The 57,671-nt window shown below is 61.5% G+C and carries 49 protein-coding genes (1 of these 49 running past the window's edge); 20 read left to right on the top strand and 29 right to left on the bottom strand.

The genetic code is table 11. The features are described from left to right. Both AC1RDQ_RS07585 and AC1RDQ_RS07580 read right to left on the bottom strand, forming a co-directional pair. Positions 1–762, bottom strand: the 5' portion of a protein-coding gene (locus AC1RDQ_RS07585) for a Zn-dependent hydrolase (protein WP_218498239.1). The gene continues 522 nt to the left of window position 1, outside the view; the window shows 762 of its 1,284 coding nt (coding positions 1–762); it begins with the start codon at positions 760–762; its stop codon lies beyond the left edge, outside the window. Between the two features lie 148 nt (positions 763–910). Further along, positions 911–2,395, bottom strand: a complete 1,485-nt coding sequence (locus AC1RDQ_RS07580) for an NCS1 family nucleobase:cation symporter-1 (protein ID WP_057715182.1) — start codon at positions 2,393–2,395, stop codon at positions 911–913. A 553-nt stretch (positions 2,396–2,948) separates the two neighbouring features. Between AC1RDQ_RS07580 and hydA the strand changes: the two genes are divergently transcribed. From hydA to preA, 3 genes are all read left to right on the top strand, one after another. Further along, the gene (gene hydA / locus AC1RDQ_RS07575) at positions 2,949–4,388 is read left to right on the top strand and encodes a dihydropyrimidinase (RefSeq protein ID WP_492586876.1); all 1,440 of its coding nucleotides are present in this window, start codon (positions 2,949–2,951) and stop codon (positions 4,386–4,388) included. A 162-nt stretch (positions 4,389–4,550) separates the two neighbouring features. Beyond that, on the top strand, positions 4,551–5,918 hold the full coding sequence (locus AC1RDQ_RS07570) for an NAD(P)-dependent oxidoreductase (protein WP_492586874.1): 1,368 nt from the start codon (positions 4,551–4,553) through the stop codon (positions 5,916–5,918). Next, on the top strand, positions 5,919–7,193 hold the full coding sequence (preA, locus tag AC1RDQ_RS07565) for an NAD-dependent dihydropyrimidine dehydrogenase subunit PreA (protein ID WP_340316197.1): 1,275 nt from the start codon (positions 5,919–5,921) through the stop codon (positions 7,191–7,193). 142 nt (positions 7,194–7,335) lie between these two features. Here the strand turns inward: preA and AC1RDQ_RS07560 are convergent, their stop codons facing one another. Then, complete coding sequence (locus AC1RDQ_RS07560) at positions 7,336–7,956, bottom strand: TetR/AcrR family transcriptional regulator (protein ID WP_008046717.1); 621 nt, start codon at positions 7,954–7,956, stop codon at positions 7,336–7,338. Between the two features lie 393 nt (positions 7,957–8,349). Here AC1RDQ_RS07560 and AC1RDQ_RS07555 point away from each other — a divergent pair, with 393 nt between their 5' ends. Continuing rightward, a complete protein-coding gene (locus tag AC1RDQ_RS07555; RefSeq protein WP_492586872.1) occupies positions 8,350–9,240 on the top strand; it encodes an aldose 1-epimerase in 891 nt (296 codons plus the stop codon). Here AC1RDQ_RS07555 and AC1RDQ_RS07550 read toward each other — a convergent pair. From AC1RDQ_RS07550 to pedF, 13 genes are all read right to left on the bottom strand, one after another. Continuing rightward, positions 9,216–10,952: a PAS domain-containing hybrid sensor histidine kinase/response regulator gene (locus AC1RDQ_RS07550; RefSeq protein ID WP_090454974.1), complete on the bottom strand. Its 1,737-nt coding sequence runs from the start codon at positions 10,950–10,952 to the stop codon at positions 9,216–9,218. The genes AC1RDQ_RS07555 and AC1RDQ_RS07550 overlap by 25 nt on opposite strands. Then, complete coding sequence (ercA, locus tag AC1RDQ_RS07545) at positions 10,936–12,099, bottom strand: alcohol dehydrogenase-like regulatory protein ErcA (RefSeq protein WP_057715188.1); 1,164 nt, start codon at positions 12,097–12,099, stop codon at positions 10,936–10,938. The genes AC1RDQ_RS07550 and ercA overlap by 17 nt, the downstream gene beginning before the upstream one ends. A gap of 220 nt (positions 12,100–12,319) precedes the next feature. After that, positions 12,320–13,462 carry a pyrroloquinoline quinone biosynthesis protein PqqE gene (gene pqqE / locus AC1RDQ_RS07540; RefSeq protein WP_090454973.1) on the bottom strand — a complete coding sequence of 381 codons (1,143 nt, stop codon included), beginning with the start codon at positions 13,460–13,462 and terminating at the stop codon, positions 12,320–12,322. Next, a complete protein-coding gene (gene pqqD, locus AC1RDQ_RS07535; RefSeq protein WP_057715190.1) occupies positions 13,440–13,712 on the bottom strand; it encodes a pyrroloquinoline quinone biosynthesis peptide chaperone PqqD in 273 nt (90 codons plus the stop codon). The genes pqqE and pqqD overlap by 23 nt, the downstream gene beginning before the upstream one ends. Beyond that, complete coding sequence (gene pqqC, locus AC1RDQ_RS07530) at positions 13,709–14,461, bottom strand: pyrroloquinoline-quinone synthase PqqC (RefSeq protein WP_492586871.1); 753 nt, start codon at positions 14,459–14,461, stop codon at positions 13,709–13,711. Before pqqC ends, pqqD begins: the two co-directional genes overlap by 4 nt. Before the next feature lie 144 nt (positions 14,462–14,605). Beyond that, the gene (pqqB, locus tag AC1RDQ_RS07525) at positions 14,606–15,520 is read right to left on the bottom strand and encodes a pyrroloquinoline quinone biosynthesis protein PqqB (protein ID WP_492586870.1); all 915 of its coding nucleotides are present in this window, start codon (positions 15,518–15,520) and stop codon (positions 14,606–14,608) included. Positions 15,521–15,575: 55 nt separating this feature from the next. Further along, positions 15,576–15,647 (bottom strand): pyrroloquinoline quinone precursor peptide PqqA, encoded by a 72-nt coding sequence (gene pqqA, locus AC1RDQ_RS07520; RefSeq protein WP_003253598.1) that lies wholly within the window; start codon positions 15,645–15,647, stop codon positions 15,576–15,578. Between the two features lie 256 nt (positions 15,648–15,903). Continuing rightward, on the bottom strand, positions 15,904–17,424 hold the full coding sequence (gene exaC / locus AC1RDQ_RS07515; protein WP_218498250.1) for an acetaldehyde dehydrogenase ExaC: 1,521 nt from the start codon (positions 17,422–17,424) through the stop codon (positions 15,904–15,906). Between the two features lie 239 nt (positions 17,425–17,663). Then, a complete protein-coding gene (locus AC1RDQ_RS07510) occupies positions 17,664–19,439 on the bottom strand; it encodes a PQQ-dependent methanol/ethanol family dehydrogenase (RefSeq protein WP_218498251.1) in 1,776 nt (591 codons plus the stop codon). A gap of 275 nt (positions 19,440–19,714) precedes the next feature. Beyond that, positions 19,715–20,653, bottom strand: a complete 939-nt coding sequence (locus AC1RDQ_RS07505; protein WP_492586869.1) for a quinoprotein relay system zinc metallohydrolase 1 — start codon at positions 20,651–20,653, stop codon at positions 19,715–19,717. Between the two features lie 16 nt (positions 20,654–20,669). Then, a complete protein-coding gene (locus AC1RDQ_RS07500) occupies positions 20,670–21,431 on the bottom strand; it encodes a quinoprotein dehydrogenase-associated SoxYZ-like carrier (RefSeq protein ID WP_102671471.1) in 762 nt (253 codons plus the stop codon). A gap of 10 nt (positions 21,432–21,441) precedes the next feature. Beyond that, complete coding sequence (locus AC1RDQ_RS07495) at positions 21,442–22,317, bottom strand: substrate-binding periplasmic protein (RefSeq protein WP_154860158.1); 876 nt, start codon at positions 22,315–22,317, stop codon at positions 21,442–21,444. Between the two features lie 3 nt (positions 22,318–22,320). Next, complete coding sequence (gene pedF / locus AC1RDQ_RS07490) at positions 22,321–22,782, bottom strand: cytochrome c-550 PedF (RefSeq protein ID WP_057715198.1); 462 nt, start codon at positions 22,780–22,782, stop codon at positions 22,321–22,323. A 210-nt stretch (positions 22,783–22,992) separates the two neighbouring features. Here pedF and AC1RDQ_RS07485 point away from each other — a divergent pair, with 210 nt between their 5' ends. From AC1RDQ_RS07485 to AC1RDQ_RS07460, 6 genes are all read left to right on the top strand, one after another. After that, positions 22,993–24,177, top strand: coding sequence for an ABC transporter substrate-binding protein (locus tag AC1RDQ_RS07485; RefSeq protein ID WP_492586868.1), 1,185 nt, complete (start codon positions 22,993–22,995; stop codon positions 24,175–24,177). A 30-nt stretch (positions 24,178–24,207) separates the two neighbouring features. After that, on the top strand, positions 24,208–25,167 hold the full coding sequence (locus AC1RDQ_RS07480) for a YVTN family beta-propeller repeat protein (protein ID WP_090454965.1): 960 nt from the start codon (positions 24,208–24,210) through the stop codon (positions 25,165–25,167). Continuing rightward, the gene (locus tag AC1RDQ_RS07475; RefSeq protein WP_492586867.1) at positions 25,164–25,895 is read left to right on the top strand and encodes an ABC transporter ATP-binding protein; all 732 of its coding nucleotides are present in this window, start codon (positions 25,164–25,166) and stop codon (positions 25,893–25,895) included. Before AC1RDQ_RS07480 ends, AC1RDQ_RS07475 begins: the two co-directional genes overlap by 4 nt. Beyond that, positions 25,892–26,683: an ABC transporter permease gene (locus AC1RDQ_RS07470; protein WP_154860162.1), complete on the top strand. Its 792-nt coding sequence runs from the start codon at positions 25,892–25,894 to the stop codon at positions 26,681–26,683. Before AC1RDQ_RS07475 ends, AC1RDQ_RS07470 begins: the two co-directional genes overlap by 4 nt. Positions 26,684–26,908: 225 nt before the next feature. After that, positions 26,909–27,466, top strand: coding sequence for a PQQ-dependent catabolism-associated CXXCW motif protein (locus AC1RDQ_RS07465; protein WP_057715203.1), 558 nt, complete (start codon positions 26,909–26,911; stop codon positions 27,464–27,466). Between the two features lie 56 nt (positions 27,467–27,522). Then, a complete protein-coding gene (locus AC1RDQ_RS07460; RefSeq protein WP_057715204.1) occupies positions 27,523–28,188 on the top strand; it encodes a response regulator transcription factor in 666 nt (221 codons plus the stop codon). Between the two features lie 108 nt (positions 28,189–28,296). On the opposite strand, the gene nahK is transcribed toward AC1RDQ_RS07460, so the two are convergent. The 6 genes from nahK to AC1RDQ_RS07430 all read right to left on the bottom strand — a co-directional run bounded on the left by nahK (position 28,297) and on the right by AC1RDQ_RS07430 (position 36,137). Further along, the gene (gene nahK, locus AC1RDQ_RS07455; protein ID WP_340316405.1) at positions 28,297–30,891 is read right to left on the bottom strand and encodes a hybrid sensor histidine kinase/response regulator NahK/ErcS'; all 2,595 of its coding nucleotides are present in this window, start codon (positions 30,889–30,891) and stop codon (positions 28,297–28,299) included. Continuing rightward, complete coding sequence (gene nosP / locus AC1RDQ_RS07450) at positions 30,860–32,023, bottom strand: nitric oxide-sensing protein NosP (protein WP_090454961.1); 1,164 nt, start codon at positions 32,021–32,023, stop codon at positions 30,860–30,862. Before nosP ends, nahK begins: the two co-directional genes overlap by 32 nt. A 154-nt stretch (positions 32,024–32,177) precedes the next feature. Continuing rightward, entirely contained in the window at positions 32,178–33,362 is a 1,185-nt protein-coding gene (locus tag AC1RDQ_RS07445) for a porin (protein WP_057715207.1), read from the bottom strand. 209 nt (positions 33,363–33,571) lie between these two features. After that, a complete protein-coding gene (locus AC1RDQ_RS07440; protein WP_090454959.1) occupies positions 33,572–34,378 on the bottom strand; it encodes a sulfite exporter TauE/SafE family protein in 807 nt (268 codons plus the stop codon). Between the two features lie 9 nt (positions 34,379–34,387). Beyond that, positions 34,388–35,632, bottom strand: coding sequence for an NAD(P)/FAD-dependent oxidoreductase (locus AC1RDQ_RS07435; protein WP_492586864.1), 1,245 nt, complete (start codon positions 35,630–35,632; stop codon positions 34,388–34,390). Positions 35,633–35,795: 163 nt separating this feature from the next. After that, positions 35,796–36,137 (bottom strand): ArsR/SmtB family transcription factor, encoded by a 342-nt coding sequence (locus AC1RDQ_RS07430; protein ID WP_057715210.1) that lies wholly within the window; start codon positions 36,135–36,137, stop codon positions 35,796–35,798. A 119-nt stretch (positions 36,138–36,256) separates the two neighbouring features. Between AC1RDQ_RS07430 and AC1RDQ_RS07425 the strand changes: the two genes are divergently transcribed. Further along, positions 36,257–37,120 (top strand): MBL fold metallo-hydrolase, encoded by an 864-nt coding sequence (locus AC1RDQ_RS07425; RefSeq protein ID WP_492586862.1) that lies wholly within the window; start codon positions 36,257–36,259, stop codon positions 37,118–37,120. Between the two features lie 128 nt (positions 37,121–37,248). Here AC1RDQ_RS07425 and bkdR read toward each other — a convergent pair whose 3' ends face one another. After that, positions 37,249–37,737: a Bkd operon transcriptional regulator BkdR gene (bkdR, locus tag AC1RDQ_RS07420; protein ID WP_007976593.1), complete on the bottom strand. Its 489-nt coding sequence runs from the start codon at positions 37,735–37,737 to the stop codon at positions 37,249–37,251. A 185-nt stretch (positions 37,738–37,922) separates the two neighbouring features. On the opposite strand from bkdR, the gene AC1RDQ_RS07415 reads away from it, so the two are divergent. The 5 genes from AC1RDQ_RS07415 to AC1RDQ_RS07395 all read left to right on the top strand — a co-directional run bounded on the left by AC1RDQ_RS07415 (position 37,923) and on the right by AC1RDQ_RS07395 (position 44,170). Next, on the top strand, positions 37,923–39,158 hold the full coding sequence (locus tag AC1RDQ_RS07415) for a 3-methyl-2-oxobutanoate dehydrogenase (2-methylpropanoyl-transferring) subunit alpha (protein ID WP_492586860.1): 1,236 nt from the start codon (positions 37,923–37,925) through the stop codon (positions 39,156–39,158). A gap of 1 nt (position 39,159) precedes the next feature. Beyond that, positions 39,160–40,218 (top strand): alpha-ketoacid dehydrogenase subunit beta, encoded by a 1,059-nt coding sequence (locus tag AC1RDQ_RS07410; protein WP_492586859.1) that lies wholly within the window; start codon positions 39,160–39,162, stop codon positions 40,216–40,218. Then, complete coding sequence (locus tag AC1RDQ_RS07405) at positions 40,219–41,496, top strand: dihydrolipoamide acetyltransferase family protein (RefSeq protein ID WP_090454956.1); 1,278 nt, start codon at positions 40,219–40,221, stop codon at positions 41,494–41,496. 3 nt (positions 41,497–41,499) lie between these two features. Continuing rightward, the gene (gene lpdA, locus AC1RDQ_RS07400; RefSeq protein WP_492586858.1) at positions 41,500–42,882 is read left to right on the top strand and encodes a dihydrolipoyl dehydrogenase; all 1,383 of its coding nucleotides are present in this window, start codon (positions 41,500–41,502) and stop codon (positions 42,880–42,882) included. A 268-nt stretch (positions 42,883–43,150) separates the two neighbouring features. Continuing rightward, positions 43,151–44,170: a branched-chain amino acid aminotransferase gene (locus AC1RDQ_RS07395; RefSeq protein WP_090454954.1), complete on the top strand. Its 1,020-nt coding sequence runs from the start codon at positions 43,151–43,153 to the stop codon at positions 44,168–44,170. A 158-nt stretch (positions 44,171–44,328) separates the two neighbouring features. Here the strand turns inward: AC1RDQ_RS07395 and AC1RDQ_RS07390 are convergent, their stop codons facing one another. After that, positions 44,329–45,093, bottom strand: coding sequence for an ArsR/SmtB family transcription factor (locus AC1RDQ_RS07390; RefSeq protein WP_492586856.1), 765 nt, complete (start codon positions 45,091–45,093; stop codon positions 44,329–44,331). 78 nt (positions 45,094–45,171) lie between these two features. On the opposite strand from AC1RDQ_RS07390, the gene AC1RDQ_RS07385 reads away from it, so the two are divergent. Further along, positions 45,172–46,281, top strand: a complete 1,110-nt coding sequence (locus AC1RDQ_RS07385; RefSeq protein ID WP_492586855.1) for a cytochrome P450 — start codon at positions 45,172–45,174, stop codon at positions 46,279–46,281. 11 nt (positions 46,282–46,292) lie between these two features. Here the strand turns inward: AC1RDQ_RS07385 and dmeF are convergent, their stop codons facing one another. Then, a complete protein-coding gene (gene dmeF / locus AC1RDQ_RS07380; protein ID WP_223502122.1) occupies positions 46,293–47,225 on the bottom strand; it encodes a CDF family Co(II)/Ni(II) efflux transporter DmeF in 933 nt (310 codons plus the stop codon). A 13-nt stretch (positions 47,226–47,238) separates the two neighbouring features. Then, on the bottom strand, positions 47,239–47,514 hold the full coding sequence (locus tag AC1RDQ_RS07375; protein WP_057715220.1) for a metal/formaldehyde-sensitive transcriptional repressor: 276 nt from the start codon (positions 47,512–47,514) through the stop codon (positions 47,239–47,241). A gap of 260 nt (positions 47,515–47,774) precedes the next feature. Between AC1RDQ_RS07375 and AC1RDQ_RS07370 the strand changes: the two genes are divergently transcribed. Further along, positions 47,775–48,806 (top strand): D-cysteine desulfhydrase family protein, encoded by a 1,032-nt coding sequence (locus AC1RDQ_RS07370; RefSeq protein ID WP_492586853.1) that lies wholly within the window; start codon positions 47,775–47,777, stop codon positions 48,804–48,806. 3 nt (positions 48,807–48,809) lie between these two features. Here AC1RDQ_RS07370 and AC1RDQ_RS07365 read toward each other — a convergent pair whose 3' ends face one another. Beyond that, the gene (locus tag AC1RDQ_RS07365; RefSeq protein ID WP_057715221.1) at positions 48,810–49,148 is read right to left on the bottom strand and encodes an FKBP-type peptidyl-prolyl cis-trans isomerase; all 339 of its coding nucleotides are present in this window, start codon (positions 49,146–49,148) and stop codon (positions 48,810–48,812) included. A gap of 173 nt (positions 49,149–49,321) precedes the next feature. Between AC1RDQ_RS07365 and AC1RDQ_RS07360 the strand changes: the two genes are divergently transcribed. Continuing rightward, positions 49,322–50,395, top strand: coding sequence for a sensor domain-containing diguanylate cyclase (locus tag AC1RDQ_RS07360; protein WP_223502120.1), 1,074 nt, complete (start codon positions 49,322–49,324; stop codon positions 50,393–50,395). 402 nt (positions 50,396–50,797) lie between these two features. Beyond that, positions 50,798–54,190 (top strand): Ig-like domain-containing protein, encoded by a 3,393-nt coding sequence (locus AC1RDQ_RS07355; protein WP_492586851.1) that lies wholly within the window; start codon positions 50,798–50,800, stop codon positions 54,188–54,190. Positions 54,191–54,447: 257 nt separating this feature from the next. Here AC1RDQ_RS07355 and fos read toward each other — a convergent pair whose 3' ends face one another. Further along, positions 54,448–54,858: a fosfomycin resistance glutathione transferase gene (fos, locus tag AC1RDQ_RS07350; protein ID WP_492586850.1), complete on the bottom strand. Its 411-nt coding sequence runs from the start codon at positions 54,856–54,858 to the stop codon at positions 54,448–54,450. 203 nt (positions 54,859–55,061) lie between these two features. Then, the coding region (locus tag AC1RDQ_RS07345) for a beta strand repeat-containing protein (RefSeq protein WP_492586849.1) at positions 55,062–57,671 on the bottom strand (2,610 nt) is incomplete at its 5' end.

The raw sequence follows: 57,671 nt of genomic DNA, 5'->3' as shown, positions 1-57,671 counted from the left end.
GATCACCGCGGCGCCGACCAGGGCGTCCTTGCGCAGGTGCATCGGGGTCGGGCCGGCGTGGGCTTCGACACCGCGCAGCTTGAGGTCAAACCATTTCTGCCCGAGGGCGCCCATGACCACGCCTATGGTCTTGCGTTCGTCTTCCAGTATCGGGCCTTGTTCGATGTGGGCTTCAAAGTAGGCGCCGACTTTGTGGCCGCTGACTTTGCGCGGCCCGGCGTAACCAATGGCATTCAGTGCCTGCCCCACCGTCACGCCCTCGGCATCGACCTTGGCCAGGGTTTCCTCGAGGGTGAATTTTTCCGCGAACACGCCGGAACCCATCATGCACGGGGCGAAGCGCGAGCCTTCTTCGTTGGTCCAGACCACCACTTCCAGCGGCGCTTCGGTTTCGATGTTGAGGTCGTTGAGGGTACGCAGCACTTCGACGCCGGCCAGCACACCGAAGCAGCCATCGAACTTGCCGCCGGTGGGCTGGGTGTCGATGTGGCTGCCGGTCATCACTGGTGGCAGGTCGGGATTGCGCCCGGGGCGACGGGCGAAGATGTTGCCGACGGCGTCGATGCTGACGGTGCAGCCGGCATCGATACACCATTTGACGAAGATGTCCCGGGCCTGGCGATCCAGATCGGTCAGGGCCAGGCGACACACGCCGCCCTTGACCGTGGCGCCGAGCCTGGCCAGTTCCATGAGCGATTGCCACAGGCGGTCGCGGTTGATGTGCTGATGGCTGGACTGCAGAACGTCTACGGCCGCGTTCATGATGATTTCCTCAGGCTGTTCTTGTGTGTTTCTTCAGGCAATTCGTTGGTGAACTTGAGGCCGCCATCGCGGGCAAGCCCGCTCCCACAGGGTTCTCGGGTGTGCACAAAACCTGTGGGAGCGGGCTTGCCCGCGATGAGGCCCTCCCTTACACCGCAGTTTTAGCTATTGATGGGCTGGGCCGCATCACACTCAACCCGTAATAAATAATCCCACCCAGCGCCGAGCCGGTGAACCAGCCATAGCTGTAGAACCAGCTGAACGCGTCGCTGCCCAGGGACAGCAACGTCAGCACCACCGGCACACCAAACGCGATGAACCCGCTCCAGTTCCACGCCGGATACACGTCATCGCGGTACAGGCCGGCGAGGTCCAGTTGCTGCTTCTTGATCAGGAAATAGTCCACCACCATGATCCCCGCGATCGGCCCCAGCAGGCTGGAATAGCCGAGCAACCAGTTGGAATAGACCGTTTCCAGGCTGAGATCGGAAACGATCAGGCCGAGCTTTTTCAGCAGTTCATGGGCCATCAGCGCCAGTCCGACCAGCCCGGTGAGAATTACCGCTTTGGTCCGGTTGATCGCCTTGGGGGCGATGTTCTGGAAATCGTTGGTGGGCGACACGATATTGGCCGCGGTGTTGGTCGACAGCGTGGCGATGATGATCAGCGCCATGGCCAGCGCCACCCAGACCGGACTCTGGATATGGCCGATCAGGGTCACCGGGTCGGACACCGTCACCCCCACCAGCTTCACCGAGGCGGCGGTCATCACCACGCCCAGGGAGGCAAACAGGAACATGGTCAGCGGCAAGCCGATGATCTGCCCGACGATCTGGTCTTTCTGGCTTTTCGCGTAGCGGCTGAAGTCGGGGATGTTCAGCGATAGCGTGGCCCAGAACCCGACCATCGCGGTCAGCCCGGCCGCGAAGTAACTGGCCACGCCCGCGCCTTCGGGGCGCTTGGCCGGGATCGCCAGCAACTCGGTCATCGACACGTTGGGCATGGCCCACACCAACAACCCTACCCCCACCAGCACCAACAGCGGTGCCGAGAGCGTTTCCAGCCATTTGATCGACTCGGCACCGCGAATCACCACCCACAGGTTCAGCGCCCAGAACACCATGAAGCCGATGACCTCACCGGTGCCGCCCAGGGACTTCCAGCCCTCGAACACCGAGCCGAGGAACAGGTGAATCGCCAGCCCGCCGAACATGGTCTGGATGCCGAACCAGCCACACGCCACCAGGGCGCGGATCAGGCACGGAATGTTGGAGCCGAGCACGCCGAAGGACGAGCGCAGCAACACCGGAAAGGGAATACCGTACTTGGTGCCGGGAAAGGCGTTAAGCGTCAGGGGAATCAGCACGATGATGTTGGCAAACAGAATCGCCAGCAGCGCTTCACCGACGGTCAGGCCGAAGTACGCGGTCAGCACGCCACCAAGGGTGTAGGTCGGCACGCAGATCGCCATGCCTACCCACAACGCGGTGATGTGCCATTTGTTCCAGGTGCGTTCACGCACCTTGGTCGGTGCAATGTCGTGGTTGTAACGGGGACTGTCGAGGACATCGCTGCCGGCTTCAAGCTCGAACAAGCCGTCGCGCTCGGTCACTTGCGATCTGATCTGTTGCATGGCCGCTCCACTGTTCTTTGAATTATTTTTTGCTCATCGGGGGCTGGCGGCATCAATAAACGTGCCGGGTGCCCCGCTTACGCATCGGGCAGTTCCATAAACACTCTGTAAGCAACTGATGTTTATCAGTTTTATGCAGTCAACGATGCAGTCCTCAGTTGCATGTCATGCCACTCAGGCCGAATGCCATACAAGTTGTCCTGACAGTCAGGACTCAATCTGGTGCGTTGATCTTTTTTTCGATGGCTGCGCATCAACCATAGACCATACTCAAACAGCTGATTTCACATAAGAAATCTTGACTATTTTTCGATCCTGTCAAGTGCGTCAAAATGGTGAACGGCCTCACCATTTTGGTGATTCTTGTAATTAATCCTTAAATATCAACTAGTTAATACATGAATAAGCTTATAAAAAATATTCTTGCCGATTCGGATAACTGCAGCTAGCGTTTAATCCTGACAGCACTGACAGGAATAAATCTGACCGGGCTGTTTTTATATAGAACATCTAGAACCGGCATAAACCGGTCATTGCCTGCGAGGAACTCGGAATGTCTCTGTTGATCCGTGGCGCCACCCTTATTACCCATGATGAAAGTTATCGCGCCGATGTGTATTGCGCAGACGGCGTGATCAAGGCCATCGGCGAAAATCTCGATGTACCTGCAGGCGCCGAAGTGCTCGACGGCAGCGGCCAATACCTGATGCCCGGCGGCATCGACCCGCACACCCACATGCAACTGCCCTTCATGGGCACCGTGGCCAGCGAAGACTTCTACAGCGGCACGGCGGCCGGATTGGCCGGCGGCACCACGTCGATCATCGACTTCGTGATTCCCAACCCGCAGCAATCCTTGCTCGAAGCCTTCCATCAGTGGCGCGGCTGGGCCGAGAAGTCGGCGTCGGACTATGGCTTTCACGTCGCCATCACCTGGTGGAGCGAACAGGTCCGCGAGGAAATGGCCGAACTGGTCAGCCAGCACGGCATCAACAGTTTCAAGCATTTCATGGCCTACAAGAACGCGATCATGGCCGCCGATGACACCCTGGTGGCGAGTTTCGAACGCTGCCTGGAACTGGGCGCGGTGCCGACCGTTCATGCGGAAAACGGTGAACTGGTGTATCACCTGCAACGCAAGCTGATGGCCCAGGGCATCACCGGACCGGAAGCGCATCCGCTGTCGCGGCCTTCACAGGTTGAGGGCGAGGCCGCGAGCCGGGCGATCCGCATCGCCGAAACCCTGGGCACGCCACTGTACCTGGTTCACGTCTCGACCAAGGAAGCCCTGGACGAAATCACCTACGCCCGGGGCAAGGGCCAGCCGGTCTATGGCGAAGTACTGGCCGGGCACCTGCTGCTGGACGACAGCGTCTACCGCGATCCGGACTGGCAAACCGCCGCCGGTTACGTGATGAGCCCGCCGTTCCGCCCCCGCGGCCATCAAGAGGCGCTCTGGCATGGCCTGCAATCGGGCAACCTGCACACCACCGCCACCGACCACTGCTGCTTCTGCGCCGAGCAAAAAGCCGCTGGCCGCGACGACTTCAGCAAGATCCCCAACGGCACCGCCGGCATCGAAGACCGCATGGCGGTGTTGTGGGATGAAGGCGTGAACAGCGGACGCTTTTCGATGCAGCAATTCGTCGCGCTGACGTCCACCAACACGGCGAAGATCTTCAACCTCTACCCACGCAAAGGCGCGATTCGTGTGGGTGCCGATGCCGACCTGGTGCTGTGGGACCCGCAAGGCACGCGGACCATTTCCGCCAAGACCCACCACCAGCAGGTGGACTTCAACATCTTCGAAGGCAAGACCGTGCGCGGCGTGCCCAGCCACACCATCAGCCAGGGCCGCGTGGTCTGGGCCGACGGCGACCTGCGGGCCGAACGCGGGGCCGGGCGCTACATCGAACGACCGGCGTATCCGGCGGTGTTTGATTTGCTGAGCAAGCGGGCCGAGTTGCACAAGCCGGTTGCCGTGAAACGCTGAAAGCGGCCTTCGGCCTATCGCGAGCAAGCTCGCTCCCACAGGTTTTGTGAACACCCGAGATCCCTGTGGGAGCGAGCTTGCTCGCGATGAGGCCCGCACAGACAACACAAAAAACAATGCCCATTCAGAGGCAGCACCTCAAATAACCGTGAGGCCAAAACCGTGATCAAGACCCTGGACCACCTCCCGCATCCCGTTGAGAATGCGGCCGCCCTCGCCGGCCACTTCACCGATCTGGCACCGCCGCTCAACGAGCGCCAGGCGCACCTGGAAGCCTCGCGCTGCCTGTATTGCTACGACGCGCCCTGCGTGAATGCCTGTCCGAGCGAGATCGACATTCCCTCGTTCATCCGCAACATTGCGCAGGACAACGTGCAAGGCGCCGCGCAGAAAATCCTCTCGGCCAACATCCTCGGTGGCAGTTGCGCCCGGGTGTGCCCGACGGAGATTCTTTGCCAGCAGGCCTGCGTGCGCAACAACACTCACGAATGCGCGCCGGTCATGATCGGCCTGTTGCAACGTTACGCCGTGGACAACGCCCATTTCAGCACGCACCCCTTCCAGCGTGCTGCCGCCACCGGCAAACGCATCGCCGTGGTGGGTGCCGGTCCGGCCGGTTTGTCCTGCGCCCACCGCAGTGCCATGCACGGGCATGACGTGGTGATTTTCGAGGCGCGGGAAAAGGCTGGCGGCCTCAACGAGTACGGAATCGCCAAATACAAACTGGTGGATGACTACGCGCAAAAGGAACTTGAGTTCCTGTTGGAGATTGGCGGCATCGAAATCCGCCACGGGCAGAAACTCGGTGAGAACCTGACCCTCAGTGAACTGCAGCAACAGTTCGATGCGGTGTTCCTCGGCCTCGGGCTCAATGCCAGCAAACAGCTAGGGCTGGCCCACGAAGACGCGCCCGGCCTGCTCGCCGCCACCGACTACATCCGTGAACTGCGCCAGGCCGATGACCTGAGCCAACTGCCCCTGGCCGACCACTGCATTGTCCTCGGCGCAGGCAACACCGCCATCGACATGGCGGTGCAAATGGCCCGCCTCGGCGCCCACGATGTGAATCTGGTGTACCGCCGTGGCATCGAGGACATGGGGGCCACCCATCACGAACAGGAGATTGCCAAGGCCAATCAGGTGCGGCTGATGACCTGGGCTCAACCCGAAGAAGTGCTGCTCGATGACCATGGCCGCGTGCGCGGCATGCGTTTCGCCCGCACCCGTCTGGTGGAAGACCGCCTGCAAACCACCGGTGAAACCTTCGAACTGGCCGCCGACGCGATCTTCAAGGCCATCGGCCAGACCTTCGACGGCAGCGCCCTCAGCGATCCGCTGGCCCGAGAACTCAAGCGTCAGGGCGAGCGCATCGAAGTCGATGAACAACTGCGCACCAGCATCCCCGGCGTGTATGCCGGCGGCGACTGCACCAGCCTCGATCAAGACCTTACCGTGCAAGCTGTGCAGCATGGCAAGCGCGCCGCCGAGGCGATCAACGCTCAACTGATGCTCAACGTGGAGGCTGCGTAAATGGCCGATCTGTCGATTGTCTTCGCCGGCATCAAAGCACCCAATCCATTCTGGCTGGCCTCCGCGCCACCGACCGACAAGGCCTACAACGTGGTCCGCGCCTTCGAGGCCGGCTGGGGCGGCGTAGTCTGGAAAACCCTGGGTGAAGACCCGGCGGCGGTGAACGTGTCTTCGCGCTACTCGGCACACTTCGGGGCTAACCGGGAGGTACTCGGCTTTAACAACATCGAGCTGATCACCGACCGCTCGCTGGAGATCAACCTGCGGGAAATCACCCAGGTCAAAAAGGACTGGCCGGACCGTGCGCTGATCGTGTCCTTGATGGTGCCCTGCGTCGAAGAATCCTGGAAACACATCCTGCCGCTGGTGGAAGCCACTGGCGCCGACGGCATCGAGCTGAACTTCGGTTGCCCCCACGGCATGCCGGAACGCGGCATGGGCGCGGCGGTCGGCCAGGTGCCGGAATACGTGGAACAGGTCACCCGCTGGTGCAAAACGTATTGCTCGCTGCCGGTGATCGTCAAGCTCACGCCGAACATCACCGACATCCGTGTCGCCGCCCGCGCCGCCCACCGTGGTGGTGCCGATGCGGTGTCGTTGATCAACACCATCAACTCGATCACTAGCGTTAACCTCGAACGCATGGTCGCCAATCCCATGGTCGGCAGCCAAAGCACCCACGGCGGTTACTGCGGCTCGGCCGTCAAGCCGATTGCCTTGAACATGGTCGCCGAAATCGCCCGCGACCCGCAGACCCAAGGCCTGCCTATCAGCGGGATCGGCGGCATTGGCAACTGGCGCGATGCGGCGGAATTCATCGCGCTCGGCAGTGGCTCGGTGCAGGTCTGCACGGCGGCGATGCTGCATGGCTTCCGGATTGTCGAAGACATGAAGGACGGCTTGTCACGCTGGATGGACAGTCAGGGCTATGCCAGCATTTCGGAGTTTTCCGGCCGTGCGGTGGGCAACACCACGGACTGGAAGTACCTGGACATCAACTACCAGGTGATCGCGAAAATCGATCAGGAGGCTTGTATCGGTTGCGGTCGCTGCCATATCGCTTGTGAGGACACCTCGCACCAGGCCGTGGCCAGCCTCAAGCAGGCGGATGGCACTCACAAGTATCAAGTGATCGATGAGGAGTGCGTGGGCTGCAACCTGTGCCAGATCACCTGCCCGGTGCAGGACTGCATCGAGATGGTGCCGGTGGAGACTGGCAAGCCGTTCCTGGACTGGAATCATGATCCGAGGAATCCGTATCACGTCGGTCCTTGAAATCTGCGGCGTCTGAACCGGCGCCTTCGCGAGCAGGCTCGCTCCCACAGTGGATTTGTGTCGTACATCAAACCTGAGTACACCAATGATCCCTGTGGGAGCGAGCTTGCTCGCGATGAGGCCGGCCACTGCAGCACAAATCTCAAGGCTCCAACCCAATCCCCCGCAAAATCACACTGGTCACCGTCTGCACCGCTTTCTCGAACTGCATGTCCGACAGCGGCTGATGGTCGTTGAGAATGTTCACCTGGTGATCGAAGTCGGCGTAGTGCTGGGTCGAGGCCCAGATCATGTACAGCAGGCTCGAGGGCTCCACCGGCAGGATGCGTTTGTCGTCTACCCACTGGCGGATTTTCGCTTCCTTCATCTTGGCCCAGTCGTACAGGCTCGCATCCAGCGCTTCGCCGAGGGTCGGCGCGCCATGGATGATTTCGTTGGCCCAGACTTTCGAGCCATAGGGCCGGCTGCGGGAATGGTTCATCTTGGCGCGGATGTAGCTGCTGAGCACCACACGCGGGTCATCGAACATCTCGAAGCACAGCGCATCCTGCTTCCAGACTTCCAGCAAGTCGAACAGCACGGCGCTGTACAACTCGGTCTTGGTGCTGAAGTAGTAGTGCAGGTTGGAGCGCGGCAGTTGTACTTCAGCGGCGATGTCGGCCATGGCGGTGCTGCCAAAGCCCTTTTCAGCGAAGACTTTTTCCGCCCCCAGCAGGATTTTTTCGACGTTACTGCGACGAATCTCGATCTTGTGATTGCCCATGCGGATCCCCGACAACAACGTTGAGCAAGACTAGCATCCGCTCTGGATCGCGGCGACAGGGGAAAACGAAACTTCGTGCAGCCACTGTCGTAAAGCTAAACTCTGCGCACTTGGAAACTGCCTGAGGTACCCACGATGTTGCTCAAGAAAACCCTGACCGTCGCGGCCCTGCTCGGCACGCTGCCGCCGATGATTTCCAGCTGACAATCCAATCCCTTGTGGGAGCGAGCTTTTGTGGCGAGGGGGCTTGCCCCCGTTAGGCTGCGCAGCAGACGTAAATATAAACTCCTCGATATGCCTGAAAGTCGTAGGGGCCGCTTCGCGACCCAACGGGGGCAAGCTCCCTCGCCACAGGGAACGGTGCAAGCCTTGAAAATCACACAGCAGGTCAACATGTCGCTAACACTGATCGAACTCGAAGACGAATTCACCCGCCTCACCCTCGCACCCGAGCTTGGCGCCAGCATCGTCAACTGGGCGGTGCGCAGCACCGGACAGCCCTTGTTGCGGCACGCCGATGAGCACGCCCTGAATACCGGCCTGCCCGGCAAACTCGGCTGCTTTCCCTTGATCCCCTGGTCCAACCGCATCGCCGATGGCGGTTTCGATTGCCCCGATGGCTGGCTGGCACTGGCGCCCAACAGCCTCACCGATCCCCTGCCGATTCACGGCAGCGCCTGGCAGCAGGCGTGGGACGTGGTTTCCCGGTCGGAAAATGAAGTGGTCCTGCAGCTCGACAGCACAGCCCCCTTCGCTTATCGCGCCCGGCAACGTTTCCATTTGAGCGCGGGCATGCTGAGCATCGAACTGCACGTCACCCACCTGGCCGAGCACGCTGCGTGGCATGGCCTGGGATTGCATCCGTATCTGCCGCGCACCGCGAACACCCGACTACAGGCACCCGCCCGGCATGTGTGGTTGTGCGACAGGGAAAAACTGCCGACAGAACTCAGCGCATTGCCGCTCGAGTGGGATTTCCAGCAACTGAAGGTATTGCCCGAATCGCTGGTGGACAATGGCTTCTGCGAATGGAACGGTCACTGCCTGATCGAGCAAGCGGATCTTGGTTACACGCTCGACTGCCAGGCCACCGGCAGCGATTACTACCTGCTGTACTGCCCCGTGGGCCTGGAGTTTTTCTGCATCGAACCGGTGAGCCATCCGGTCAACGCGCACCACCTGCCCGGTCGGCCGGGGTTGCGTTTGCTGGAACAAGGCCAATCCACCGAACTGGGTTTCACCCTGCAGTATCGACCGCTTCAGGCAGATGCTCCCAACAGTTGACTCAACACCGCTCGCAACTTGCCAGGCTTCACCGGTTTGTTCAGCAAGGGTGCGTTGAGCCGCTGCAACGCACGCCGACATTGGTCGGTGCGGTCGGCGGTAATGATCACCGCGGGAATGTCCTGGTGGAAATGCTCGCGTAAATGTCGCACAACATCACAGCCGACCACCCCGTGATCGAGGTGGTAGTCCGCGAGAATCAGCTCCGGCGCCTGTCCGCGTAACGCTGCCAGTGCGGCCGCTTCATCGGTGGCGACCAGAACGTCGCAGCCCCACTGCCCGAGCAACGCGCCCATGCTTTCGAGAATGCTCACTTCGTTGTCGATCACCAGTAAACGGCGGCCCGGCAGCGGATTGCCGGTGCCCGGTTGTGGTACCGCCTGGCTCACGGGCAACGGAACCTCGTCGGATATCGGCACCTCGATGCTGAACATCGAACCCCGCCCCGGCAACGAGTACACGCCGACTTTATAGCCAAGGATCTTGGCGATGCGCTCCACAATCGCCAGCCCCAGACCCACGCCCTTGCGGTCGGCGGCGCGACCGACATCCAGTTGGTTGAACTCGAGGAAGATCGAATCGAGCCGGTCGGCGGCGATGCCACGCCCGGTGTCCCAGACCTCCAGGCGCAGCATCTCGCCCCGACGCCTTACCGCCAGCAGGATGCTGCCTTCATCGGTGTAGCGGCAGGCATTGCTGAGAAAGTTGCGCAGGATCCGCGTCATCAGGCGCAAGTCGGTGCTGATGGCGTAATCGGCCATGCGCACCCGCAGGTTCAAGCCGGCCGCCTGGGCGACGGACTGGAACTCCGACACCAGTGGCCCAAGCAGTTCGTCGAGGCGGTACGACGCGATGTCCGGCTTGACCGCGGCCTGATCGAGCCGGGAAATGTCGAGCAGATCCGTCAGCAGGTCTTCGGCCCCTTCCAGGGCCTGGTGAGTGCGCTCCACCAGCACCTGTTCGGCTTCCGGCAATTGGCGTTCGCGCAAGGTCGAAACCAGCAACCGCGCGGCGTTCAGCGGTTGCAGCAGGTCGTGGCTGGCGGCGGCGAGGTATTTGTCCTTGCTGTGATTGGCGGCCTCGGCGGCATCGCGGGCATCGCGCAAGGCCTTGGCGATCTGTTTACGCTGGGTGATCTGCTGCTGAAGGTTACGGTTGGCTTCGAGCAGTTCATTGGTGCGCGCGACGACGCGCAGCTCCAGTTCGTCATTGAGTTGCTGCAGGCGTTGCTGGGCCTGTTTGCGCTCGGTGATATCGGAAACGAACCCCTCCACCAGGCCTTCCTGGCCAGGTTTGAGCAGCAGGTTCATCAACACATCGAGATGGCTGCCGTCCTTGCGGCGCAAGCGGGTTTCATAGCCGTGCAGGCTACGCTGGTGCCTGAGGATCTCGCCGATGTTTTCCAGCTCCTGCGCGCCGTCGACAAACAGGGCGCCGGCCAGGTCGGTCAGGGAGAACAGCACCTCCTGCGGGTCCTGATAGCCAAGCATGCGTGCCAGCGCCGGGTTGGCGGCACGCATGCCATCGTGCAGGCTGGCCTGGAAGATACCGTGCACCGCGTTTTCGAACAGCCACTTGTAGCGGTTACGCTCGGCTTCCAGATCATCCAGGCGCGCGGCCAGTTCCGGGTAATGACTCTTGCGCGCCGAATGGCTGCCCAGCCCCAGCAGCCCGGCCAGGGCGCGTTGTTGCTCGTCAGAGGGCTTCGCCATAGACGACCTCGACATCACGCTGGCTGGATTCGCGCGGATTGGTCAGGATGCACGGATCGTGCATCGCATGCTGCGACAGGAACGGAATATCCGAGGTCCTGACGCCATGCAAACCGAGGGTTTCGTGAAAGCCGATGGCGTGCTTGAGGGCGATCAGGTGTTCGACCAGGCGCCCACAGATCTGCCGGTGATTCAGGCCTCGGCAGTCGATGCCGAAGGTCTCGGCGATCACCTTGAAGCGCTCCGGTGCCGAGTTGTAATTGAAGGCCACCACATGCTCGACGAGCACCGCGTTGCACAGGCCGTGGGGCAGGTCCAGAAAGCCGCCGAGGCTGTGGGACATGGCATGCACGGCGCCCAGGATGGCGTTGGAAAACGCCAGCCCTGCCTGCATGCTGCCGAGCATGATCTTCTCGCGCAGGGCGATGTCGGTCGGGTTGGCGATCATTTGCACCAGATTGCCATTGATCAGGCGCATCGCCTCCAGCGCATGGGGGTCGGTCAACGGCCCGTGGCCGGTGGACACGAAGGCTTCGATGGCATGCACCAACGCGTCGATCCCGGTACAGGCCGACAGGAACGGGTCCATGCTCAGGGTGGTTTCCGGGTCGATCAGCGAAACGTCCGGCACCACGGCCTTGCTGACGATGGAGAACTTCATGCGCTCCTGCTGATTGGAAATGATCACGAATTGCGAGACATCGGCCGAGGTGCCGGCGGTGGTCGGAATCAGGATCAGCGGCGGGCTGGGCACGCGGATGGTGTCCACGCCCTCGAAATCGAGAATGCTGCGGCCATGGGCGACGACGATGCCGATGCCTTTGCCGCAGTCCATCGGGCTGCCACCACCGACGGCGACGATCACGTCGCAGTGGTTTTCCCGGTACATCTCGGCACCGAGCATCACCTCTTCGACCCGTGGGTTGGGCGAGACATCGCTGTACAGGCAGTATTCGATGCCCAGCGCTTGCAGGCTGGCCTCGACATCGGCGACCCAGCCGGCGGCGATCACGCCGGGATCGCTGACCACCAGCACCTTGCGTGCGCCAAAGGTCTTGGCGTAATTGCCGACACTGTGCCGGCTACCGGCACCGAAGATGATTTCAGGGGAAACGAACTTGCGCAGCTGGTTGAGACTCTGGCTCATTGGAAAGCCTGTTTTTATTGTTTTGGAAGGTAGAAACCACACTAAACCATCCAGCTGCGAATGCAATCAGACCAAGGTCATCCGCCCTATTCTGCGAACGCCGCAGCCCCCTGTGGGAGCGAGCTTGCTCGCGATAGCTGCATCACAGTCGACATCAATGTTGATTGCGCCGACCTCATCGCGAGCAAGCTCGCTCCCACAGGGGATTTATGTCGCCAGACTAACCGCGATAGATCAGCTGCGAAGTCTTCGCATTGCGCAGCGTCAGGTGTTCGATCCCCATCCCTGGCACCTCGGCTTCTTCGCGGGCCTTGAGGATCACGCCGTGGTGCGGCGACTTGCTGCACACCGGGTCGGCATTGCTGGCATCGCCAGTCAGCATGAAAGCCTGGCAGCGGCACCCGCCCAGGTCCTTGTGCTTTTCATCGCAGGAGCGGCACGGCTCCTTCATCCACTCATCGCCGCGAAAACGATTGAAGCCGAACGAGTCGTTCCAGATGTGCGAGAGGCTGTGCTCGCGCACGTTGGGAAACGCTACCGGCAACTGCCGGGCGCTGTGGCAAGGCAAGGCCGTGCCGTCGGGGGTGATGTCAAGAAACAGGTTGGCCCAGCCGTTCATGCAGGTCTTGGGGCGTTCCTCGTAGTAGTCCGGGGTGACGAAGATCAACTTGCACGGGTGGCCCTGAGCTTCAAGCCGCTGGCGATACTCGTTGGTGATGCGCTCGGCACGTTGCAATTGCTCCCGTGTGGGCAACAGGCCGACGCGGTTGAGTTCAGCCCAGCCATAGAACTGGCACGTGGCCAATTCGACGAAATCCGCTTCCAGCTCCAGGCACAACTCGATGATCTGCGCGATCCGGTCGATGTTGTGCCGATGGGTGACGAAGTTCAGCACCATCGGATAGCCCTGGGCTTTCACCGCACGGGCCATGGCGAGTTTCTGGGCAAAGGCCTTGCGCGAGCCGGCCAGCATGTTATTCACCGCTTCGTCGGCGGCCTGGAAGCTGATCTGGATATGGTCCAGCCCGGCCACCTTGAAGTCGCGCACCTTCTGCTCGGTCAAACCGATGCCCGAAGTGATCAAATTGGTGTAGTAACCCATGTCTCGCGCGGCCTTGATCAACTCGGCGAGGTCCTGACGTACCAGCGGCTCGCCACCGGAAAAGCCCAATTGCGCGGCGCCCATGTCCCGCGCTTCGCGGAATACGCGGATCCATTCTTCCGTGCCCAGTTCCTCACCGTGCCGGGCAAAGTCCAACGGATTGGAGCAATACGGGCATTGCAACGGACAGCGGTAGGTCAACTCGGCGAGCAGCCACAACGGCGGTCCGGGCAGCGTCTCACTCGATCCAGAATTGCGCATGGGCCACCTCCAGAAACGCCAGCACGTCTTCGTCGATCCCGGGTACGCCGGGGAAATTCGCGCTCAATCGATCAATGATCGCCGCCACGCTGCGCTGGCCATCCACCAGGTCGAGAATCTGCCCGGCGCTGCTGTTGAGCTTGATCATGCCTTCGGGGTACAGCAGCACGTGGCAATCCTGACGGGGCTCCCATTGCAGACGAAAACCACGACGCAAGGCCGGTGACTGCTGGCGATTGATCAGGCTCACAGGGCGATCCCCCGGTGCCAGACGTTGTCGCCGGTGACCGTGTGATAAGGCGGGCGTGCAAGTTCGTAGGCCATGCTCATGGCATCGAGCATGCTCCACAGCACGTCGAGCTTGAATTGCAGGATCTCCAGCATGCGTTGTTGCCCCTCGGCCGTCACGTAGTGCGTCAGGGTAATGCGCAAGCCATGCTCGACATCGCGCCGCGCCTGACTCAGGCGCGTGCGGAAATAGTCGTAGCCGGCGACGTCGATCCACGGGTAATGGGTCGGCCAGGCGTCGAGTCGCGACTGATGGATCTGTGGGGCAAAGAGTTCAGTCAGCGAACTGCTGGCCGCTTCCTGCCAGCAGGCGCGACGGGCGAAATTGACGTAGGCGTCCACCGCGAAACGCACCCCGGGCAGCACCAGTTCCTGGGACAAAATCTGTTCGCGATCCAGGCCCACGGCTTCGCCCAGGCGCAGCCAGGCTTCGATTCCGCCCTCGCTGCCGGGGACGCCGTCGTGGTCGAGAATCCGTTGCAGCCACTCCCGGCGCACATCGCGGTCCGGGCAGTTAGCCAGGATCGCGGCGTCCTTCAGGGGAATGTTGATCTGATAGTAGAAGCGATTGGCGACCCAGCCCTGGATCTGCTCGCGGCTGGCGCATCCGGCGTACATCGCTTGGTGGAAGGGATGGTGGATATGGTAGTAGGCGCCCTTGGCGCGCAGGGCGGCTTCGAATTCTGTGGGGGACATGGGGGTGTCAGTCATTTTGTTCTCCGGGAACTTTTTGCGGTGCCTGCGCTGGCCCTATCGCGAGCAAGCTCGCTCCCACAGGTGTTCGGTGGGAACACAAATTTCATGTACTGCAGAAATCCATTGTGGGAGCGAGCTTGCTCGCGATAGAGCCTTTGGCTACAGCTCAATACTCATGCCGTCATAAGCCACTTCGATCCCCCGCCGCTCCAGCAAAGCCCGCTCGGCCGAGTCTTCATCGAGAATGGGATTGGTGTTGTTGATATGGATCAGCACCTTGCGCTGGCGGTTGAAACCCTCCAGCACGTCAAGCATCCCGCCGGGGCCGCTTTGTGGGAGGTGCCCCATTTCGCTGCCCAGGCTCTGGCCGACTTCGCAAAGACGCATCTCATCGTCGCGCCACAGGGTGCCGTCCAGCAGCAGGCAATCGGCACGCTGCATCCAGCCCAGCACTTCATCGTCGATCTGCCCAAGACCCGGCGCATAGAACAGCGAGGCACCGCTGCGCAGGTCTTCTATGAACAGGCCAATGGTGTCGCCCGGTTGCGGGTTGCCGCGATTGGGTGAATACGGCGGCGCGTTGCTCACCAGGGGAATCGCGCGAAACTGCAAATGCTCGCAGGCCGGGATGCCGAACGGCTGGCGATCGAGGCCGACCGATTGCCATTGCAATCCGCCGTTCCAGTGTTCAAGCATTTTGAACAACGGGAAACCGCTGCTCAGGTCCTGATGCACGCGCTCGGTGCACCACACCGCATGCGGACAGCCTTCGCGCAGGCTGAGCAAACCGGTGCAATGATCGATCTGGCTGTCCAGCAGCACGACGCCGGCGATGGCAGTGTCACGCAATCGGCGCGCCGGTTGCAGCGGCGCAAAACCCTCGAGTTGCGCGCGAATGTCCGGTGAAGCATTGCACAGCACCCACTCCACACCGTCGTCACTCAGGGCAATCGACGACTGTGTACGGCGCTGGGCCCGCAAGCTGCCATTGCGCACACCGGCGCACTGGCGGCAGTTGCAGTTCCACTGCGGGAAACCACCGCCAGCGGCGGAACCGAGAACGCGGATGTGCATGGCGGATGCTCCAGAAGGCAGGCCCGGCCAACGCATCGGCTGGCCGGGTGATCAATCAACGGTTGGCGAAATACATCGTCACTTCGAAGCCAATGCGCAGATCGGTAAACGCGGGTTTAGTCCACATGGGTCATTCCTCTTCTTGTGCCCGGGTGATTCCGGTAGAGCCATTAATGCACGGGGCGCCGAGTGCCCGAATGCTACTTTCGAAGGAGTTTTGGGGGTGATTTGGTAGGGGGTGTTGCGCAGTCATTGGCAACACAAAACCCATGTGGGAGCGAGCTTGCTCGCGATGACGGAGCAACAGTCAACCGAGATGTTGAATGTGCCGGCCTCATCGCGAGCAAGCTCGCTCCCACAGGTTTTTCAGTGTTCTTGCGAGGTTAGAAGAACCCCAGCGGATTGATGTCGTAGCTCACCAGCAGGTTTTTGGTCTGTTGATAGTGATCGAGCATCATCTTGTGGTTTTCGCGACCAACGCCGGACTTCTTGTAGCCACCGAACGCCGCGTGAGCCGGGTACAGGTGGTAGCAGTTGGTCCATACGCGCCCGGCCTTGATCGCCCGGCCCATGCGGTAGGCCCGGTTGATGTCGCGGGTCCACAGGCCGGCGCCGAGGCCGAACTCGCTGTCGTTGGCAATCGCCAGCGCTTCGGCTTCGTCCTTGAAGGTGGTGACGCCCACCACCGGGCCGAAGATTTCTTCCTGGAACACGCGCATCTTGTTGTGCCCCTTGAGCAGGGTCGGCTGGATGTAATAGCCGCTGGACAGGTCACCCTCCAGACGTTCGGCCGCGCCACCGGTGAGCAGCTCGGCGCCCTCCTCTTGGGCAATGGTCAGGTACGAGAGGATCTTGTCGTATTGCTGCTCGGAAGCCTGGGCGCCGACCATGGTCTCGGTGTCCAGCGGATTGCCGCGCTTGATCTTGACGATCTTCTTCATCACCTCGGCCATGAACGGCTCGTAGATCGACTCCTGGACCAGTGCCCGAGACGGGCAGGTGCAGACTTCGCCCTGGTTGAAGAACGCCAGCACCAGGCCTTCGGCGGCTTTTTCGATGAACGCGGGTTCAGCGTTCATGATGTCTTCGAAGAAGATGTTCGGCGACTTGCCGCCCAGTTCGACGGTGCTCGGGATGATGTTCTCGGCGGCGCAATGCATGATGTGCGCGCCCACCGGGGTCGAGCCGGTGAAGGCGATCTTGGCGATGCGCTTGCTGGTGGCCAGGGCCTCGCCGGCTTCGCGCCCGAAGCCCTGGACGATGTTCAACACACCCGCCGGCAGCAGGTCGGCGATCAGCTCGGCGAAGACCATGATCGACAGCGGCGTTTGTTCGGCAGGCTTGAGCACGATGCAGTTGCCGGCGGCCAGGGCCGGGGCGAGTTTCCAGGCGGCCATCAGCAGCGGGAAGTTCCACGGAATGATCTGCCCGACCACGCCCAGGGGCTCATGGAAGTGATAGGCCGTGGTCAGCTCATTGATCTCGGCAGCCCCGCCTTCCTGGGCGCGGATGCAGCCAGCGAAGTAGCGGAAGTGGTCGGCCGCCAGCGGCACGTCGGCGTTCAGGGTTTCGCGCACGGCCTTGCCGTTGTCCCAGGTTTCGGTGACGGCCAGGACCTCAAGGTTCTGCTCGATGCGGTCGGCGATTTTCAACAGCACCAGGGAGCGGTCCTGGGCCGAGGTCTTGCCCCAGGCGTCGGCAGCGGCATGGGCGGCGTCCAGGGCCTTGTCGATGTCGGCGGCGCTGGAGCGCGGGAATTCGGCGATCACTTCACCGTTGACCGGCGAGGTGTTGGTGAAGTACTCGCCATTGATCGGGGCAACGAACTCGCCACCGATAAAGTTGCCGTAGCGCGGCTTGAAGGTAATGACGGCGCCTGGGGTTCCGGGTTGTTTGTAGATCATGGTGGGCCTCTGTCTGGGTCGATGCCTGTCGTACTGACAGGCGATACGCCGATACTAGAGAGCCCCGCGCGCCAGACGAATGCATCGTTGGCAGGAGGGGCTCTCGTTATTTGGTCGTAGGTTTCACACAAAACACTGTGGGAGCGAGCTTGCTCGCGATGAACCCGAGAACGCCGCGGGGTATCAGGCTTCCAGCGTTATCGTTGACGACCATCGCGAGCAGGCTCGCTCCTACAGGTTTAATGCTTGGCGACGAGGTCCTTGGGCAGCTTGAAGGTCCAGAGCATGCCGCCCTGGTTGAAGTCCTTCACCCGCTTGGCCACTTCGCCGCCCCACAGCGGTACCGCGCCGCCCCAGCCGGAGAGCACCGAGACGTACTGTTCGCCGTCCATTTCCCAGGTCACGGGCGAACCGAGCACGCCAGAGCCGGTCTGGAATTCCCAGACCTTTTCGCCGGTCTTGGCGTTGAAGGCCTGCAGGAAGCCTTCAGGCGTGCCGGTGAACACCAGGTTGCCCTTGGTGGTCAGCACCCCGCCCCACAGCGGCGCGTAGTTCTTGTGGCGCCAGACTTCCTTGCCGGTTTTCGGATCGATGGCCCGCAGCACGCCGATGTAGTCTTCGTTCAACGGCTTGATGGTGAAGCCGGCGCCGAGGAACGCCGCGCCTTTCTTGTAGGCGATGCCTTCGTTCCAGATGTCCATGCCCCATTCGTTGGACGGCACATAGAACAGCCCGGTGTCTTTGTTGTAGGCCATCGGCATCCAGTTTTTCGCGCCGAGGAACGCCGGCGCCACGAAGACCGAACTGCCCTTGGCTTCGGAACCCGGGGCACCGGGACGGCTGGCTTCGTTGTAGATCGGCCGGCCGGTTTTATCCAGGCCGGTAGCCCAGGTGATCTTGTCCACGAACGGGAAGCCACGGATGAATTTGCCGTTGGTGCGGTCCAGCACGTAGAAGAAACCGTTACGGTCGGCAGTGGCCGCCGCCTTGATCTCCTTGCCCCCTTCGCTGTAGTTGAAGGACACCAGCTCGTTCACGCCGTCATAGTCCCAACCATCGTGGGGCGTGCTCTGGAAGTGCCACTTGATGGTGCCGTCGTCCGGGTTGAGCGCCAGGCGCGACGAGGAGTAGAGGTTGTCGCCAGGGCGCAGGTGCGAGTTCCACGGTGCCGGGTTGCCGGTACCGAACAACAGCAGGTTGGTTTCAGGGTCGTAATAGCCACCAAGCCAAGGCGCGGCGCCACCGGTTTTCCACAGATCGCCCGGCCAGGTCTTGCCCGCCTCGCCGCCGGAGATGCCGTTTTCAACCGCTTTGCCGTCCTTGTAGACGTAGCCCATATGGCCTTCGACCGTTGGCCGGGTCCACAGCAGATCACCGTTTTTCGGGTCGTAGGCCTCGATCTTGCCCACCACGCCAAACTCGCCACCGGCCACGCCGGTAATCAGCTTGCCGTTGATCACCAGCGGCGCGGCGCTGATCGAGTAGCCTTCCTTGTGGTCGGCGACTTTCTTGCTCCACACCACCTTGCCGGTGTCCTTGTTCAGCGCCACGAGCTTGGCGTCGAGGGTGCCGAAAATCACCAGGTCGCCATACAGCGCGACGCCACGGTTGATCACGTCGCAGCAAGGGCGGATGTCATCGGGCAGGCGCGCATCGTATTGCCAGAGTTTCTTGCCGGTGCGCGCATCCACGGCAAATACCCGGGAGTAGGAACCGGTCATATACATCACGCCGTCCTTGACCATCGGCTGCGCTTGCTGGCCACGCTGTTTTTCTCCGCCGAAGGAAAACGCCCACGCCGGGCGCAACTCCTTGACGTTGTCGACATTGAGAATATCCAGCGGGCTGTAGCGCTGCCCTTGAACGCCGAGGCCGTTGGTCACGACCTGTTCCGGGTTCTTCGGGTCCTGGAGAATGTCCTGGTCGGAAACCCCGGCCAATGCCTGGCCGGACAACAGCATGGCACTGAGCAGCAGGCTCAAGACGAAGGACTGGCGACGTGCGGGTTGGGTCATGACGGCTTCCTCTGCGGATTTTTGTTATGTCCGGAAAATTTTCCCGGTCTGGTGCAGATTCTTGGGCGCCGCTGCCCTGGCAACAATTGCCCGCAATGAGGAGATTGCTAGTTCCTTGGTACAGGGTCGGAGGAGATGAGCAGCGAACTTTGTGCCATACATAGATCCCCTGTGGGAGCGGGCTTGCTCGCGAAGGGGCCGTGTCAGTCACCTTTTATGTCGACTGACACTCCGCTTTCGCGAGCAAGCCCGCTCCCACATTAGATCAGGGTGGGTCAGTTATTTGCGGCGGAGTCCACCCGGGTCATCTGCCCTCGCTCGTAACGCGGGTACAGATGACTGACGCTGCGGATCAGTTCATAACGGTTCAGGTTGATCCCGGCGAAGCGTTCGGGGATGGGGCTGCGGATCATCTCGGCCATATCACTGCCATTGGCCGCGCCGTCGCGCATGAGCTGATCGAGCCAGGTCAGGTAATCGCGCATTTGCTCGAAGGGTTGTGGATCGCTCGACACCGGCCCATGGCCCGGTACGACCTGTGTCCAGGGCAAGCCTTGCAGGGTCGCGATGTCCGCCAGCCACACCGACAGCCCTGGACTGTTGGGCGTTGTCAGCGCCCGCTGATAAAACACCAGGTCCCCGGCAAACAGCACACCGGTTTGCTGGTCGAGAATAGCCAGATCCGCGCCCGTATGCCCACCCAGGCTCAGCAAGCGCAAATCGTGATTCCCAAAACTTTTCACGCCGGGTGTCAGCGTCTGAGTCGCCAGCACCACTTCGGTGCCACGCATCCAGTCGCCGACCATCCGGTACATATTCTCCGCCATGGCATCGCCTTGCTGGTGCAACAGCTCGCTGGTGCCGGCCAAGGCGCCGATTGGCACGTCGGTGAAGGCTTGATTACCCAGCACATGGTCCGGGTGGTGATGGGTCAGCAAGACCTCGATCACCGGCTTGTCGGTGGTGGCGGCAATGGCCTTGCGCATCGCTTCGCCGTAACGCCTGGACGGCCCGGTGTCGATCACCACCACACCGCGTTCAGTGACGATAAACGCGGTGTTGACGATGTTGCCGCCGTTGGCCTTGGCGAAATTATCGGTGCTGCCTTCCAGTAACCAGGTGTCCTGGGCGATCCGCCGGGGCTTGAGCGAGTACTCGAGATCGGCCAGGGCCGGCGGACTGACGCTTAACACCATCAACAGGATCCAGCGCATGCCACGCTCCTTAGGGTCAGGGGATCGACGCATCGAACTCATTGCCGCTGTTGTCCCGTAGCAGCAGGCGCGTTTGCCCTGCCCCTTCGATGTCGAAGGCCAGGTTGGGGTTTTCGCTGACCGCGGGGAACAGCTCCAGCCGGGCCAGCACTTGCTCGTTGCGGTCGCGCAGTTCGGCATGGTTGATGAAGAATTCCGGAATGCCGCTGACCATGCCGTTGTCCATGGGATGGGCCACCTGCATACGCAAACGGCTGAACCCGTCCCGGGGATAACGCCCGCCGAGCACTTCGCCGATGCGCTCCTCCCAGCCCGGTTGAGTCCGCACCACGCTCGGGGCGGTGCAACCGCCACCCGCGGCGTCAATCAGGGTCGAGCCGACATGCCACACGCCGTCGCGGGTCAACACCGCCGCGCGCAAGGGCGTCGCCTGTTCGATGCGAATGCGCAAAGACAGCCACGGCAAAACCGAGTTCAGCGGCTGGAAGTCGACGATTTTCGGCAACGGATTCAGCTCTGCCCAGGCGAGGATTTTCACCACCTCGCCATTGAACGCCCGGGCATCGATTTCCAGCGGCACCTGCCGGGCATCTTCGGCAAACGGCGGCGCCAGCAGCTTGACCCGCTCATCGAAAACGAACGGCGCATTGCCCAGAAACTGCTGATGGTAGAAGGCCCACATCACCGATGGCACCGGATCCTTGCCGGGATCGATAGCGCCAGCCTGTGCCGCCAGGCTCAACCAGCAGGCCAACAGACAACTCCCTCGCCATTTCATCGCCTGCTCCTTATTGATACATCTCCGGCACGTCGTAACGCAGGCCGTAATGGCCGTAGATGGTCTTCACCGAACCGTCGCGGATCAGCGCTTCCAACGCCTCTTCCACGGCATAGGCCAGTTGACGGTTGCTTTCGTGCACCGCCATGCCGATTTCCCATAGCTGCTTGCCCATGTTCGGGTAGGCATTTTCTGCCAGCGCCACCTGTGGGTCGGCCGCTTCGTGCACTTGCCAGTCGATTTCGCCGCGCATGGCCATCACCGCGTCGACCTCACCGGCCTTCATCGCGGCAAACGCCTGGGGTACGCCCGAATAGTGATGGGTCTTGCCAGCGAGCATGCCGTTGAACACCGAGGTCAGGTAGAACGAGGGCACGCTGTCGACTTCGACACCAATCGGGTGATGCTCGAACACCGCGACGCTGGCGACCTTATCCAGCCTTCGGCGGTCATAGGCCACCTGCCATTGCTCGTTCTGGTACGGACCGAACATCACCACTTGGCCGTTGACCAGTTCGCCGAACTCGTTGCGCTTCTGCGCGTAGTCACGGTCGTAGGGCACGCGCATCATCAGGTCGGCCAGTTGCTGGTTGTGCAAGGCACTGGCACGCCAGATGTAGTCGCGCAGGTCGTCATCGAGTTTTTCCCCGGCCGGTGCCCAGATCAGCGACAGGCGCACACCGAGTGCCTTGGCCAAGGCCTCGGCGAGTTCGACATCGACTCCCTGGGGCTTTCCGGCACTTTCGAAACTGTAGGGGGCGAAGTCCTTGTAGACCGCCACCTTCAGCTCCCCGGCGGCGATCATTTCGTCGTAGTTGCGAACCTGCGCCTGCGCCGCCTGGCAGCACAGCCACAGAGCGCTGATCAACACCGCGAGCAGGCGCATGGGTCACTCCTCGACGCGCACAGTGTCCAGATAGGTACGCACCGCCCACAGGGCTTCCTGGCTCAGGTAGTCGGCCATCTTCGGCATGTACACTCGACCGTCGCGCACCGCGCCATGGCGCACCCGTTCGGCGAACCATTCATCGCCCGCCTCGCCGACATCGAGCATGCGCAAGTCGGGGGCGATACCACCGGACTTGGCTTCCAGGCCATGACAGGCCGCGCAGTTCTGGGTATAGGCCGAGGCGCCGATTTCCACTGCCTTGTCATGTTCCGGGGCGGTGCGATACGGGTTCACCGCGGCCCAGCCATCGGCATCGAGCTGCACCCCGGCGTCCTTGATCGGGGTCAAGCCCTGGGTGGCGACAGCCTGTGGCACCACATTGCCGTGGGCCCAGACGGAGCCTGCACTGATCAAACTGGCCAATAGCCCGGTCACGAGCAAGGCGTTGCGTTTTGTTGTCATTGTTATGCCCTCTGGATTGCACGCAAAACCTCTTGGCAGAGGCTATGGCAGCCATCTTAGAAAGCCCTGCGCACAGCCCCCATGCTGCTTTGGTGGTCGCTACCTAGTCCCTTGGTAGTAAGGCGCTGGATGGACACCACCGGTACTTTCTGCATATTTCCTCAGCTTCGCGGGCTTCCTATGCTGGCGCTACCTGTAATGGAGTGCCCTATGCGCCAGCTAATCCCTTACGCCCTGATCTACCTGCTGGCGATTGCCTGCGCCGCCGGCCTGGCCACCCAGAGTCAGGCCGCCGATGCGCCCTTGCAGGTGCGGATCGGCTACCTGGGTTATCGCCCCGACGCCGGCCCGTTGCTGTCGAACGTCATCCCCGAGCCCACCGATGCCGGGCTGCGCGGTGCCGAACTGGCGATCACCGACAGCAACAGCACCGGGCGTTTTCTCAACCACGGCTACAGCCTGGTCAGCGCCAGTGTCGACAGTCCCGAGGCCTTGCTCGAAGCGGCAAAGGTGCAGCATGAACAGGGCTTGCGCCTGTTTGTGGTGAATGCCCCCGCGACCAGCCTGCGCCAATTGAGCGCGGCACTGCCCGATAGCCTACTGTTCAACGCCGGCAGCCCCGACGACAACCTGCGCTCCAGCGATTGTCTGCCGAACGTGCTGCACACCTTGCCGAGCCGGGCGATGCTCGCCGATGCGCTGGCGCAGTTTCTGGTGTTGCGCAAATGGCAGCGGGCGCTGCTGATTGTCGGCCCGACCCCGGACGATCAAGCCTATGCCGCCGCCCTGCGCCGCGCCGCCAAGCGCTTCGGCTTGCAACTGGTGGCGGAAAAACCCTGGAGCTTTGATAACGACCAACGCCGCAGCGCCCAGGCCGACATGCCGCTGTTCACCCAGACCGCCGAGTACGACGTGGTGCTGGTGGCCGATGAACGCGGCGACTTCGGTGAATACGTGCCCTACCAGACCTGGTACCCGCGCCCGGTCGCCGGCACCCAGGGCCTGACCCCGGTGGGCTGGCACAAGACCGTGGAAACCTACGGCGCCGCGCAGTTGCAAAAACGCTTTGAAGCCCTGACCGGACGCTGGATGAATGACCGCGATTTCGCGGCATGGATGGCCGTGCGCAGTATCGCCAGCGCCGTGAGCAAACTGCGCCAGGCCGAGCCAATGGCGATCCGTACGCTTGAAATCAGCGATCAGTTGCCGCTCGACGGTTTCAAGGGTCGCAAGCTCAGCTACCGGTCGTGGAACGGCCAGTTGCGCCAGCCGATTCCCATTGTCCAGCCCCGGGCGCTGGTCAGCACCTCACCCCAGGACGGTTTTTTGCACCCGTTCAACGAGATGGACAGCCTGGGTTACGACAAGCCCGAGGTCAGCTGCCGCTTTCCCTGATCCGAACATCACAACAATAAGGAATCCGCCATGCGCCGCACCCTGCTCTCTTGCACCTTGCTGCTCGCCGCTGGCAATGCCGTTGCCAGCACTGCCTGGGTCTCCAACGAAAAGGACAACAACCTGAGCCTGATCGACATGCAGACCCTGCAAGTCACCGACACCCTGCCCGTCGGCCAGCGCCCCCGCGGTCTGCTGCTGTCCCATGACAACAAGCTGCTGTACATCTGCGCCAGTGACTCGGACCGGGTCCAGGTGATGGACGTGGCCACGCGCAAGATCATCAAGGAATTGCCCTCGGGCAAAGACCCTGAACAATTCGCCCTGCACCCGAACAATCGCTGGTTGTATGTCTCCAACGAAGACGATGCGCTGGTCACGGTGATCGACACGGAGACCTCCAAGGTACTCGGCCAGATCAACGTCGGCGTCGAGCCCGAGGGTATGGCCGTCAGCCCCGACGGCAAGTGGGCGGTCAACACCAGCGAAACCACCAACATGCTGCACTGGATCGACACCAGCACCCAGACCCTGGCCGACAGCACCCTGGTGGACCAGCGCCCGCGCTTCGTCGAGTTCTCCCCCGATGGCGCGAAGCTCTGGGCCTCGGCGGAAATCGGCGGCACCGTGACCATTCTCGATGTGGCCAGCCGCACCGTGCTCAAGACCCTTAACTTCCAGATCAAGGGCGTGCACCCGGACAAGGTCCAGCCGGTCGGCATCAAGCTCAGCGCCGATGGCAAGTACGGTTTCGTCGCACTGGGCCCGGCCAATCATGTGGCGGTGATCGATGCCAAGACTTTCGAGATTCTCGATTACCTGCTGGTGGGTCGACGGGTCTGGCAGATGGCGTTCACCCCGGATCAGAAGCAACTGCTGGCCACCAACGGCGTCAGCGGCGATGTCTCGGTGATCGATGTCGACAGCCTCAAGGTCAGCAAATCGGTGAAGGTCGGGCGCTATCCCTGGGGCGTGGTGGTGACGCCATGAACGCCCTTGAAGTCAGCGACCTGAGCTTTGCCTACGGCTCCCGGGAGGCCTTGCGCAAGGTGAGTTTCAGCCTGGAACCCGGGCGTTTCGCCGCGCTGCTGGGGCCCAACGGCGCCGGCAAGTCGACCCTGATTGCCCTGCTGACCCGGCTCTATGATCTGCAGCAAGGCGAGATCCGCGTCGGTGACTGTTCATTGCGCAGCGCGGCACGCCCGGCACTCAGGCAATTGGGCGTGGTGTTCCAGCAAAGCACCCTGGACCTGGACCTCAGCGTCGAGCAGAACCTGCGTTATCACTCGGCATTGCATGGCCTGTCCCGGCGTCAGACCGACCTTCGGGTCGACGCCGAACTGGCCCGTCAGGCCCTGACCGACCGTCGCCGCGAACGGGTGCGCGAACTCAATGGCGGCCATCGTCGCCGGGTGGAAATTGCCCGCGCCCTGTTGCATGAGCCGCGCCTGCTGCTGCTCGATGAAGCCAGTGCCGGCCTCGACCCGGCGAGTCGCCTGGCGCTCAACCAGCACATCCGCAGCCTGTGTCGCGACGAGCACATCAGCGTGCTCTGGACCACCCACCTGCTCGATGAAGTACAGCCCAGCGATGACTTGTTGATCCTGCATCAAGGTCGGTTGGTGGCCAGTGGTCAGGCCGATGCCCTGAGCCTGGAGCACGGCGGTGATCTCGGCTCGGCCTTCACTCGCCTTACGACATCAGGGGTTGTCCAATGAACGCTTACTGGCAATGCTTGCGCGGTATCGTGCTGCGCGAATGGCTGCGCTTTGTGCTGCAACGCACCCGATTTCTGAGCGCCCTGGTGCGGCCGCTGCTGTGGTTGCTGGTGTTCGCCGCCGGCTTTCGCGCGGCGCTGGGGATCGCGATCATCGAGCCCTACGATACCTACATACCGTACGAGGTCTACATCATTCCCGGGCTGGCCTGCATGATCCTGCTGTTCAATGGCATGCAGGGGTCACTGTCGATGGTCTACGACCGCGAGATGGGCAGCATGCGCGTGCTGTTGACCAGCCCCCTGCCCCGAACCTTTCTGCTGTGCAGCAAACTGCTGGCCACGTCGCTGATTTCGTTGTTGCAGGTGTATGCGTTCCTGGCGATTGCCTGGGTCTACGGCGTGCGGCCACCGGCCATGGGCCTGTTGCTGGCGTTGCCGGTCCTGTTGCTGGTGGCGTTGATGCTCAGCGCACTGGGCCTGTTGCTGTCGAACGCGATCCGCCAGCTGGAGAACTTTGCCGGGGTGATGAACTTCGTGATCTTCCCGCTGTTTTTCCTGTCATCGGCGCTGTATCCGCTGTGGAAGATGCGCGAGGCCAGCCAGTGGCTGTATTGGCTGTGCGCGGTGAATCCCTTTACCCATGCGGTGGAACTGGTGCGTTTCGCCCTGTATGAACGCTTCAATCCGCTGGCGCTGGCGGTGTGTGCGGGTTTGACGCTGCTGTTCGCGCTGCTCGCCGTGCTGACCTTCAACCCGCAGCATGCGGCCTTGCGCAAAACCAACTGACTACACAGGTCAACTGTGGGAGCGGGCTTGCTCGCGAAGGCGGCGGCAAATTCAATAAATAAGTCGACTGACACAACGCTTTCGCGAGCAAGCCCGCTCCCACAGGGGGATCTTCATTGAACAGCGTGAAATTACTACTTTAGTACTGGTTTTCCTGTCTATCGTCGCATTCCCAACGCCCCCCGACTGGCATGTAATAGGTCCATAACTATAAGGACTGAAACCATGCCGCGAGCCCGACGTTGCCTGTTGCGCCCTACTCTCGCCGCCCTGTCGCTGGGCCTGCTGCTGAGCACCGCGCAGGCCGACACGGCGCTGTTCTCCACCGACGGCTATCGCATCGGCCTGTACCGCAGCCCGACGCCGGAACAACTGCAAGGCGCAACCATCATCGACACCCCCGCCCTGCAAACCCTGCTCGGCCAAACCCCGCGCCCGGTGCTGATCGACGTCTACCGCCGTCAGTGGCTGCAAGGGCAGTTCATCGAAGACCAGCCCCATGAAAACCTGCCCGGCAGCCATTGGCTAGCCAATACCGGCGACGGTGACCTGACGCCCGCCTGGCAGGATTACTTTTCCCGCAACCTGAAATCACTGACTGGCGGCGACCCGACGCGACCGCTGGTCTTCTACTGCCGCTCCGACTGCTGGTTGAGCTGGAATGCAGTCAAACGCGCAGCCACCATGGGCTATAAGACTCTGTATTGGTATCGCGATGGCCTGGACGCCTGGCAAGCGGCCAATCTGCCGGTTTCGCCAGCCAGCCCCGAACCCTTTCCCTGAGCTTTACGCGTGCGTGTAGTTGCCACACCATAATCAAAATAATGAGGTGAAAGGCCATGTACAAAATCCTGATTGCCGACGATCACCCGCTGTTTCGCGAAGCCATTCACAACGTCATCAGCGACGGTTTTGCCGGCACCGAAGTGATGGAAACCGCCGACCTGGACAGCGCCCTGGCGCTGACCCAGGAACACGACGACCTGGACCTGATCCTGCTCGACCTGAACATGCCCGGCATGCACGGGCTCAATGGTCTGATCAACCTGCGTAACGAAGCGCCGACCATTCCGGTGGTGATTGTCTCCGCCGAGCAGGACAAACAGATCGTGCTGCAAGCCATCACCTACGGTGCGGTGGGTTTCATCACCAAGTCCTCACCCCGTACCCAGATGACCGATGCCATCCAGCAGATTCTCAATGGCAATGTCTACCTGCCCCCGGACATCATCCGCACCGCCAAAAGCAGCACCCACCGGCGGATGAACGACACCCCGGGCTTCCCGCCCGAACTGCTCCAGGCCCTGACCCGCAAACAACTGCAGGTACTGGAACGCATGACCAAGGGCGAATCGAACAAGCAGATCGCCTACACCCTGGAAATCGCCGAGACCACGGTCAAGGCCCATGTCTCCGCGATCCTGCGCAAGCTCAACGTGCACAACCGGGTGCAGGCGATCCTGAGTGCCGGGGATATTGATTTCGGGTCTTATCTGCGGCGTTGAGTCAAGACCGCGTCGCTCTCATCGCGAGCAAGCTCGTTCCCACAGGTACGATGCTGTCCCTGTGGGAGCGAGCTTGCTCGCGATAGCGGTGGCAAAAACGCCGGGATCTCAAGGCCTGCCGAGCAAATGACTCATCGCCGTCTTCAGTTTCATCGGCCGCACCGGCTTGTGCATCAGGGTGTGGCCCAGTTCGCGGATCTGCTGCTTGAGTTCATTGCTGTAGTTGGCCGTGATCATCATCGCCGGGACCGGTGACGCGCGCCGGGCATTGATCCGGGCCACGGCGTCGACACCGTTGCGATCGTTGTCCAGATGGTAATCGGCAATCAGCAGGTCCGCCTCGGCGTGGTAATTGTCCACTTGCCGCGCCAGGTCCTCCTCCGACAGCGCCGTCACCACCCGACACCCCCACCCCTCCAGCAAGGTGCGCATGCCGGCACAGATGGTCGCGTCATTGTCCAGCACCCATATCCGCGCACCGCGCAGGCGCTCAAGCATCGGCTCGCTCATCTGCAACGTCGGCGGCGGTTTCGGCGCGGTGGCGCTCAACGGTACTTCGACCGAGAACATCGAACCCCGTCCCGGCCATGAGCGCACATGGATGCGATGCCCGAGGATGCCGGCAATCTTCTCGACAATCGCCAGGCCCAGGCCCAGGCCGCGATCCTGATCGGGTCGCTGCACATCACCGCGCTTGAACTCCTGGAAAATCTCCTCCAGGCGATGCTCGGCAATGCCCATGCCGCTGTCCCAGACTTCGATCGTCAGGCACTGATGATGCCGCCGGCAACCGAGCACCACGCGACCACTGTAGGTATAGCGGATCGCATTGCTCAGCAGGTTGCGCAGAATCCGGGCGAGCAGCTGGATGTCACTGCGCACCAGCGCCGAACAGCCGATGAAGTGCAGTTGCAGGCCTTCACTGCGCGCCACCTGGGTGTATTCGGCGGCCAGGTTGTCCAGCAGTTCACTGAGGGCGAACGGCGCAATGTCGGCTTTGATCACCCCCGCATCGAGCTTGGAAATATCCACCAGGGTGCCGAGCAGGTTCTCCACGTCTTCCAGGGAATTGCTCACGTTGCGCACCAGAACTTCGCTGGACATCGGCTCGCGCCGCTCCAGCAAGGCACTGGTAAACAGCCGAGCGGCATTCAACGGTTGCAGCAGGTCATGGCTGACGGCGGCGAGGAACTTGGTCTTCGACAGGTTGGCCTGCTCGGCTTCCTGCTTGGCCTCGCGCAAGCGTGACTCGACCAGGCGACGCTCATCGATCTCGCGCAGCAGTTGGTCATTGAGGGTAGTCAATTCCGCCGTGCGCTCGCGTACCCGCAGCTCAAGGTTCTGATAAGCCTGGTGCAACGCCTCGGCGGTGCGCCGGCGTTCGGTAATGTCGCGGATCAGCACGAAAATCCCCACCACCTCGCCACTGGCCAGACGGTTGGGCACATAGGAGCGCAGCATGTAGCGCTCCTGGTTGTTGACGTTGGTTTCGGCGAATTCGAACGTCACGCTCTCGCCCGCCAGCGCCCTGGCCACGTAGGACTCCAGCCGCTGGTAATGCTGTTCGCTGTGCACTTCGCGCAGGCTCTGGCCGAGCATCACGCCGCGGGGCCAGCAGTACCATTCTTCGTAGACCTTGTTGGTGAACTCGTAGACCAGATCGGCATTGAGGTAGGCAATCAATGCAGGTACGTGATCGGTGATCAGGCGAATCCAGTGTTCGCTTTCACTCAGCGCCTCGGCGTGCTGGTAGCGTTCGGTAATGTCGGTGAAGGTGTTGACGAAACCGCCGGCGGGCAATGCATGGGTGCGGATTTCCAGGACCCGGCCATCGTACAGGCGCTGTTCGCATTCGCGTACCGGTCGTCCGTTGCCATCGCGACTGGCCGGGGTCAGCAGGTTCAACTCGCTGTCGGCGATTACTTCGGCAAACGGGCGATGGGCCGCCACGGGCGCCAGGCCGCTCAACTCCAGGAAACGCCGGTTCCACAACTCCAGAATGCCCTCGGCGCTGACCATCGCCACCCCTTGGGACAGGTTGTCGACCGCCCGTTGAAGCAGATGCGACTTCTGCGCCACCGCCTGCTCCCGGCGTACGGTTTCGCTGAGTTTGACGTCGGTAATGTCGGTGAACAGAATCACCCGCCCCCCTTCCTGGGTCGGCCGCTCGCTGACTTGCAGCCAGCGCCCGTTCTGCAGGCGGTAAAGCAGGTTTTCGTCGGCATGCCCGCGTGGCTCTTCGGTGAACAGGCCGTTGTTCATCATCAGCCGCTTGACCTCGGTCAGGCGCATGCCGGCATTGATTCGCACCCGGCTGTTGCTCCAGAACGCCTTGAACCGGCTGTTGAACAGCACGATGCGCTGCTCGGCGTCGAACAGGACGAAGGCGTCGGAAATGCTTTCAATGGCATCGATCAGGTGTTGATGCGCCGTTTCCGCGCGCAGGCGGGCTTCGCTGAGCAAATGATTACCGGCCTTGAGTTCGGCCATGGCCTGGTTCAGGGCATCGGTGCGTTCGCGCACCTGCTCGGCCAGCACCACCGAATGCTGGAATGCCGCGTACGGATCGTTGCCGCGGGTCACCCCGGACTCGACCCGTTCGATCAGCGCACCATTGATGCGCTGCAGTTTATGGTTTTCCAGGCGCAGCCTGGCCAGCTCGGCCTGCAGCTCAGCGATGTCCTGGGGCGCGGCCACGGGCAATGGCAACGCCGGTGAAGGTCTGGTTGATGTGCATGCCATTGAACTGTTCTCCGTAGGTGTTGAAACCCATCACCCGTTGCTCACGCAAAAACGTGCCGATCTGATCAAGACTGCCGTCGTCTTCGAGTTCCAGACGCCGCAGGAAACAGTCGCAACCGATGGTCAGCAGCAAATCACCCAGGCGCTCCTGCAAACCCTCGAACAGGCTCTGCAGGTTCGGCAGCATCGGCCCCGGAGTCATGGCGGTGAGGACGATGCCGTTTTCCACGGCGCAGTAGAAACTCAGGCTCAGGTCCGGATGCACCTGCTGGATGGCCCGCACGTAGTACTGCTGGTTGATCCGCACTGCCAACGGGTGCGCGGCGAAGACCCGGTGATCGAGTTGCGCCACCGGCACGCCGATGTGCCGGGCGTACTCGGCGGCGGCCGGCTCGGCATTGAGTTCGAAGACCCGGCGCAAAGTGCTGTCGGCCCCGGTGACCACCAGCTTTTCGGCGCGGGGCAGCACGTGGTGGGTGGTGAACACTTCGAAATCCAGCCAGGTATTGACCAGCACCACCACGGCCGCGCCGCTGTGGAACTCGCCATCGAAGTACACATGGGTATGGGTCAGGTAGTTATCGTCGCCGGCCGAGCCGCCGAAATGCGGAATGTCGCCCAATGCCGCGCTCAAGGCCGCCAGGACCATTTCTTCACGGCTGGACAGGCCATCGAGCAAGGTCAGGGCAAAGCTGTTGCCCTTGATCGGGGCCAGGGTGTTGCTGCGACAGCCACTGACCAGACGCTCGACCATTTGCTGGGCGTCGATCAGGCTGAAGTGCTCCATCTGGTCGATCAGCTCGATCGCGATGGAAAAGTGCCGATGATCGAAACCCACCGCCGTCACGCAATTGCGTCCGTAACCCAGCGGGGTGATTTCCCCGGCGCTGGTGCAGCCCGCCAGGCGAATGCCGCCGAAGCTTTGCTGCAAGGCCTGCCCCAGCGCCTGCAAGTCGTACTCGGCGGAACAGAAGAACAGCACGAACCCCAGGTGCGGGTGCAACAACTGTCGTGCCAGTTCCTGCGCGACCTGCCGGGCATCGGTGGCCTGGGACATCGCACTGACGATTCCTTCGTTCTGGACCGACTGCATCGTCACCTCCGGCAGGTGCGTGTGTATGAGGCACGAGTGTACGAAGTCTGTGAGGTGCGACGAATGCTACTTGGGTAGCGGGTAGCCGCTTCGATGGGATGAGACGGTTGGCGACCCTCGCCGCGATGCGCACGGCCAGGGCCACCTCCCGGGGTTACCAGGTCAGCACCGCACCTACGGCAAAGGTATCGGTGTCTTCGTTCTGCTCGTCGGTGTCGTGGCCATTGATTTCGAACTGGTTGTACTCGGCCACCAGCTTGAGGTTGTCGTTCACGTCATGGAACAACGCGATGCCGCGGGTCTCGTAGTCCGCGCCGCTGCCGACCACGCCGTTGCCATCGTCATTGGTCTTGCCATAGGACAAGGCCAGGCGGTTCTTGCCCAGTTTGTAGGAGCCCTGCATCAGGTAGCCGTCGCTGTCGACATTGCGCAGGGTCGGCTCGCCGGCATTGTTGGTGAAAAACGGGTTGATGCCCTTGGCCTGGAAACCGGAGCCGGTGAGGGACAAACCGCCCATCTTCGCCTGCACGCCATAACCGACACCCTTGGAGGTGACGGTCTCGACCGTGGAATCAGTGTTGTCCGAGGTCTGGTAGCTGCCGTTGACCCAGCTGTAGATCTTTGCCCCAGCCAGGTCGAATTGATAGGTGACTTCGCTCTCGGTACGCGGGTTTTCCTGATAGGCCTTGCCCGTCGGGCTGCTGTCATTGGTGTCCACCGGGTCCATGATGCCGACCGCCACGCGCAGACCGTCCATCACCGGGGTGCGATAGGTTATCTGCGAGGTCGGGAACGGATACGGATAACCGGTGCCGATGTTGCCGAACGACACCCCGCCGCCATCCACCAGCCCCAACGTATCGCTGACCTGACCGTAACCGGCGAGCATTTCGTCGAGCAGGATGTTGGAACGGGCGAACAGCCCGAAGTCCTTGCCGATCAGCACCTCGCCCCACTCCGGGTTGGCCACGGTGCCGAAGAACTGCCGCACATCGATGGCGGTGTCGGTGCCGTTGGTTTCGCTGTCGTTGATGGTGACCCAGAACGAGGCACGGGCGCCGAGCTTGAGGTCGTCTACCTGCTTGCCCATGTTGAACCCCAGGTAGTTGGGCAGGAACCCCATCTTGACCCGCGACTGTCGACGGTCGAACTGATCGCCGGCGCGATCGACATCGCTGTTCACGTAGAAGGCGTTGATGTAGCCGTCGGTGGAGAACGTGGTCTGGTCCTTGTCGTACAGCATGATATCCGCCTCGGCCAGCGGGCTCAGGCCAAGGGCGGACAGGCTGGCGATGAAGGCAGGCAGAAAACGATGCGTGACGTTCTTATTGTTGTGCATGGCGCGCTCCGAAACGGGGGACTGAGTGTCGGAGGCGATTATCGAAACCTGACGGGCGGCGCCATACGCTGCCTTGGGGCTGGTTTTCAGGTGCTTTGGATTGGCTGGCGGTGTGTGACCACTACGGTGTAAGACCGCGTGTCAGTGAGGCTCGCCACTAAGGGTGTAGGCCTGTGGACCCCACTGGCGTCCACAGGAACCGGTACCGGTCAGGCGTTGGCCCTGAACAGCATGTAGGCGGCGACCACGACGCAGATGCTGGCGAATCCGACCTGCAACGCCCGCGCCGGCACCCGGGCGCAGAGCTTGCGGCCGATGATCATGCCGACGATGCTGGAGACGATGAAGGCAATACCCGAATCGTCGATGCGCACCCCGGCATGGAACGCGCCGATCACGCCGATGCCGGAAATCAGGCTGATCACCATCAGCGACGTGGCGATGATCCCGCGCATCTGCACGTCGGTCAGTTGCTTGAAGGCCGGGACAATCAGAAAGCCGCCGCCCACCCCCAGCAATCCAGAGACCACGCCGGTTACTGCCCCGAGCGCGGCGAGGGTCGCGGTGCATTTGGCGGTCCAGGAAAAGCGCCCGGTCTGTTGATCGAGCATGCAGTTCTTCTGGCCCCAGTTGGCCTGACCATGGTCGCTGGGACCCTCGTCCTTGCGCTCGCGGCGCAACATCCGCCCGGCCACCATGACCATCAGCAGGCTGAACAGGATCATCAGGATTTTTTCCGGCAACTGGTGGGCAAAGTAGATGCCTATCGGCGAAAACACCGCACCCAATGCCGCGATCAGCAGCGCTGCGCGATAACGCACCAGACCATGGCGCAAGCCGTCGATGGCACCGACCGCTGCCGCACTGCCTACCGCGAACAACGCCACCGGAGCGGCCTGGGTCATGCTCCACCCCAACCCCAACACCAGGGCCGGGACCGCAAGGATACCGCCACCGGCGCCCGTCAAGCCGAGCACCAACCCCATCACTACACCAAACAGACTTGCCAGCAACATACGGAGTTCTCAGTCGACCCTGGACACACGTGTCAGCCACTCGCGGCCCTTGAGCATACCGTTCCAGTAGAACCACGGTAGCAGTGTCGCCTTCAGCCACCACGCCGAGCGGCGCGGGATCGTCGGGTCAAGGGGAAAGGTCGGCAGCAACTTGCCCGCGTACCCGAACTCGGCAAGGATCACCTTGCCCTTCTCCACCGTCAGCGGACAAGAGCCATAGCCGTCGTACTTCAGCGGCAGCGGTTGCTGCTTGCGCAAGGCCAGCAGGTTTTCGGCCACCACCACGATCTGCTTGCGCACCGCCGCAGCAGTTTTTGCATTCGTGGTGCCGCAGATGTCACCCAGCGCGAACACGCCTGGATAGCGCGGATGTTGAAGGGTGTGGGGATCGACCTCGCACCAGCCGGCGGCGTCGGCCAGCGGACTTTTGGCGATGAAGTCCGGGGAGACTTGTGGTGGCACGACATGCAGCAGGTCAAAGGTTTTTGCCTGGCGGGTGACATTGCCATCGGCATCCTTGACGTCGAACCACGCGGTTTTCGCCGGGCCGTCGACCTTGACCAGATTCGAGTTGAACGCCAACCGGGCTTTGTACTTTTCGATGTACTTCATCAGTGGCGGGACAAAGGTCGGCACTCCGAACAGTGCCGCGCCCGCAAGATTGAACTCGACGTCGATGTTGTTCAGCACACCGCTCTTGGTCCAATGATCGCAGGACAGGTACAGCGCCTTTTGTGGCGCTCCGGCACATTTGATCGGCATGGCCGGCTGGGTGAACAGCACCTTGCCGCCGCGTAATTTCTGCACCTGGTCCCAGGTGTAGGTCGCGTGCCGATAGCTGTAGTTGGAGGTCACGCCGTGCTGGCCGAGGGTGTCCTCCAGGCCTTCGATTTTCTCCCAGGCCAGGCGCAGGCCGGGGCAGACCACCAGGTTTTGATAGCCGACCGTACGCCCGTCACCGAGGGTGAGTTGAAGCTTGTCGGGATCGATGCCCGTCACGCCAGCCTGCAGCCAATGGGCCCCGCGCGGCATCACCGACGCCATGGGCCGCACGGTGTTTTCCACGTTGTAGGCACCACCGCCGACCAGCGTCCAGGCCGGTTGATAGTAGTGCCGGGAGTCGGGTTCGATCACGGTGATGTTCAGATGCGGGCTACGCTTGAGCAGGCTGGCGACAAGGCCGATGCCCGCCGTGCCGCCGCCGATGACCACGATATCTGCACTGATGGATGGGCCCCAGTGTTGATCGTTCATTGCTTGTTCCTTTTGCTGCACGCAAGGATTGTTACGAGTCAAACCAAAAACCTGTGGGAGCGGGCTTGCCCGCGATGGCGTCAGGTCAGTCGCCATTAATGTTGGATGTGCCGGCCCCATCGCGAGCAAGCTCGCTCCCACAGGTTCGGTGTGTTGAATAAGATCAAGGTTGAACCCAGCTTTTGAGCACCGCCCCGCAGTACAGCCCGGAGAGGGTTTTCATCACCTGGATCACTTCGTGACTGGCGAGACCGTAAAAAATGTACTTGCCTTCACGACGGGTGGCGACCAGTCCTTCATCGCGCAGGATCCCCAATTGCTGGGACAAGGTCGGTTGGCGCACGCCGGTCATTTTTTCCAGCTCGCCTACGTTGCGTTCGCCCTGGGTCAGCTGACACAGGATCAACAGGCGATCCTCATTGGCCAGGGCCTTGAGCAGCGCACACGCCTTGGAGGCCGAGGCGCGCAGTTGGGAGACTTCACATTCGGTCAGACCGGATTGCATTTGCAGGATGCCTTCAACGTCACTTAAGCTGTAAACATTATGTTTAAACATATAATGTTGCAACCCATGACTGAAATTTCGCCCGTCTGACTTTTCTAACCCTGCACAGGTTCGTGTCCATGCCCGCACTGATTGAAGCTTTCCTCGACCCCGCCTCCTCGACCTACAGTTATGTGGTTTACGAGGCTGATGGCGGGCAGTGTGCGATTGTCGATCCGGTGCTCGACTACGACGCAGCCTCCGGGCGTACCGCAACCACCCAGGCCGACAACATCATCGCCTTCGTCCGAGCCCGTCACTTGCAAGTGCAATGGCTGCTGGAAACCCACGCCCATGCCGATCACCTGTCCGCCGCGCCGTACCTGCGCAGGGAGCTTGGCGGCAAAATCGCCATTGGCGAGTCAATCAGCAAGGTCCAGGACGTGTTCAAGACGCTGTTCAATCTGGAGCCATCCTTTCGCGTCGACGGCTCCCAGTTCGATCACCTGTTCGCCCCCAACGAATCGTTCATGATCGGCAACCTCAAGGCGACCGCCCTGCACGTGCCCGGCCATACCCCGGCGGACATGGCCTACCTGGTCGACAGCGATGTGATTCTGGTGGGCGACACGATGTTCATGCCCGACGTCGGCACCGCCCGCTGCGATTTCCCGGGCGGCAATGCCAACCAGATGTTTGCCTCGATCCACAAACTGCTGGCCTTCCCCGCCAGCGTGCGGCTGTTCGTCTGCCACGACTACCCGCCCAATGGCCGCGCGCCCCAGTGCCAATCCACCGTCGGCGAACAACGCAAAAACAACATTCATGTACATGACGGGATCGATGAAGCCGCGTTCGTGGAAATGCGTACACGACGTGATGCAGGGCTGGGCATGCCGACACTGTTGCTGCCGGCGATCCAGGTGAATGTGCGGGCGGGGAATTTGCCGCCGGCCGAGGACAACGGCGTGACCTACCTGAAAATCCCGCTTAACAAATTCTGACCCTGTAGGAGCGAGCTTGCTCCGGGCGGCGTTCCGACGATGGACTTGAGGGCAACGCGTTTATCCAGAAGACTCGCGTTATCGTTAACGTCCATCGCGAGCAAGCTCGCTCCTACAGAGTGATCGTGTCAGTTGCCCAAAGTCAGGCCATTGGCCGGCAACGGCAGCGCGGTCTTGTACCGCACCTGCTTGAGCGCAAAGCTCGAACGGATGTTCGCCACCCCCGGTACCTTGGTCAGAAAGTCCATCATGAAGCGCTCCAGCGACTGGATGGTCGGCACCAGCACCCGGATCAGGTAGTCCGGGTCGCCGGCCATCAGGTAGCACTCCATCACCTCAGGGCGATCGGAAATCGCTTCTTCGAAATGCTGCAACGCCTCCTCCACCTGCTTCTCCAGGCTGACGTGAATGAACACATTCACATGCAGCCCCAGCAGGTCGGCATCCAGCAGCGTCACTTGCTCGCGAATCACCCCCAGTTCTTCCATGGCCTTGACCCGGTTGAAACACGGCGTGGGTGACAGGTTCACCGAACGCGCCAGGTCGGCGTTGGTGATGCGCGCGTTCTCCTGAAGGCTGTTGAGAATGCCGATATCGGTACGGTCCAGTTTGCGCATGAGACAAAACCACCTGTTTTTTATGTTTATGCAGGTTTTTTATCTGCAAATGATCTTTAGCGCAACGAAACAGAGAGAAATATTCTTCTTGGTCGGGCCTATGATTGTTGTAGGACAAGATTTCTTCTACCGAACGAAATCTGTCAGCTCACTACAAGAAATTCACAAGATCGAGCGTAGAAGCCATGACCCAAGCGTATGAACCGCTGCGCCTGCACGTCCCCGAACCCTCGGGCCGTCCCGGCTGTAAAACCGACTTCTCCTACCTGCATCTGACCGATGCCGGCACGGTGCGCAAACCCCCAATCGACGTTGAACCGGCTGACACGGCTGACCTGGCCCGTGGCCTGATCCGCGTGCTCGACGACCAGGGCAATGCCCTCGGCCCATGGGCCGAAAACGTACCGGTGGAGATCCTGCGCAAGGGCATGCGCGCCATGCTCAAGACCCGCATCTACGACAACCGCATGGTGGTCGCCCAGCGTCAGAAAAAGATGTCGTTCTACATGCAGAGCCTTGGCGAAGAAGCCATCGGCAGCGCCCAGGCCCTGGCCCTGAACATCGACGACATGTGCTTCCCGACCTACCGCCAGCAAAGCATCCTGATGGCCCGCGACGTACCGCTGGTCGACCTGATCTGCCAGCTGCTGTCCAACGAGCGCGATCCGCTCAAGGGACGTCAGTTGCCCATCATGTACTCGGTCAAGGACTCCGGTTTCTTCACCATCTCCGGCAACCTCGCCACCCAGTTCGTGCAAGCCGTGGGCTGGGGCATGGCCTCGGCGATCAAGGGCGACACCAAAATCGCTTCGGCGTGGATCGGCGACGGCGCCACCGCCGAGTCGGACTTCCACACTGCCCTGACGTTCGCCCACGTGTACCGCGCGCCGGTGATCCTCAACGTGGTCAACAACCAGTGGGCGATCTCCACCTTCCAGGCGATTGCCGGTGGTGAAGCCACCACCTTCGCCGGTCGTGGCGTCGGTTGCGGCATTGCCTCCCTGCGGGTCGACGGCAACGATTTCTACGCGGTCTACGCCGCCTCCGCCTGGGCTGCCGAACGTGCGCGGAGCAATCTCGGTCCGACCATGATCGAGTGGGTCACCTACCGCGCCGGCCCGCACTCGACCTCCGATGATCCGTCCAAGTACCGTCCGGCCGATGACTGGAGCCACTTCCCGCTGGGCGATCCGATTGCGCGCCTCAAGCAGCACCTGATCAAGATCGGCCAGTGGTCCGAAGAGGAACACGCCGCCGTCAGCGCCGAGCTCGAAGCCCAAGTGATCGCCGCGCAGAAAGAAGCCGAACAGTACGGCACCCTCGCCGGCGGCCAGATTCCGAGCGCCGCGACCATGTTCGAAGACGTCTACAAAGAGATGCCGGAGCACTTGAAGCGCCAGCGTCAAGAGTTGGGGATCTGACATGAACGATCACAACAACCATATCGAGCTGGAAACCGCCATGACCACGACCACCATGACCATGATCCAGGCCCTGCGCTCGGCCATGGATGTGATGCTTGAGCGTGATGACAACGTCGTGGTCTTCGGCCAGGACGTGGGCTATTTCGGCGGCGTGTTCCGCTGCACCGAAGGCCTGCAAGCCAAGTACGGCACCTCGCGAGTGTTCGACGCGCCGATCTCTGAAAGCGGTATCGTCGGCACCGCCGTGGGCATGGGAGCCTACGGTCTGCGCCCGGTGGTGGAGATCCAGTTCGCCGACTACGTCTACCCGGCCTACGACCAGATCATTTCCGAAGCCGCGCGCCTGCGTTATCGCTCGGCCGGCGAGTTCACCGCGCCGATGACCCTGCGCATGCCCTGCGGCGGCGGCATCTACGGCGGCCAGACCCACAGCCAGAGCATCGAGGCACTCTTCACTCAGGTATGCGGTCTGCGCACCGTCATGCCGTCCAACCCCTACGACGCCAAAGGCCTGCTGATCGCCTCCATCGAAAACGATGACCCGGTGATCTTCCTGGAGCCGAAACGACTGTACAACGGTCCTTTCGACGGCCACCACGAACGCCCGGTTACCCCGTGGTCGAAACACCCCGCCGCACAGGTTCCGGACGGTTACTACACCGTACCGCTGGACGTTGCCGCTATCGCCCGTCCGGGCAAGGACGTCACGGTGCTGACCTACGGCACCACCGTCTACGTGTCGCTAGTGGCCGCTGAAGAAAGCGGCGTGGATGCCGAAGTCATCGACCTGCGCAGCCTGTGGCCGCTGGACCTGGAAACCATCACCAAATCGGTGAAGAAAACCGGGCGCTGCGTGATCGTTCACGAAGCCACCCGCACTTGCGGCTTCGGCGCCGAACTGACGGCGCTGGTGCAAGAGCACTGCTTCCACTACCTGGAAGCGCCGATCGAACGCGTCACCGGTTGGGATACCCCTTACCCGCACGCGCAAGAGTGGGCGTATTTCCCAGGGCCGTCCCGAGTGGGCGCGGCGTTGAAACGGGTCATGGAGGTCTGAATGGGCACGCACGTCATTAAAATGCCGGACATTGGTGAAGGCATTGCAGAAGTTGAATTGTCGGTATGGCACGTCAAGGTCGGTGACATGGTCGTCGAAGATCAGGTGCTGGCCGATGTGATGACCGACAAGGCGATGGTCGATATCCCGTCGCCGGTGCATGGCAAGGTCATTGCTCTTGGTGGCCAGCCGGGCGAAGTCATGGCGGTTGGCAGTGTGCTGATCAGCATTGAAGTCGAAGGCGCGGGCAACGTTAAGGAATCGGCGCAACCGGCAGCTGTTGTTAAAGAAGCACCGGTTGCAGCAACGAAAGTCGAAACCGTGGTTGAAAGCAAACCGGTCGCTGCCCCGGCGCCGAAAGCTGCCGTATGCCAGGGCCCGATGGTTGCTCGCGAGGCCGACGAGCGTCCGCTGGCCTCCCCGGCCGTGCGCAAGCATGCGCTGGACCTCGGCATTCAATTGCGCCTGGTGCGTGGCACCGGCCCCGCCGGCCGCGTGCTGCATGAAGACCTCGACGCCTACCTGGCCCAGGGTCAGTCGAACGCTTCGGCACCGGTGGCGGCGGCTTACGCCCAACGTACCGATGAACAGCAGATCCCGGTGATCGGCATGCGTCGCAAGATTGCCCAGCGCATGCAGGACGCCACCCAGCGCGCCGCCCACTTCAGTTATGTCGAAGAAATCGACGTCACCGCCGTGGAAGAGCTGCGCGCGCACCTCAACGAAAAACATGGCGCGACTCGCGGCAAGCTGACTTTGCTGCCGTTCCTGGTCCGCGCCCTGGTCGTCGCCCTGCGTGATTTCCCGCAGATCAACGCCCGCTACGACGACGAAGCCCAGGTCATCACCCGCCTCGGCGCGGTGCATGTCGGCATCGCCACCCAGGCGGATATCGGGTTGATGGTGCCGGTGGTGCGTCATGCCGAAGCCCGCAGCCTGTGGGACAGCGCCGCTGAAATCTCCCGTTTGGCCACTGCCGCCCGTAACGGCAAGGCCAGCCGCGACGAGTTGTCCGGCTCGACCATCACCCTGACCAGCCTCGGGGCCTTGGGCGGCATCGTCAGCACCCCGGTGCTGAACCTGCCGGAAGTGGCGATAGTCGGCGTGAACAAGATCGTCGAACGGCCAATGGTGATCAAAGGCCAAATCGTGATCCGCAAGATGATGAACCTCTCCAGCTCCTTCGATCACCGCGTGGTCGACGGCATGGACGCGGCGCTCTTCATCCAGGCCATCCGTGGCCTGCTCGAACAACCCGCGACCTTGTTTGTGGAGTAAGTCATGCAGACCCTCAATACCACGCTGCTGATCATCGGCGGCGGCCCCGGCGGTTATGTGACGGCGATCCGTGCCGGTCAACTGGGCATCCCGACCATCCTGGTGGAAGGCCAATCCCTGGGCGGCACTTGCCTGAACATTGGCTGCATTCCGTCCAAGGCACTGATTCACGTCGCTGAACAGTTCCATCAAACGCAACACCACAGCCAGCATTCGGCCCTGGGCATCAGCGTTTCGGTGCCCACCCTGGACATCGGCAAGAGCGTGGAATGGAAAGACGGCATCGTCGATCGCCTGACCACCGGCGTCGCGGCGCTGCTGAAAAAGAACAAGGTCCAGGTCGTTCAAGGCTGGGCCAAAGTGGTTGACGGCAAAACCGTGGAAGTTGGCGACACACGTATCCAGTGTGAACACCTGGTGCTGGCCACCGGCTCCAAAAGCGTGAACTTGCCAATGCTGCCGATTGGCGGGCCGATCATCTCGTCCACCGAGGCCCTGGCGCCGACATCCGTGCCCAAGCGCTTGATTGTGGTCGGCGGTGGCTACATCGGTCTGGAGTTGGGCATTGCCTATCGCAAGCTCGGCGCCGAGGTCAGCGTGGTGGAAGCGCAGGAACGCATCCTGCCGGCCTACGACGCCGAACTGACTCAGCCGGTGCACGACGAACTGAAAAAACTCGGTGTGAAGCTTTACTTGAAACACAGCGTGCAAGGCTTTGATTCTTCTAACAATACCTTGCAAGTACTTGCCCCGAACGGTGAGACCCTGAACCTGGAAACCGACCAGGTACTGGTGGCCGTCGGTCGCAAGCCGAACACCCAGGGCTGGAACCTCGAAGCGCTGAACCTGGACATGAACGGTTCCTCGATCAAGATCGACAACCGCTGCCAGACCAGCATGCGCAACGTGTATGCCATCGGTGACCTGAGCGGCGAACCGATGCTCGCCCACCGGGCCATGGCCCAGGGCGAGATGGTCGCCGAGCTGATCAGCGGTAAAACCCGCGAGTTCAACCCGACCGCCATCGCCGCCGTGTGCTTCACCGACCCGGAACTGGTGGTGGTCGGCAAGACCCCGGACGAGGCCAAGGCCGCAGGTTGGGACTGCATCGTGTCGAGCTTCCCGTTCGCCGCCAATGGCCGGGCGATGACCCTGGAGTCGAAAAGCGGGTTCGTGCGGGTGGTCGCTCGTCGGGATAATCATGTGATTGTCGGCTGGCAGGCGGTGGGCGTCGGCGTGTCGGAGCTGTCCACGGCGTTTGCCCAGAGCCTGGAGATGGGCGCGCGGCTGGAAGACATCGGCGGCACCATCCATGCACACCCGACCTTGGGTGAGGCGGTGCAGGAAGCGGCGTTGCGGGCCCTTGGCCACGCATTGCACCTGTGAATCAGGGCGATCGGTGGTGTCCGTGATGGCCTCTTCGCGAGCAAGCTCGCTCCCACAGGGGATTTGTGGTGTTTGCAGGACCTGATGGCCTACAAAGATCAAATGTGGGAGCGAGCTTGCTCGCGATTCTTGAGAACGACGCGATTTCTGCCGATCAGCCGATAGTCTGGGCTGCGATTTAGCCCAAGAATGAAGTATTGTTGTCCCCATCCAAAAAACGTCAGAAGCCTTGAACCGTTTCGACGGTTGTTCAGTGATAGAGGGTGTCATGGGTAACGAAAGCATCAATTGGGACAAGCTGGGTTTTGACTACATCAAGACCGACAAGCGCTATCTGTCGTACTTTCGCAATGGCGAGTGGGACAAAGGCACCCTGACCGAAGATAACGTGCTGCACATCAGCGAAGGCTCCACTGCCCTTCACTATGGCCAGCAATGCTTCGAAGGCCTGAAGGCCTATCGTTGCAAGGACGGCTCGATCAACCTGTTCCGTCCGGACCAGAACGCCGCGCGCATGCAGCGCAGCTGCGCCCGCCTGCTGATGCCGCACGTGTCCACCGAGCAGTTCATCGAAGCGTGCAAGGAAGTGGTGCGTGCCAACGAACGTTTCATTCCGCCGTACGGCACCGGCGGCGCGCTCTACCTGCGTCCGTTCGTGATCGGCGTGGGTGACAACATCGGCGTGCGTACCGCGCCGGAGTTCATCTTCTCGGTGTTTGCGATCCCGGTCGGCGCCTACTTCAAGGGCGGTCTGACCCCGCACAACTTCCTGATCTCCAGCTACGACCGCGCCGCGCCACAAGGCACCGGCGCCGCCAAGGTCGGTGGCAACTACGCCGCCAGCCTGATGCCGGGCTCCCAGGCCAAGAAGGCGCATTTCGCCGACTGCATCTACCTGGACCCACTGACCCATACCAAGATCGAGGAAGTCGGTTCGGCCAACTTCTTCGGGATCACCCACGATAACAAGTTCGTGACCCCGAACTCGCCATCGGTACTGCCGGGCATCACCCGTCTGTCGCTGATCGAACTGGCCAGGTCCCGCCTGGGTCTGGACGTGGTCGAAGGCGACGTGTTCATCGACAAGCTGGCGGACTTCAAGGAAGCCGGTGCTTGCGGTACTGCGGCGGTGATCACGCCGATCGGCGGCATCAACTACAACGACCACCTGCACGTGTTCCACAGCGAAACCGAAGTCGGCCCGATCACCCAGAAGCTCTACAAAGAGCTGACCGGTGTGCAAACCGGCGACATCGAAGCGCCAGCGGGCTGGATCGTCAAGGTTTGACCTGACGCCAGACGCACAAAAGCCCCCCATCGGGTGACCGATGGGGGGCTTTTTGTTTGCATAGTACTGACGAGTCCACCATCCCCTGTGGAAGCGAGCTTGCTCGCGATGACGGCATTGCATTCAACACAGAAACAACCGGAATACACGTTCGTCAGTCAGCGAATGTTCCCGAACTCCGCCGAACCTGCGGCAATTTGCGAAACTTTGACATTACCCTCAACCACCAACGGCAACCCGATTCCAAACCGCCTTCCAAACTCCTTGCGCCCCAACGCCGTCAACGCTAACGCCCGACTGTCCAGATCCTGGGTCACCCACTTGCGCTTGAGCGCCGTTTGCAGCAACGCCGCGCCCAGCGCCCCACCCAGATGTGGCCGACGCATGCTCCAGTCCAGGCACGGGCAGGCGAAACGACGGCGCAAGGTGCTCAAGTCCTGCGTCTCGATCCCGAGCCCTTGAAACATTGCCGTACCGCTGTCGCTCAAGCGATAGGCCTGTTCGTCGGTTTCCTCAAGCCAGCCCGCTTCAAGCATCCGGTCATGCAGCAGTACGGCCAGGGTTCCCGCCATGTGGTCGTAACAGGTGCGGGCAAATTGCAGGCGATCCGGGGTCCGTGCCCGGAAGCTCGGCGCGGTGTTCTGGCTGATCACCATCAGTGCCTCCAGGGCCTGGGCCACGCGCTTGTCCGCCAGGCTGTAATAGCGATGACGCCCCTGAACGTGCAGCCGCACCAGCGCCAGCTCCTTGAGCTTGGCCAGGTGGGCACTGGCGGTCGACGCGCTGACTTCGGCCACCGCCGCCAGTTCGGTGCTGGTGCGGGCATGGCCGTCCATCAGCGAGCAAAGGATTTTCGTCCGCGCCGGCTCAGCGATGGCTGCCGCCACCTGCGAGACGCCGATGTCGTGTTGTTCTGCGCTCATATTTCGCTCCCGGACGAATCAATGCCCTTTCGGACTGGAGATAGTAGCAACACTTTCCAACAACCAAAGGCTGTGCCCATGGACCCGATCATCGCTGCGACCCATGCCGATCCTTATCCCTACTACGCACAACTGCGTGCCGAAGGTGGGCTGGCTTTTCATCCGGGGCTGAACATGTGGGTGGCCAGCAGCGCCCGGGCGGTGGCCGCCGTGCTGGCGCATCCCGACTGCCACGTTCGACCCGCGCAGGAGCCAGTCCCCAAGGCGATCGCCGACGGCATGGCCGGCCAGGTGTTCGGCCAATTGATGCGCATGAATGAAGGTGAACGCCAGCGTTGCCCACGGTCGGCGATTGCGCCGGGGCTGGAGTTGATCGATGCGCGGGAAGTCGAGGCCTTGGTCAGCGCCCGATTGATGACCGCCGATGCCGCTGGCCTGTACAACGCCATGTTTCGCGGACCGGTTTGCGTGGTGGCGGCGTTGTTGGGGTTCACCCCGGCTCAGGGCCGCGCCATCAGTGAGTTGACGGCGGATTTCGTCGCCTGTCTGTCACCCTTGAGTGACGCGGCACAATTGACCGCCGCCCACGCTGCCGCCGAACAATTGAGCGGTTATTTCATCGAATTGCTCGACGATCCGTACAACCACAGCCCTTTGCTTGCAGGTATCGGCCAGCGCTTCGCCTGCGGCGCGCCGCAAACCCTGATCGCCAACCTGATCGGCCTGTTCTCTCAGACCTTCGAGGCCACTGCCGGGCTGATCGGCAACGCCGTGCTGGCATTGATTCAACATCCGTCGTTGCGCAGCGAATCTCCCCCGGTCGAAGACCTGCTGGCCGAAGTACAGCGCTTCGACCCGCCGGTACAGAACACCCGCCGCTTCGTCGCCGCCCCCTGCGAAATTGACGGCGTGAGGCTGAACGCCGCAGACGTGATCCTGGTGCTGCTGGCCTCGGCCAATCGCGACCCCCAGCTCAACGACAGCCCCGACACCTTCCTGCTCGACCGCCCGAACCGGCGCAGCTTCACCTTCGGCGCGGGGCGCCATCAATGTCCGGGGCAACGCCTGGCGTTGAGCATTGCCAGCGCTACGCTCAAGCAGCTTCTGGAGATGAGGCCGGCACTGGACCCTCTGAAGCGGGAATACCGCCCCTCCACGAATGGACGGATTCCACTGTTCCGTGAATGACCGAAAGCCGCTCAAGCAACGCGGTGTTCGACGGTCAGGTGAGACAGTTCATGGACCGGCGCCAGGCGTTCGCGAATGGTGTCGGCACTGACATTGGCCGCCGCCACAACGCTGACAATCGCGGCCCGTGCCTGGGGGCCGACCTGCCAGACATGCAGATCGCTGATGCGCACATCGTCCGACGACTCCAGCAGTTCACGAATCTCGTCGGCGACGTGTGTATCCGTGACATCGAGCAACACCGCTGCGCTGTCACGCATCAATCCAACAGCCCATTTCGCGATCACGATGGCGCCCACAATGCCCATCACCGGGTCCAGCCACACCCATCCCAGATAGCGCCCCGCCAGCAATGCGGCGATCGCCAGCACTGAAGTCAAGGCATCGGCCAGCACATGGACATAGGCCGAGCGCAGGTTGTTGTCGTGATGGTGATGATGGCCGTGCTCATGGCTGTGGCCATGATCGTGGCCATGATGGCCGTGGTCGCCCGCCAGCAAAAAGGCACTGGCGATGTTCACCGCCAGCCCCACCACCGCAATCACCGTCGCTTCGGTGAATGCCACGGTCGTTGGCTGAAACAGGCGATAAACGGATTCACCTGCAATGCCGATCGCCACCAGCCCCAGCACCATGGCCGAGGCAAAACCCGCGAGATCCCCGACCTTGCCGGTGCCGAAGCTGTAACGCGCGTTGTTGGCATTGCGCCGTGCAAACCCATAGGCCGCCGCCGCGATGCCCAAGGCCCCGGCATGGGTGGCCATGTGAAAACCATCGGCCAGCAGCGCCATGGAACCGGTGATGTAACCGGCGGCAATTTCGCCAATCATCATCACAAACGTCAGCGCCACCACCCATAAGGTGCGTCGGGCGTTTTCATCATGGGATGCGCCGAGAAAGACATGGTCGTGAGAAAAGCGCGAAGCCTGTGGTGTCAGTGTCATGGAATTCAGGCCTCTATTTGGCATAACGACGGATGGCCAGCAACAGGTCTTCCACGCCCTGGGCGCGATCTTCATCGCTCAGGTCCGGATGGGCCACGTGCTCGCGGGCATGGGCGTCGATGAACTGCTCCAGCAGACCATTGACCGCGCCCCGGATGGCGGCCACCAGATGCAGGGTCTTGGCGCAATCGGCATCGGACTCAAGCGCTCGCTCCACGGCTTCCACCTGCCCGGCAATCCGCCGCACCCGCTTGATCAAGTCATCCTTGTGTTCGTGAATGTGTGCCATACCTATACCCCCTACCCCTATATAGCACCTATGGTCGCCGATAGTGCGGAGCCTGGCAAGGCACAACCCGATGACGGTCGGTTTGGCGTGACATCGATTTTCGCCGGCCGGTTGGCCGCTGAACGTTTGGGTCCAACACCCCTGCTGCCCGGCTGGATTAGTTACACCGGGTTAAAACAGTCATGACGGGCAGTGCGTTTATCCCGCCGGCCTTTCTCCATAGAGTCACCAGGATCATGGTGAACAACGAGGTTCGATCGATGCAAACTCAACTGGACAAGTCACTGAGTGTTTTTGCGCGGGCAGACCTGCTGCAAGGTCCCACGCCCATTCAGCGGGCTGCGCGACTCGAACAGCTGCTGGGCCTCGACAAGCAGGGTATCGACCTGTTTCTCAAACGCGACGACCATATGTTGATCGGCGCGGGCGGCAACAAGCTGCGCAAGCTTGAATTCCACATCGGCGCAGCACTGCAAGCCGGAATCGATACGATCATTACCGTGGGCGGCATCCAGTCCAATCATGCCCGCCTGACCGCCGCAGTGTGCGCCCGGCTGGGCATCGCCTGCGAGCTGTTCCTGACCCGGGCCGTGGCCAAGGCCGAGGTGGATTACGAGCTCAACGGCAATGTGCTGCTCGACCAGTTGTTCGGCGCGCAGATGCAGGTGTTTGCCGGCGGTACCGACTCACTGGCCAAAGCCGAGGCCAGGGCGGCGCAGCTTCGAGACTCCGGGCACAAGGTCATGGTGCTGCCAACCGGTGGCTCGACGCCCCTAGGCAGCCTCGGCTATGCCCGCTGCGCAGCGGAGATCGCCCAACAAGAGGCCGAACTGCAACTCACGTTCAATCAAGTGGTGGTACCCAATGGCAGCGCCGGCACGCATGCCGGGCTCGCGGCGGGTTTCCGGTTGCTGGGCCGGGGTACGTCCATGGTCAAGTCGTTCTCGGTGCTGTCCGACCAGGAATCATCAATAGCGAGAACCCTGCAACTGACCCGCGAGACATTGGCGCTACTGGACAGCAACGCCCAGGTGCGGGCTGACGAGCTGGTGATTGACGGCAGCCAGCTGGGTACCGGCTATGGGCTGCCAACCGCCGCCATGCAGGACGCGGTACGCCTGATGGCGCGTGCCGAAGGCCTGTTGGTCGACCCGGTGTACTCCGGCAAGGCGTTTGCCGGGTTGCTGGCCGACCTGCAGCAAGGGCGCTTCGTCCCCGGGGACAATGTGCTGTTCATCATGACCGGCGGAACACCCGGCCTGTATGCGTACCGGGAAACGTTTCAGGCCTGACGGTCAATCATCCCGCGTCAGCACTTCCAGCAATTCGATTTCGAAGATCAGGTTCGAGTTCGGCGTAATCTTGCCCATGGTGCGTTCGCCATAGGCCAGGTGCGCCGGCACCAGCAACTTGCGCTTGCCGCCGACCTGCATGCCCATGATGCCCTGGTCCCAGCCCTTGATGACCCGCCCGGTGCCGATCACGCACTGGAAGGGTTTGCCACGACTGTACGAAGAGTCGAATTCGGTCCCGTCCTCCAGCCAGCCACGGTACTGGGTGGTGATCAGTGCGCCTTTTACGGCGGCTTTTCCGTCACCCACCTGAAGATCGATTACCTGAAGCTCGTCATTCATTGATTTCACTCGTATGCTCACTCGCCCTCAAGGGCCTGATGGGCGCCGTTTTCCCAGATTTGTCCTCAATTGGCAACCATTGCCGCCTCCGCGCGCGACGTTTAAAGCGGTTTGCTGAACTAAAATAATCAACAATTACCCGTACGGTTCTCCGCCCTGATGGCCATCCCCGAATGATCCTGCTCTGGACCAGCGTCATCCTTGGTTCAATGACGCTCAGCCTGATCGTCGTGATGGCTTGGCGCGAACGCTATCTGCAAAAGCAACTGGCGGAGTATCGCGCGATCATCAATAGCCTGTCCGAAGGCCAGAACATCCACAAGGATGACGACGCCGAGCGCTTCAAGCGCAGCCAGTATTTCGCTCGTATCGGCACCTGGGATTGGGATGTCGACACCGACCGGTTGTATTGGTCAGATGCCATTTTCGGCATGTTCGGCTTCAAGATCGGCGAAGTGACGCCCTCTTACGCCCTGTTCTGTTCCTGCGTGCATCCGGAAGACCGGCTCAGGGTTCGGGCCGGCGAACTGCGTTGCCTGGAAACCGGCGAAAACCATGATGAGGAATACCGCGTGGTGTGGCCCGACGGAACGATCCGCTGGCTGCGGGAAACCGGCAACGTGGTCAAGAACGACCACGACGAAACGATCAAGATGATGGGTGTGGTACGCGACATCACCGAAGAAAAGGCCTCGGCCAACTACCTCAAGCACCTGGCCCATTACGACCCGTTGACCGGCCTGCCCAATCGCCTGGTGCTCGAAGAGCGCCTGTCCGAAGCGCTGGAGTTGGCGCGCACCAGTGCCACGCGGGTGGCGCTGGTGTTTGTCGACCTCAATGGCTTCAAGGCCATCAACGACCGCTATGGTCATGCGGCCGGCGACCGCGTGCTGGTCACGACCGCCACGCGGCTCAAGCGTATTCTGCACGGCACCGACACCGTCGCCCGGATCGGCGGCGACGAATTCGTGGTCATCCTCCAGGACCTGCCCCAAGGCAAAAGCCTGCAAGACGAAGCGCGCACGATCTGCCAGAAAATCTTCGTCGAACTCTCCCCGCCCGTCACCCTCGGCAACGACCAGCGCCACATCGGCACCAGCCTCGGCGTCGCCGTGTTCCCCGATCATGCGCCGAGCATCGACCGCTTGCTGCACATTGCCGACCTGGCGATGTATGAGGCCAAGCGCAGCGGGAACAATCAGTATCGGTTGGGCACCGAGAGCCTGGTGCGGGCACACAGCGAATAGCGCTTCGTCCTTGAATGCATTGCGCATCAATGCATACCAACAATGCAATTAACCTCTCGATGCCCCTGCTCCACTATCCGCCCCAACAAGAACCGTGCGCCGGGTCCTTTGTGAATCCATGTCGCCCCAGAGCAAGCAGCCCCTACCGGTTGGTGAAACAGGGCCGCTACTCCCATAAATGGGGGACTACACCCACTCAATCGGGTGTTTACCACCTAATTTGAGGAATATCCCCACCCTACACTTCACCAAAAAGACACATTTTGAAACAACTTACTTATTACTCAGTATCTTCCTCATCCATGGCCCGACGGTTGCATAACCCCTTGCAACGCAGGCAGATGCTGTCACCAACCGGGGATGGCGGGTTTCGCCGTTGCGCTATGTCGCGAGGGGAACCTCATGAAAATCATTGCATCGCCGTTCAATTCGTTCCGCTTCTTAAGGGTTTCGGGCGCAGGCTCTGTACTGTTGATCACCTTCAGTCTGTCCCCGGTCAACGCAGCACCGCTTGACGATGTCAGCCCGCCGCCGCCGACGGACCCCTCGGCGTTTACCAATCCGCCGACCGACTTCAAGGCCGCGCTGGATGCCCTAAAGGCCATGCCACCCGCCAACCAGGGTTCCATCGCCTTGCCCAATGGCGTGTTCGGCACCCGCACCACGCCAACGACCGACAACGTACTGCCGCCAGCCCTGCAGACATCCTTCAAAATCCCCACCAACGGCAAGCCCAGCCCGTTGTTCGGGGCCCAGCCGTATACGCAGCAACTGCTGCTGTTCGAAGAATTCGGCACGGAAAAACTCGACCCGACACTGCCGCCGCCCACCCTGACCTTCCCGGTTCCGATCGTCGGCCCGGCGCCCACGCAGGACCCGAACAACATCGCCCGTAGCGGCCCTTCGGCCGCGGCGCTGGAAGCCTTCATGCGCCAGCCGGGGCTGTACCCGTTTCCGGCGCAGTATTCCAACGTGCTGGACCGCAACCCGTGGAAAGCGCAGATCGAAGCCTTCCTCAACCGCCATCCGGTCAGCTCGCCGGCCGAAGGTCGTCCGCCAGGAAAAGGCTGGTCGCACCAGCGCTGGAACGAGTTCTACCCACAGGTCGCCTTCAAGACCACTCAAGCGGGCGCCAAGCTCAACGGCGGCATGCGCGACCGCCGGCAGTTGCACAACTACGCCGTCGGTGAGTTCGGGCCGGGCGGGCTCTACAACCAGACCTCGGACACCCCGGTCATTACGGGCACCACCAAAGGCATCGACACCCGTTTTCACCCCAACATGCCGATTCAGAACCACAAGGCGCTCTGGACCTTCGACGGCACCTTTCCGCCAAAACTGCTGATGGTGCGGTACGGCCAACCGGTGCTGATGCGTCACTACAACGCCCTGCCGATTGATCCGTCGGCCAACATGGGGTTCGGCCTGCACACCCTCAGCACCCACGAACACAATGGCCACTCCCCGGCGGAAAGCGACGGATTTTCCAATGCGTTTTTCTTTCCGGGGCAGTACTACGACTATCGCTGGCCGATCCAGTTGGCCGGTTACGACACCATCAACACCAGCGCTCAGGATCCGCGCGCGGCGTTCCCCTGCGCCCCGGGCGAAACCCTGTTCGTCAACGATGCCACGCCGGGCCTCAAGACCTGCAACAACGGCAGCATCAAGATCCGTGGCGACTGGCACGAAACCATGAGCACCCACTGGTTCCACGACCACATGCTCGATTTCACCGCGCAGAACGTCTACAAGGGCAACGCGGTGATGATGAACTACTACAGCGCCCTGGATCGCGGTAACGAAGCGTTTGTAGACGGCGTCAACCTGCGCCTGCCCAGCGGTTCAGCATTGCCCTGGGGCAACCGCGACTATGACGTCAACCTGCTGCTGGCCGACAAGGCCTGGGATGCCAATGGCCAGCTGTGGTTCAACCCGTTCAACACCGACGGTTTTCTCGGCGACCAGCTCCTGGTCAACTGGCAGTACCAGCCGCGCCTGAAGGTACGGGCGCGCAGCTATCGTTTCCGCATCCTCAACGGCTCGGTGTCGCGCTACTTCAAGATCGCGCTGGTGCGTGAAATCGTCGGCACCGGTGGCGAATTCCCCGGCCCGACAGGTTCCGGCCTGTCCTATACCCGCGTGCCGTTCCACTTGATCGCCAACGACGGCAACCTCATGGAACACGCCGTACCGTTCGACGGCAGCATGGACCTGGACGCTGACGGCGACCTGCAGGACCACAACGCCATCCTGCCCACCATGGGCATCGCCGAGCGTTACGACATCATCGTCAACTTCGCGAAACACGGGATCAGCACCGGCGACAAGCTGTATTTCGTCAACCTGATGGAGCACCACGACGGCAAGGGGCCGGAGAGTTTGCCGCCGAGCCTGGCCGATGTCCTGTCCGGCAAGTACAAGGCGGTGCTCAAGCTGGGCAGCAAAGGGCTGGAATGGGACGCCGGCGACCCGGTGGTGGGCAAGTTCCTGCAACTGCTGGTACAGCCTTATGCCGGCCAGGACGTGAGCATGAACCCCGCCGACTACGAACCCGCCAAACCGGGCAAGGCGATGGGTAAAACCATGCTTCCGCTGACCCTCAACCGTGACGACCCGACGGTGCAGGCCAAACTGAAACTGGCGCGCCATCGCGAGTTCATCTTCGGCCGCTCCGATGGCACCGACGAAGCCCCCTGGACCATCAAGACTGACGGCGGTTTAGGCTTCCAGATGGACCCTCGGATCATCAGCGCCGCTCCGCAACTGGCCAACGGTCCGACCGCTGCCGGGTTCTCCGGCGACGGCACCCTGGAAGTGTGGAAAATCAGGAACGGCGGCAACGGCTGGAACCACCCGGTGCACGTGCACTTCGAAGAAGGCATCGTCCTCAACCGCGACGGCAAGGCACCACCGGAATGGGAAAAATGGGCCCGCAAGGACATCTATCGTATCGGCGAGGGCATCGACAGCTCCCAGGACGTGGAAATGGCGATCCGCTTCCGTGAATTCGCCGGGACCTACATGGAGCACTGCCACAATACCCAGCACGAGGACACGTCCATGCTGCTGCGCTGGGATGTCGAGCACCCCGGCCAGTTCCAGTTGATGCCAACCCCCCTGCCCGGCTGGGACGGCGTCACCTACGTCAATTCCGCGGCGCTGCCGACCTTCCGCACTGGCGATACACGTGTCGAGGACCCCGATAACCAAAAACCGGTCGCCAACCCCGACAGCGCCATCAGTAACACCGGCCAACCGGTGATCATCAACGTCCTGGCCAACGACAGCGACCCTGACGGTAACGTGCCACTTAAAGTGGTGGGGCTGGAGCAACCGGACTCCGGCAAGGGCGAGGTCAGCACCGATGGCCTGCGTGTGACCTACACACCACCGGCCACGGTCCCCGCGCCGTTCACCGCGACCTTTACCTATAGGGCCGCCGATGCCAAGGGCGCCGAGTCGGCACCGGCGACGGTGTCCGTGGCGGTCTCGGCACCGGTCAACGAGAGCCTGATCGTCACCAGCGCCACCGTCACCGCCCGCAGCAACAGCCGCTGGTATTGGGTCCTGTCCGGCACCACCTCCCGTGGCACGGGCAATACCATCACGGCGACGGCCACGACCACAACCGGTACGGTGAACCTTGGCGCCGCCGTCCTGACGCCTACGGCCACAGGCGCGCGCTGGAACATAGCAGTGACCACCGCCGGCAGTGGCCCGTCGCCTAGCCCGACGGCGACCATCAAATCGGCCTTCGGCAAAACCGTGACGGTGCCGATAAAGGCGAACTGAGTACAACCAGGCATTGGCGATGAGGGCCTCATTGAGGCCCTCTTGCTAAAAAACTGACAACTTACCTGGCTGTTAACTCTCCAGAAAGAAGGTGATTGGCGGGGATGTGTTCTTCAAGGTTGAACGAGTAAAACAGTCGCTCCTGCCGACTCGATAACTGTCCGATCATGCTACGTGCTTCCCTGCTGGCCAATGCAGATACTTTGCCGCAGGCCAGATAGCAGAGCTATTTCTTCAACGTGATCAGACGAAAACGGTCAGTCAAAGAACTCCATACCTGCATACGGCTGGCGCCGGCATTGCTCAAGCCTTGAAGCCAGGCTGCCCACATGCACTTCCAGGCGATGTCCATCGGGATCAGAAAAATAAAACGAGTTACCTTCGCTCGAATTGGATTTCCACTCAACAACGTTACGAACCCGCAAGTAAGCGGTGACTTCTTCAAAATCTTCCTGCCCCACCGAAAACGCATAGTGGGTGTAATCAGGCTGTTTTTCCGCCAGACGTGTCTCATCGAGAGACAGACAAAGCCAGAGATCACCGAGGGAAAGATAAGCCCCCGTCTCCCAGCGGGCAGCCAATCTAAAGCCGGGTAGAGCCACATAAAACTCAATACTGCGAGAGAGGTTCACAACCGCCAACGTCAAATGATTCAAGCCAGTCAACATGAGCATCTATCCAGAACCAGTGCACGTAGAGTGAGATGGGTATCGAAACCCGTTTGCTGACTTCGATGGGATGACCGCCTCACGCGCTGAGGAAGTCAGTCAACCAAAATCGAGGCTCTTGAGAATACCTCGCACAGGCCCCATCGTGGATTTATCCGCGATGGGGCCTGCAACCGCGTAGCAACGTTCGGCCAGTAGAAGCATCATACCGCCAGGATAAAGTCCGCCTGATCGATACCTGCACTGCTGACACCGACAAGGCGAATAGAGTCCACTCCGATCCCGATCAGCGTGTCCGCTCCGTCAGCCGCAATGCTCACGTTGGCAGCGAACGTTTCGCTGCTGATCCCCAGCCCCGCGATATTGAGCAGGTCCTGCCCTCCGGCCGGATTGACGTCGAAGTCCTGGATCGAGTCGTTGCCGAAGCCTGCGGCAGCAAACGCGAAGGTATCGTTGCCGAGGCCGCCGTTCAGCATGTCGTTGCCCAGCCCGCCGAGGAACAGATCGTCACCCGCACCGCCGACCAGAATGTCGTTGGCCAGGCTGCCCAGCATCCTGTGGTTTGCCGCCGCTGCATCGTAGGCCAGTTCACTGCCGCTGCCCTCGGCGTTCGCCTGCAAACCCGCCGCCGCGTATTGGCCATTCAGCGCGACCTGCGCCGCATGCGCGCCGTCGTTCACGATCAGCAGGCCGCCGGTGCCGGTGTCATTCGCTGCATAAGTGATCTGCGTATTGGCGCCGAACGCAACATCGCCAAAGTTCAGCGAGTCACCCTCGGCAAAACCGCTGACGCTGCCACTGAACGCCGTCGACACATCAAGCTTTAGCGTGCCTGCCGCGCCGCTGTCAAACGTCACATGCTGATCGGAGGCAGCACCGAATTCCAGCATCGCCGAACCGCTGATAGTCGCGCTTCCCGCGCCTTGGGCATCTCCGTGGATGGTGATATTGCCATCGTTCGCCCACAGGCTACCGCTGTTGACCAGCGCACTTTCAATCACCAATCCGCCGCTGCCGCTGGCTTGCAGCACCCCCGTGTTGGTGACGGCGCTGCTACCGGTATCGATCACCAGCGCATTGACGCCGCTGGCATGAATCAGGCCTGAGTTGACCAGCATCATCTGCCCCGCTCCCAACTGGCCGGCACCCGAGATGGTGTTGTCGGCATTGGTGAGCACCGTGTCGGCGCTGCCGCCGAAAATCACGTTTTGCGCATTGTCAGATAGCAGCACCTGGCCGCCACCGGTCAAGGTCGCGCCACGGAACAGAATCTCAAGGCTAGTCTCGTTGCCGGTGGAGCCGAGCTCGATGGTGCCGCTGTTATGGATGCTGCCACCGAACGGCATGATCGCGCCGTCGGCAATGGTGAGGGTGCCGGCGTTGTTGGTGAGCGGATCGACATCGAACTGGAAGTTCGCTTCGCTCAAGTCCACGGCATCGACACCTTTCAAGGTGACCGTCTGGCCCGAGCTTATGCTGACCAATGCATTGCCATTGGCGTCGTTAGTGATACTCAAATCAGCAAAGCCGGTGACGCCCGTGAAGCCGATCATGTCGATCTTGTCTGCCGTGGCATCGAAACTGTAGATCTGATTGTTGCCGATCGGCTGGGCGAAGACGAAGGTGTCGGTACCGGACGAACCGGTCAGGTTGTCGTCAGCGGACAAGGCGAAGATCGGCGTGTCGGGGGCAAAGGCCTCGACGTTATTGAATACATAGGAACTGCCCACACTGCCGTCGGCGTTAGTCCAGGTCATGTTGATGTGGAGTACCGCAGCGCCCGCGAAGCCTTCTGGTGTTGTCACGGTCAATGCTCCGGGATCGCTGGTCTGCACGGTCCAGGTGCCGTCGCCGTTGTTGATTCCGGCGTTTAGAGTCCAATTTGACGGAACGTCGGCAATTGTGACAACAAAGCTATCGCTCAGGCCTGCCGATGGATCAGCAATCGCAAGGTTTATTGCTTCTCCGGACACTCCCGCAGGGTAAGTCAGGCTAATGCTTGTTGCAGCACTAACGTTGCCTGCCGCGTCCATAGCCGTGACAAATAGCGTCTTGGTACCCGTAAACTTGCCAGTCAAATCAATATTGGCGAATTGACCGCCGGTATTGGTCGTTCCGGTCCCAATTTCTGTGTCGCCGGCGCCAAACACGCCATTGCCATTGTCCAGGTAAACCTTAATGAATGAATTAGCTTCGGCGCTCCCTGAAAGCTTATGGTTTGTACCGGAGTTGTTGTAAGTCAGCCCAGTCGGTGACGCTGGCGGTGTTGTATCAATCGGAGTTTCAACGACGTTCTGCACGTTTACCGTAATCGTCTGCGTGTCGATTCCGCCATTGCCGTCGGACACCTGAACGTCCACAACGTAGGCATTGTCGCCGTCAGTACCACCGACATCCTGGGCATTCTCGAAATCGGGCGCTGAGTTGAACGTCAGCCCCCCGCTTGAACTGATCGAGAACTTGCTGAAGTCCGTCCCGGCCGTATTCAGGAGCGAGTAGCTCAGCGTCTGCGCTGGTAGATCAGCATCGGTCGCCAGCACTGTCGTGACCGCCGTGGTGTTCTCCGCCACGTTGACCGAAGCCGTCGCACCGCCACCGTTGGAAGTGATCGTCGGTGAGTCGTTGCTGCCGGCGATATTCACGGTGACCGAAGTGAGGGTGCCATCGGCACTGCTCACCGCGAAGGTGTCGGTGTAGGTGGTACCGGCGGCGAACTCGTTGTGGGCGGAGCTGGCGACGTAGGTCCAGGCACCGCCGGTGCCGATGGAGAACTGGCCGTAGCTGCCGGCGGTGTTGGTTTGGGCGACGAAGGT

The organism is Pseudomonas sp. GW823-FHT02E01 (assembly GCF_058797535.1).
This window is presented reverse-complemented; position numbering and strand designations above follow the sequence as displayed.

Bases quoted from the DNA above. Each gene is read 5' to 3' on its own strand.
- AC1RDQ_RS07580 (WP_057715182.1), bottom strand. From the start codon at position 2,395: ATGCAACAGATCAGATCGCAAGTGACCGAGCGCGACGGCTTGTTCGAG.
- hydA (WP_492586876.1), top strand. From the start codon at position 2,949: ATGTCTCTGTTGATCCGTGGCGCCACCCTTATTACCCATGATGAAAGT.
- preA (WP_340316197.1), top strand. From the start codon at position 5,919: ATGGCCGATCTGTCGATTGTCTTCGCCGGCATCAAAGCACCCAATCCA.
- AC1RDQ_RS07560 (WP_008046717.1), bottom strand. From the start codon at position 7,956: ATGGGCAATCACAAGATCGAGATTCGTCGCAGTAACGTCGAAAAAATC.
- AC1RDQ_RS07555 (WP_492586872.1), top strand. From the start codon at position 8,350: ATGTCGCTAACACTGATCGAACTCGAAGACGAATTCACCCGCCTCACC.
- AC1RDQ_RS07550 (WP_090454974.1), bottom strand. From the start codon at position 10,952: ATGGCGAAGCCCTCTGACGAGCAACAACGCGCCCTGGCCGGGCTGCTG.
- ercA (WP_057715188.1), bottom strand. From the start codon at position 12,099: ATGAGCCAGAGTCTCAACCAGCTGCGCAAGTTCGTTTCCCCTGAAATC.
- pqqE (WP_090454973.1), bottom strand. From the start codon at position 13,462: ATGCGCAATTCTGGATCGAGTGAGACGCTGCCCGGACCGCCGTTGTGG.
- pqqC (WP_492586871.1), bottom strand. From the start codon at position 14,461: ATGACTGACACCCCCATGTCCCCCACAGAATTCGAAGCCGCCCTGCGC.
- pqqB (WP_492586870.1), bottom strand. From the start codon at position 15,520: ATGCACATCCGCGTTCTCGGTTCCGCCGCTGGCGGTGGTTTCCCGCAG.
- exaC (WP_218498250.1), bottom strand. From the start codon at position 17,424: ATGATCTACAAACAACCCGGAACCCCAGGCGCCGTCATTACCTTCAAG.
- AC1RDQ_RS07510 (WP_218498251.1), bottom strand. From the start codon at position 19,439: ATGACCCAACCCGCACGTCGCCAGTCCTTCGTCTTGAGCCTGCTGCTC.
- AC1RDQ_RS07505 (WP_492586869.1), bottom strand. From the start codon at position 20,653: ATGCGCTGGATCCTGTTGATGGTGTTAAGCGTCAGTCCGCCGGCCCTG.
- AC1RDQ_RS07500 (WP_102671471.1), bottom strand. From the start codon at position 21,431: ATGAAATGGCGAGGGAGTTGTCTGTTGGCCTGCTGGTTGAGCCTGGCG.
- AC1RDQ_RS07495 (WP_154860158.1), bottom strand. From the start codon at position 22,317: ATGCGCCTGCTCGCGGTGTTGATCAGCGCTCTGTGGCTGTGCTGCCAG.
- pedF (WP_057715198.1), bottom strand. From the start codon at position 22,782: ATGACAACAAAACGCAACGCCTTGCTCGTGACCGGGCTATTGGCCAGT.
- AC1RDQ_RS07485 (WP_492586868.1), top strand. From the start codon at position 22,993: ATGCGCCAGCTAATCCCTTACGCCCTGATCTACCTGCTGGCGATTGCC.
- AC1RDQ_RS07480 (WP_090454965.1), top strand. From the start codon at position 24,208: ATGCGCCGCACCCTGCTCTCTTGCACCTTGCTGCTCGCCGCTGGCAAT.
- AC1RDQ_RS07475 (WP_492586867.1), top strand. From the start codon at position 25,164: ATGAACGCCCTTGAAGTCAGCGACCTGAGCTTTGCCTACGGCTCCCGG.
- AC1RDQ_RS07470 (WP_154860162.1), top strand. From the start codon at position 25,892: ATGAACGCTTACTGGCAATGCTTGCGCGGTATCGTGCTGCGCGAATGG.
- AC1RDQ_RS07465 (WP_057715203.1), top strand. From the start codon at position 26,909: ATGCCGCGAGCCCGACGTTGCCTGTTGCGCCCTACTCTCGCCGCCCTG.
- AC1RDQ_RS07460 (WP_057715204.1), top strand. From the start codon at position 27,523: ATGTACAAAATCCTGATTGCCGACGATCACCCGCTGTTTCGCGAAGCC.
- nosP (WP_090454961.1), bottom strand. From the start codon at position 32,023: ATGCAGTCGGTCCAGAACGAAGGAATCGTCAGTGCGATGTCCCAGGCC.
- AC1RDQ_RS07445 (WP_057715207.1), bottom strand. From the start codon at position 33,362: ATGCACAACAATAAGAACGTCACGCATCGTTTTCTGCCTGCCTTCATC.
- AC1RDQ_RS07440 (WP_090454959.1), bottom strand. From the start codon at position 34,378: ATGTTGCTGGCAAGTCTGTTTGGTGTAGTGATGGGGTTGGTGCTCGGC.
- AC1RDQ_RS07435 (WP_492586864.1), bottom strand. From the start codon at position 35,632: ATGAACGATCAACACTGGGGCCCATCCATCAGTGCAGATATCGTGGTC.
- AC1RDQ_RS07430 (WP_057715210.1), bottom strand. From the start codon at position 36,137: ATGCAATCCGGTCTGACCGAATGTGAAGTCTCCCAACTGCGCGCCTCG.
- AC1RDQ_RS07425 (WP_492586862.1), top strand. From the start codon at position 36,257: ATGCCCGCACTGATTGAAGCTTTCCTCGACCCCGCCTCCTCGACCTAC.
- bkdR (WP_007976593.1), bottom strand. From the start codon at position 37,737: ATGCGCAAACTGGACCGTACCGATATCGGCATTCTCAACAGCCTTCAG.
- AC1RDQ_RS07415 (WP_492586860.1), top strand. From the start codon at position 37,923: ATGACCCAAGCGTATGAACCGCTGCGCCTGCACGTCCCCGAACCCTCG.
- AC1RDQ_RS07410 (WP_492586859.1), top strand. From the start codon at position 39,160: ATGAACGATCACAACAACCATATCGAGCTGGAAACCGCCATGACCACG.
- AC1RDQ_RS07405 (WP_090454956.1), top strand. From the start codon at position 40,219: ATGGGCACGCACGTCATTAAAATGCCGGACATTGGTGAAGGCATTGCA.
- lpdA (WP_492586858.1), top strand. From the start codon at position 41,500: ATGCAGACCCTCAATACCACGCTGCTGATCATCGGCGGCGGCCCCGGC.
- AC1RDQ_RS07395 (WP_090454954.1), top strand. From the start codon at position 43,151: ATGGGTAACGAAAGCATCAATTGGGACAAGCTGGGTTTTGACTACATC.
- AC1RDQ_RS07390 (WP_492586856.1), bottom strand. From the start codon at position 45,093: ATGAGCGCAGAACAACACGACATCGGCGTCTCGCAGGTGGCGGCAGCC.
- AC1RDQ_RS07385 (WP_492586855.1), top strand. From the start codon at position 45,172: ATGGACCCGATCATCGCTGCGACCCATGCCGATCCTTATCCCTACTAC.
- dmeF (WP_223502122.1), bottom strand. From the start codon at position 47,225: ATGACACTGACACCACAGGCTTCGCGCTTTTCTCACGACCATGTCTTT.
- AC1RDQ_RS07375 (WP_057715220.1), bottom strand. From the start codon at position 47,514: ATGGCACACATTCACGAACACAAGGATGACTTGATCAAGCGGGTGCGG.
- AC1RDQ_RS07370 (WP_492586853.1), top strand. From the start codon at position 47,775: ATGCAAACTCAACTGGACAAGTCACTGAGTGTTTTTGCGCGGGCAGAC.
- AC1RDQ_RS07365 (WP_057715221.1), bottom strand. From the start codon at position 49,148: ATGAATGACGAGCTTCAGGTAATCGATCTTCAGGTGGGTGACGGAAAA.
- AC1RDQ_RS07360 (WP_223502120.1), top strand. From the start codon at position 49,322: ATGATCCTGCTCTGGACCAGCGTCATCCTTGGTTCAATGACGCTCAGC.
- AC1RDQ_RS07355 (WP_492586851.1), top strand. From the start codon at position 50,798: ATGAAAATCATTGCATCGCCGTTCAATTCGTTCCGCTTCTTAAGGGTT.
- fos (WP_492586850.1), bottom strand. From the start codon at position 54,858: ATGTTGACTGGCTTGAATCATTTGACGTTGGCGGTTGTGAACCTCTCT.